The sequence below is a fragment of the Amycolatopsis sp. VC5-11 genome (genome assembly GCF_037034185.1).
Lineage (GTDB): Bacteria > Actinomycetota > Actinomycetes > Mycobacteriales > Pseudonocardiaceae > Amycolatopsis > Amycolatopsis nivea.
On sequence record NZ_JBAGKF010000025.1, the window covers coordinates 57,672 to 113,376 of the forward strand.

The 55,705-nt window shown below is 70.9% G+C and carries 46 protein-coding genes (1 of these 46 running past the window's edge); 25 read left to right on the top strand and 21 right to left on the bottom strand.

Features of this window, described 5'->3' with window-relative positions; translation table 11 throughout:
- On the bottom strand, positions 1-241 hold the 5' end (the start) of the coding sequence (locus WA670_RS41165; RefSeq protein ID WP_336161532.1) for a carboxylesterase/lipase family protein. The gene continues 1,169 nt to the left of window position 1, outside the view; only the first 241 of its 1,410 coding nucleotides appear in the window; it begins with the start codon at positions 239-241; the stop codon falls past the left edge of the window.
- 60 nt (positions 242-301) lie between these two features.
- Here WA670_RS41165 and WA670_RS41170 point away from each other — a divergent pair, with 60 nt between their 5' ends.
- Positions 302-2,179, top strand: coding sequence for a Na+/H+ antiporter (locus WA670_RS41170; protein WP_336161533.1), 1,878 nt, complete (start codon positions 302-304; stop codon positions 2,177-2,179).
- Positions 2,180-2,201: 22 nt separating this feature from the next.
- On the top strand, positions 2,202-2,888 hold the full coding sequence (locus WA670_RS41175; RefSeq protein ID WP_336161535.1) for a histidine phosphatase family protein: 687 nt from the start codon (positions 2,202-2,204) through the stop codon (positions 2,886-2,888).
- On the opposite strand, the gene WA670_RS41180 is transcribed toward WA670_RS41175, so the two are convergent.
- The 3 genes from WA670_RS41180 to WA670_RS41190 all read right to left on the bottom strand — a co-directional run bounded on the left by WA670_RS41180 (position 2,864) and on the right by WA670_RS41190 (position 5,080).
- Positions 2,864-3,634: an ABC transporter permease gene (locus WA670_RS41180; protein ID WP_037818132.1), complete on the bottom strand. Its 771-nt coding sequence runs from the start codon at positions 3,632-3,634 to the stop codon at positions 2,864-2,866. The genes WA670_RS41175 and WA670_RS41180 overlap by 25 nt on opposite strands.
- 369 nt (positions 3,635-4,003) lie before the next feature.
- The gene (locus WA670_RS41185) at positions 4,004-4,483 is read right to left on the bottom strand and encodes an MmpS family transport accessory protein (RefSeq protein ID WP_037818131.1); all 480 of its coding nucleotides are present in this window, start codon (positions 4,481-4,483) and stop codon (positions 4,004-4,006) included.
- A gap of 198 nt (positions 4,484-4,681) precedes the next feature.
- On the bottom strand, positions 4,682-5,080 hold the full coding sequence (locus WA670_RS41190; protein WP_037818130.1) for an NUDIX hydrolase: 399 nt from the start codon (positions 5,078-5,080) through the stop codon (positions 4,682-4,684).
- 39 nt (positions 5,081-5,119) lie between these two features.
- Here WA670_RS41190 and WA670_RS41195 point away from each other — a divergent pair, with 39 nt between their 5' ends.
- Positions 5,120-5,947: an AraC family transcriptional regulator gene (locus WA670_RS41195; RefSeq protein WP_336161539.1), complete on the top strand. Its 828-nt coding sequence runs from the start codon at positions 5,120-5,122 to the stop codon at positions 5,945-5,947.
- On the opposite strand, the gene WA670_RS41200 is transcribed toward WA670_RS41195, so the two are convergent.
- On the bottom strand, positions 5,892-7,370 hold the full coding sequence (locus WA670_RS41200) for an FGGY-family carbohydrate kinase (RefSeq protein WP_336161541.1): 1,479 nt from the start codon (positions 7,368-7,370) through the stop codon (positions 5,892-5,894). The two genes, WA670_RS41195 and WA670_RS41200, sit on opposite strands and share 56 nt — an antisense overlap.
- Positions 7,371-7,462: 92 nt before the next feature.
- Here WA670_RS41200 and WA670_RS41205 point away from each other — a divergent pair, with 92 nt between their 5' ends.
- From WA670_RS41205 to WA670_RS41215, 3 genes are all read left to right on the top strand, one after another.
- The gene (locus tag WA670_RS41205; protein WP_037818128.1) at positions 7,463-8,440 is read left to right on the top strand and encodes a substrate-binding domain-containing protein; all 978 of its coding nucleotides are present in this window, start codon (positions 7,463-7,465) and stop codon (positions 8,438-8,440) included.
- A gap of 544 nt (positions 8,441-8,984) precedes the next feature.
- Positions 8,985-9,566: a hypothetical protein gene (locus WA670_RS41210; protein WP_037818127.1), complete on the top strand. Its 582-nt coding sequence runs from the start codon at positions 8,985-8,987 to the stop codon at positions 9,564-9,566.
- A gap of 89 nt (positions 9,567-9,655) precedes the next feature.
- Positions 9,656-10,312 carry an RES family NAD+ phosphorylase gene (locus tag WA670_RS41215; protein ID WP_037818125.1) on the top strand — a complete coding sequence of 219 codons (657 nt, stop codon included), beginning with the start codon at positions 9,656-9,658 and terminating at the stop codon, positions 10,310-10,312.
- On the opposite strand, the gene WA670_RS41220 is transcribed toward WA670_RS41215, so the two are convergent.
- On the bottom strand, positions 10,305-12,233 hold the full coding sequence (locus WA670_RS41220; RefSeq protein WP_037818124.1) for a S9 family peptidase: 1,929 nt from the start codon (positions 12,231-12,233) through the stop codon (positions 10,305-10,307). The genes WA670_RS41215 and WA670_RS41220 overlap by 8 nt on opposite strands.
- 38 nt (positions 12,234-12,271) lie before the next feature.
- Positions 12,272-13,237 carry a TerC family protein gene (locus WA670_RS41225; RefSeq protein ID WP_037818122.1) on the bottom strand — a complete coding sequence of 322 codons (966 nt, stop codon included), beginning with the start codon at positions 13,235-13,237 and terminating at the stop codon, positions 12,272-12,274.
- 381 nt (positions 13,238-13,618) lie between these two features.
- Here WA670_RS41225 and WA670_RS41230 point away from each other — a divergent pair, with 381 nt between their 5' ends.
- The 3 genes from WA670_RS41230 to WA670_RS41240 are packed head-to-tail and all read left to right on the top strand — an operon-like array spanning position 13,619 to position 18,202.
- A complete protein-coding gene (locus WA670_RS41230; RefSeq protein ID WP_336161545.1) occupies positions 13,619-16,486 on the top strand; it encodes an alpha/beta fold hydrolase in 2,868 nt (955 codons plus the stop codon).
- The gene (locus tag WA670_RS41235; RefSeq protein WP_037818120.1) at positions 16,483-17,421 is read left to right on the top strand and encodes an ABC transporter permease; all 939 of its coding nucleotides are present in this window, start codon (positions 16,483-16,485) and stop codon (positions 17,419-17,421) included. Before WA670_RS41230 ends, WA670_RS41235 begins: the two co-directional genes overlap by 4 nt.
- Before the next feature lie 25 nt (positions 17,422-17,446).
- Positions 17,447-18,202, top strand: coding sequence for an enoyl-CoA hydratase/isomerase family protein (locus WA670_RS41240; protein WP_442893166.1), 756 nt, complete (start codon positions 17,447-17,449; stop codon positions 18,200-18,202).
- A gap of 182 nt (positions 18,203-18,384) precedes the next feature.
- Here the strand turns inward: WA670_RS41240 and WA670_RS41245 are convergent, their stop codons facing one another.
- The 4 genes from WA670_RS41245 to WA670_RS41260 form a co-directional block, all read right to left on the bottom strand.
- Entirely contained in the window at positions 18,385-18,825 is a 441-nt protein-coding gene (locus tag WA670_RS41245) for a type II toxin-antitoxin system VapC family toxin (RefSeq protein WP_336161550.1), read from the bottom strand.
- On the bottom strand, positions 18,822-19,094 hold the full coding sequence (locus WA670_RS41250; RefSeq protein ID WP_336161552.1) for a type II toxin-antitoxin system VapB family antitoxin: 273 nt from the start codon (positions 19,092-19,094) through the stop codon (positions 18,822-18,824). Before WA670_RS41250 ends, WA670_RS41245 begins: the two co-directional genes overlap by 4 nt.
- Before the next feature lie 27 nt (positions 19,095-19,121).
- Positions 19,122-21,281 carry an excinuclease ABC subunit UvrB gene (gene uvrB, locus WA670_RS41255; RefSeq protein ID WP_037818116.1) on the bottom strand — a complete coding sequence of 720 codons (2,160 nt, stop codon included), beginning with the start codon at positions 21,279-21,281 and terminating at the stop codon, positions 19,122-19,124.
- A 112-nt stretch (positions 21,282-21,393) separates the two neighbouring features.
- Complete coding sequence (locus tag WA670_RS41260) at positions 21,394-22,749, bottom strand: DUF5685 family protein (RefSeq protein ID WP_336161555.1); 1,356 nt, start codon at positions 22,747-22,749, stop codon at positions 21,394-21,396.
- Between the two features lie 115 nt (positions 22,750-22,864).
- Here WA670_RS41260 and WA670_RS41265 point away from each other — a divergent pair, with 115 nt between their 5' ends.
- From WA670_RS41265 to WA670_RS41300, 8 genes are all read left to right on the top strand, one after another.
- Positions 22,865-23,383, top strand: a complete 519-nt coding sequence (locus tag WA670_RS41265; protein WP_336161556.1) for a DUF402 domain-containing protein — start codon at positions 22,865-22,867, stop codon at positions 23,381-23,383.
- 80 nt (positions 23,384-23,463) lie between these two features.
- Positions 23,464-24,219: a class I SAM-dependent methyltransferase gene (locus tag WA670_RS41270; protein WP_336161558.1), complete on the top strand. Its 756-nt coding sequence runs from the start codon at positions 23,464-23,466 to the stop codon at positions 24,217-24,219.
- Between the two features lie 71 nt (positions 24,220-24,290).
- On the top strand, positions 24,291-25,196 hold the full coding sequence (locus tag WA670_RS41275) for an ABC transporter ATP-binding protein (protein WP_336161560.1): 906 nt from the start codon (positions 24,291-24,293) through the stop codon (positions 25,194-25,196).
- A 13-nt stretch (positions 25,197-25,209) separates the two neighbouring features.
- Positions 25,210-25,947 (top strand): ABC transporter permease, encoded by a 738-nt coding sequence (locus WA670_RS41280; RefSeq protein WP_336161562.1) that lies wholly within the window; start codon positions 25,210-25,212, stop codon positions 25,945-25,947.
- Between the two features lie 5 nt (positions 25,948-25,952).
- Positions 25,953-27,467, top strand: coding sequence for an ArnT family glycosyltransferase (locus tag WA670_RS41285; protein WP_336161564.1), 1,515 nt, complete (start codon positions 25,953-25,955; stop codon positions 27,465-27,467).
- Between the two features lie 95 nt (positions 27,468-27,562).
- Positions 27,563-29,080 (top strand): ArnT family glycosyltransferase, encoded by a 1,518-nt coding sequence (locus tag WA670_RS41290; RefSeq protein WP_374204370.1) that lies wholly within the window; start codon positions 27,563-27,565, stop codon positions 29,078-29,080.
- 83 nt (positions 29,081-29,163) lie between these two features.
- A complete protein-coding gene (locus WA670_RS41295; RefSeq protein WP_238605634.1) occupies positions 29,164-30,408 on the top strand; it encodes a sensor histidine kinase in 1,245 nt (414 codons plus the stop codon).
- A complete protein-coding gene (locus tag WA670_RS41300; protein ID WP_037818105.1) occupies positions 30,405-31,031 on the top strand; it encodes a response regulator in 627 nt (208 codons plus the stop codon). Before WA670_RS41295 ends, WA670_RS41300 begins: the two co-directional genes overlap by 4 nt.
- A gap of 141 nt (positions 31,032-31,172) precedes the next feature.
- Here WA670_RS41300 and thrS read toward each other — a convergent pair whose 3' ends face one another.
- Positions 31,173-32,381, bottom strand: a complete 1,209-nt coding sequence (thrS, locus tag WA670_RS41305; RefSeq protein ID WP_442893167.1) for a threonine--tRNA ligase — start codon at positions 32,379-32,381, stop codon at positions 31,173-31,175.
- A 176-nt stretch (positions 32,382-32,557) separates the two neighbouring features.
- Complete coding sequence (gene coaE, locus WA670_RS41310) at positions 32,558-33,742, bottom strand: dephospho-CoA kinase (protein WP_336161566.1); 1,185 nt, start codon at positions 33,740-33,742, stop codon at positions 32,558-32,560.
- A 303-nt stretch (positions 33,743-34,045) separates the two neighbouring features.
- Here coaE and WA670_RS41315 point away from each other — a divergent pair, with 303 nt between their 5' ends.
- Positions 34,046-34,267: a hypothetical protein gene (locus WA670_RS41315; RefSeq protein WP_037818102.1), complete on the top strand. Its 222-nt coding sequence runs from the start codon at positions 34,046-34,048 to the stop codon at positions 34,265-34,267.
- Positions 34,268-34,489: 222 nt separating this feature from the next.
- Here the strand turns inward: WA670_RS41315 and WA670_RS41320 are convergent, their stop codons facing one another.
- On the bottom strand, positions 34,490-34,930 hold the full coding sequence (locus tag WA670_RS41320; protein WP_336161568.1) for an OsmC family protein: 441 nt from the start codon (positions 34,928-34,930) through the stop codon (positions 34,490-34,492).
- A gap of 158 nt (positions 34,931-35,088) precedes the next feature.
- Between WA670_RS41320 and WA670_RS41325 the strand changes: the two genes are divergently transcribed.
- Positions 35,089-35,715 (top strand): TetR/AcrR family transcriptional regulator, encoded by a 627-nt coding sequence (locus WA670_RS41325; protein ID WP_037818099.1) that lies wholly within the window; start codon positions 35,089-35,091, stop codon positions 35,713-35,715.
- A 505-nt stretch (positions 35,716-36,220) separates the two neighbouring features.
- Here the strand turns inward: WA670_RS41325 and rpsA are convergent.
- Complete coding sequence (gene rpsA, locus WA670_RS41330) at positions 36,221-37,714, bottom strand: 30S ribosomal protein S1 (RefSeq protein ID WP_037818097.1); 1,494 nt, start codon at positions 37,712-37,714, stop codon at positions 36,221-36,223.
- Between the two features lie 345 nt (positions 37,715-38,059).
- On the opposite strand from rpsA, the gene WA670_RS41335 reads away from it, so the two are divergent.
- The 5 genes from WA670_RS41335 to WA670_RS41355 all read left to right on the top strand — a co-directional run bounded on the left by WA670_RS41335 (position 38,060) and on the right by WA670_RS41355 (position 43,147).
- On the top strand, positions 38,060-38,911 hold the full coding sequence (locus WA670_RS41335; protein ID WP_336161571.1) for a class I SAM-dependent methyltransferase: 852 nt from the start codon (positions 38,060-38,062) through the stop codon (positions 38,909-38,911).
- Positions 38,848-39,822 carry a GNAT family N-acetyltransferase gene (locus WA670_RS41340; RefSeq protein ID WP_442893168.1) on the top strand — a complete coding sequence of 325 codons (975 nt, stop codon included), beginning with the start codon at positions 38,848-38,850 and terminating at the stop codon, positions 39,820-39,822. The genes WA670_RS41335 and WA670_RS41340 overlap by 64 nt, the downstream gene beginning before the upstream one ends.
- A 108-nt stretch (positions 39,823-39,930) precedes the next feature.
- Positions 39,931-40,659 carry an ABC transporter ATP-binding protein gene (locus WA670_RS41345; RefSeq protein ID WP_336161574.1) on the top strand — a complete coding sequence of 243 codons (729 nt, stop codon included), beginning with the start codon at positions 39,931-39,933 and terminating at the stop codon, positions 40,657-40,659.
- Between the two features lie 26 nt (positions 40,660-40,685).
- Positions 40,686-42,581, top strand: a complete 1,896-nt coding sequence (locus WA670_RS41350) for a YhgE/Pip domain-containing protein (RefSeq protein WP_336161594.1) — start codon at positions 40,686-40,688, stop codon at positions 42,579-42,581.
- Complete coding sequence (locus tag WA670_RS41355) at positions 42,578-43,147, top strand: TetR/AcrR family transcriptional regulator (RefSeq protein ID WP_037818094.1); 570 nt, start codon at positions 42,578-42,580, stop codon at positions 43,145-43,147. Before WA670_RS41350 ends, WA670_RS41355 begins: the two co-directional genes overlap by 4 nt.
- 721 nt (positions 43,148-43,868) lie before the next feature.
- On the opposite strand, the gene WA670_RS41360 is transcribed toward WA670_RS41355, so the two are convergent.
- The 6 genes from WA670_RS41360 to polA all read right to left on the bottom strand — a co-directional run bounded on the left by WA670_RS41360 (position 43,869) and on the right by polA (position 55,004).
- Positions 43,869-45,170 (bottom strand): ABC transporter substrate-binding protein, encoded by a 1,302-nt coding sequence (locus WA670_RS41360; RefSeq protein ID WP_336161575.1) that lies wholly within the window; start codon positions 45,168-45,170, stop codon positions 43,869-43,871.
- Positions 45,167-46,252 (bottom strand): hypothetical protein, encoded by a 1,086-nt coding sequence (locus tag WA670_RS41365; RefSeq protein WP_336161577.1) that lies wholly within the window; start codon positions 46,250-46,252, stop codon positions 45,167-45,169. Before WA670_RS41365 ends, WA670_RS41360 begins: the two co-directional genes overlap by 4 nt.
- Positions 46,249-47,643: a VWA domain-containing protein gene (locus WA670_RS41370; protein WP_134668003.1), complete on the bottom strand. Its 1,395-nt coding sequence runs from the start codon at positions 47,641-47,643 to the stop codon at positions 46,249-46,251. Before WA670_RS41370 ends, WA670_RS41365 begins: the two co-directional genes overlap by 4 nt.
- Before the next feature lie 18 nt (positions 47,644-47,661).
- Entirely contained in the window at positions 47,662-49,941 is a 2,280-nt protein-coding gene (locus WA670_RS41375) for a serine/threonine-protein kinase (protein WP_336161580.1), read from the bottom strand.
- Complete coding sequence (locus tag WA670_RS41380) at positions 49,938-51,566, bottom strand: trypsin-like peptidase domain-containing protein (protein ID WP_336161582.1); 1,629 nt, start codon at positions 51,564-51,566, stop codon at positions 49,938-49,940. The genes WA670_RS41375 and WA670_RS41380 overlap by 4 nt, the downstream gene beginning before the upstream one ends.
- Positions 51,567-52,265: 699 nt before the next feature.
- Positions 52,266-55,004, bottom strand: a complete 2,739-nt coding sequence (gene polA, locus WA670_RS41385; protein ID WP_336161583.1) for a DNA polymerase I — start codon at positions 55,002-55,004, stop codon at positions 52,266-52,268.
- A gap of 107 nt (positions 55,005-55,111) precedes the next feature.
- Here polA and WA670_RS41390 point away from each other — a divergent pair, with 107 nt between their 5' ends.
- Positions 55,112-55,507 carry a PaaI family thioesterase gene (locus WA670_RS41390; protein WP_162836026.1) on the top strand — a complete coding sequence of 132 codons (396 nt, stop codon included), beginning with the start codon at positions 55,112-55,114 and terminating at the stop codon, positions 55,505-55,507.
- Positions 55,508-55,705: the final 198 nt, after the last annotated feature.

Genomic DNA, 55,705 nt, shown 5'->3' on the forward strand with positions numbered 1-55,705 from the left:
AGACGTTGACGTACAGGCAGTCCTCGTCGCCGACGAAGCGTTTCCCGGTCACGTCAGGCTGCGGAGCCTTGGCCGCGAATTCCGTCGCGTCGCGCACCCCGGTCCAGGACGCCGCCGGCACCGGCGGGCGGAACCGCAGCTCCCCCACCGGCGGCTCCGCGAACGGCACCCCCAGGAAAAACCCGACTCCGTCCCGCACCTCGCCGCGGACGGCACCGGCCCGCGTCTCCACCGTCGTCACGAACCGCAGCCTAACGCTGGCCCCCGCGCGTGCTCCGGGACCGCAGGCGATGATTGTCCGGTGGAAATCGCAGCGGAATTGGTGGCGCTGGTCCTGACGGTTCTCCTGGTGACCGTCGTCGCGCGCCGGATGGACTGGTCGGCTCCGCTGTGCCTGGTCGCGGTCGGCGTCGGGGTGTCGTTCGTCCCGGGGGTGCCGCAGTACGAACTGGACCCGGAGATCGTCCTCATCGGGCTGCTGCCGCCGCTGCTGTACTCCGCGTCGATCCAGACGTCGCTCGTCGCGTTCCGCAAGCTGCGCGGGCCGATCGCGCTGCTGTCGGTCGGGCTGGTGGTGTTCACCGCGTTCGGCGTCGGGCTGGTCGCCTGGCTGGTCGTGCCGGGATTGCCGCTGGCCGCCGGGATCGCGCTGGGCGCGGTCGTCGCGCCGCCGGACGCGGTGGCGGCGAGCGTGGTCGCCCGGCGGGTCGGGATGCCGCGCAAGCTCGTCCGGCTGCTGGAGGGCGAAAGCCTCTTCAACGACGCCGCCGCGCTCGTCGCGCTGCGGACCGCGATCGCGGCGATCGCCGGCGCGGTCAGCCTCTGGCAGGTCGGTCTCGACTTCCTCCTCGCGGCCGTCGGCGGGATCGTCGTCGGCTTCCTCGTCGGGCTGATCGTGACGTACGTGCGCGCGAAGCTGGAAGACACGATCACCGACACCGCGCTGTCGTTCGCGGTTCCCTTCGCGGCGTACCTGCTCGCCGAGGCGGTGCACGGATCCGGCGTGCTGGCGGTGGTCGTCACCGGGCTGATCCAGGGGCACCAGACGCCGCGGATCCAGTCCGGTCCGTCGCGGCTGGCCAGCAGGCTGAACTGGGAGACCGTCCAGTTCCTGCTGGAGAACATGGTCTTCCTGCTGATCGGCCTGCAGGTGCGGGGCATCCTGCACGAGGTCGGCAAGAGCGGGCTGTCGCTGTGGCAGCTCGCCGGGATCTGCGCCGCGGTGCTCGCCGCGACGATCCTCACGCGGATGCTGTGGATGGTCGGCATCGGCGTGGTGAAACGGCTCCTGAAAACCTTGGGCCTGGAACGCGGCAAGGTGTGGCCGTGGCGCTATTCCGCGGTGATCGCGTGGGCCGGGATGCGCGGCGTGGTCACGCTCGCCGCCGCGTTCGTGCTGCCCGCGGACACTCCGCAGCGCGCGGTGCTCGTGCTGGCCGCGGTTGTCGTGGTGGCCGGGACGCTCGCGGTGCAGGGCATGACGCTGCCGCCGCTGATCCGCCGCCTGCGGCTGCCCCGGCCGGACCCGGCGGAGGACGCGCTGCAGGAAGCCGCCGTGCTGCACGACATGACCCGCGCCGCGCTCGCGAAGCTGGAGGAACTGCGCCGCCCGGAAGACCCGCCCGAGGTGATCGAGCGGCTGCGCGACCGGTTGCAGGACCGGTCCGACTCCGCGTGGGAACAGCTCGGCAGGCAGAGCACGCTCGCGGAAACCCCCAGCGACGCCTACCGTCGGCTGCGCGTCCAGCTGCTCGAAGCCGAACGCGACGTGTTCCTGAAGGCACGCGACCGGGGCAGTGCTGACGACGCGGTGCTGCGCCGCGTGCTGGCTCGCCTCGACATCGAAGAATCCATGCTCGACCGCGACGAGGAGGAACCCCCGGTGGCCGAACGCGAACTCAGCACGCCCGCCGCCACGGCCGGGTCCTGCAAGCACCTCAGCCACGCATGGCCGGACAAGGAGCCCAGCACCCGGGATTCCTGCGCCGAATGCGTCGAGGCCGGGATGACCTGGGTGCACCTGCGGATGTGCCTCAAGTGCGGGCACGTCGCGTGCTGCGACTCGTCGCCGGGCAAGCACGCCTCGCAGCACTTCCACGAAACCCTGCACCCGGTGATGCGCAGCTTCGAGCCGGGCGAGACGTGGCGGTGGTGCTTCGTGGACAAGCAACTCGGGTGAGCCGACCGGTTAGGGTCGGGGCATGAGCACGCCCGAACAGGAAGTCGAGTACCGCCAGCACCGCTTCAGCCCGCCCTCGGGCGCCACCGAGATTTTCCTGGTGCGCCACGGGGAATCGATGCCGCAACGGCTCAGCGAGCCGTTCGATCTCGTCAACGGACAGGCCGACCCGGACCTCGCGCCGGAAGGCCGCGACCACGCCGCCCGCGTCGGCGAGCGGCTGGCCTCAGAACGCATCGAAGCGCTGTACGTCACCACGTTGCGGCGCACCGCGCAGACCGCCGCGCCGCTGGCGGAAAAGCTCGGCCTCACCCCGGCCGTCGAGCCGGACCTGCGCGAGATCAACCTCGGCGAATGGGAGAACGGGCTGTTCCGCAAGCACACCGCCGAGGGGCATCCGCTCGCGCGGAAGCTGTGGGAAGAACAGCGGTGGGACGTCCTGCCCGGCGCGGAATCCGACGAGGCGTTCGGCCTGCGGATCCGGGCCGCCATCACCCGCATCGCCGCGGCGCATCCGGACCAGCGGGTCGCGGTGTTCACCCACGGCGGCGTGATCGGCGAGGCGTTCGCGCAGGCGAGCCGCGCGCTGGAGCGGTTCGCGTTCCTGGGCGCGGACAACGGCTCGATCTCGCACCTCGTGGTGCACGGCGAGAACTGGCTGATCCGCGGCTTCAACGACCGGTCTCACTTGGCCGCCCCGCTCGGCTGAGCGCGCTCGTCGCGGCGGACGAACCCCGCCGCGACGAGCTGTACCGTCACCAGCACCGCGATCGCCTCCGCGGCCAGCAGCCCGATGAGCACCAGCACCTGCGTCGTCCCGGCTTGGAGCGGGCTCGCCCCGCCCAGCAGCACGCCGACGTACGCGCCCGGCAAGGTCACCAGGCCGACCGTCCGGGTCTGATCGAGCGCCGGGATCAACGCGTGCCCCGCCGACGGACGGCAGATCTCCAACGCGGCGTGCCGGGGCAGAAATCCCAGCGCCAGAGCGGCTTCGTACTCGCCGTGGCGTTGCTTGAGTTCGTCGAGCGCACGGCGGGCCGCCTGCGAGGTCGCGGTCATCGAGCCGCCGATCACGATCCCTGCGACCGGCACGACGGCAATCGGCTTCGCCGGAACGACGCCCGACCCGAGCACGAGCGCCAGCACCGGAAGCACGCCGGACGCCAGCGAAAGCGCGACCCACCCGATCCGCCGCGGCACCCCGATCCGGCCGGCGGACGTCGCGGCGGCGATGGAGAACATCGCGAGGACGAACAGGCCGGTCAGCCAGCCCGACCGCAGGATCACCGTGATGACCAGCGAAACGAGCGCGAGCTGCCCCACGGCGCGGACAGCCGCGACGAGCACCGCCCGCCCTTGCCCGAGCTGCCCGAACCGGACGACCGCCGCGCCCGCGAGCGCCAGCACCACGAGCACGGCGATCAGCGCGGGCCCGAATCCGATCGCACCGTTCACGGGGGTGATCCTGCCGCAGGCCCGGGTTCGGGGCGGTGAAGCGGGCCGCTTTCGCTCGTCGACGCTGCGGGGCTTCCCGGGCGGGCACGGCGAAGGTTCGCGAGGACAGCTTGGCGTGCTGGCGATTGGACGGGCTCGCTCTGCCACCTGCGCGGCCCGGCGAGCTTGAAGCCGCCCTGGTCACACGCTTCCGCGAGAGCAACTCGGCGCGCTGCAGCCGGGCGGGATCCGTCCCGCCGATGCCTGCGCGGCCCCGGAGAGCTTCACACCGCCCCGATCACGCGCTTCCGCGAGAACAACTTGGCGTGCCGCAAGCAGGCGGGTCCGCTCCGCCGATGCCCCGCGCCCCCGGAGGCCTTCCAACCTGAGTCAGGCGCTGCAGCTGAGCTGCCGCCCCTCCCCGGCCACCGATTTCTCCGCGACCACCTGCCCGTCCACCCGGATCCGGCACAGCAGCGCCCCCGTGCTCTGCGCGACCAGGCTGCTGAACACCGGCTGCTCGGCGGGAGCCTTCCGCTGCACGGTCACCGACCAGGGCAGCCGCACCTCGGCCTGTTGTTCGAGGTCGCCGCCGGTCGCGACGTAGGTGAGGTTGTGCGCGACGTCCTCGCCGGCCAGTTCGTAGACGACCGTGCGGGTCACCTCGCGCACGATCGCGGGTTCGACGGTCACCGACGGCACCGACGCGGCCGGTGCGGGCCGGTCCGGGGTCGCTTTCGGCATGACGTACCACGCGACAGTGACCGCGACGGCGATGACGCCGACCACGACCACCGCGCTTCCGAGCGGCCGCAGCCTGCCCGATTCCCCCCGGGCCGCCGTGGGCCGGGTCGCGCCAGGAACACCCATGGAGAGGTCTTCTCTTCTCGAGCGCACTTCCCGCGAGTGCGACGTCTGGTTCTTCGCCAGACCGTTACACGGCGTTAGCCAACCCGAGAAAATCAGCTCCATTTCACCCTGATGGGGGTAGGGGACGTGCGCGTACGAGCGCGATCACCACGCACGATGCCGATGACGCTCGCGCATCCCCCGGTTGACGCAGGGTGATCAGTCGACGAGCCCGGCGTCGGCCAGCATCCGCAGCACGCGCTGTCCGGCGGGAGGGCAGGCGGCGGCGTCCGCGGCGCGCAGCCAGGCGGCCTCGGCGATCTCCGCCGACGGCTCCGGTTCGCCGGCGTGGTCGGCGGTGTAGCAGGTCATCCGGACGCGGCGGCCGTCGGCGAATCCGTCCGCCTGCTCGTCGAGCAGCGCGAAGAAACGGAAGCTGAGCGGGTCGAGCGCGACGCCCAGTTCCTCGCGGATCTCCCGGCACAGCCCCTCGACGTCGCCCTCCCCCGGTTCGCGCTTGCCGCCGGGGAGATAGAACTTTTCCTTGCCGGTCGTGCGGACGGACAGCAGCCGCCGGTCCCGCACGTGGACCCAGGCCAGGGCATCGATCGGGGTCATGGGCGCCATTTTGTCGTACCCGCGAGGGATGATCGCGGGGTGTACTCGGAAAGCCCGCCGCCGCACTCGCTGCGCCGCCTCGTGCGGTGCCGCTGGGAGTCGGCCGAGCCCGGCCCGAAGCGGATCGTCCCGGACGGCTGCGTGGACCTGGTCGCCGGTGCCGGCCAGGTGTTCGTGGCCGGACCGGACACGACTGCGTGGACGTCGGTGTTCCCGCCCGGCACGCGGCTGCGCGGCCTGCGCTTCCGGCCGGGCGCGGCGGCCGCGATGCTCGGCGTGGGCGCGGACGATCTGCGCGACAGCCGCGTCTCGCTGCCGGACCTGTGGAACCGCCGCGGCGCGGCTCTCGCGGACGAAATCCTCAGCGGCCGCGACCTCGCCGACGCGATGGCCGACATCGCGACGGAGCAGGCAGCTGCCGCGGATCCGGTGGTGGAGCGGATGCTGGCGCACCTCGCCGCCGAGGCTGCCGGGATTCTGGGCCAAGGCGAAGGAGAAGCACCCGCCGCTGGGCAATCGACGCACCCGGGCGTGCGACCGTCATCGAATGCCGCCGACCACTCTGACTGGCCTCCGGCTCAACCGAGCCGAAGCGAACGGCAGGCACGTCGGCTGTTCACCCTCGCGGTCGGCTACGGACCGGCCACCTACCGGCGCATCCTGCGCCTGCAACGAGCCATCGCGTTGGCACCCGCCACCGCAACCCTCGCCGAGCTGGCCGTCGCAGCCGGGTACTCCGATCAGCCGCACCTCACCCGCGAATGCCGCGCGCTCACCGGCCTCACCCCGGGCGCTTACTTCGCCGGGCGCCTCACTCCGCCGCCAAATCCTGTTGGCGCGCAAGGAAATGCGCCGTCTCCACGGTAGCCGGATACAACGCTCGGTAATGCGCGTAAAACTCGTCGTACCGGTCCGCCCGAACCGGATCCGGCTCGATCACCTCGGCAACCGGGTTCCACGCCTCGATATCCGGCTCCAGCCCGATCGCCACCGCCGCCAGGTACGCGTCCCCGAAGCACGCGCCGACAGTTTCCGTCGGAAGATGCTGCGGCGTCCGGGTCACATCGCTGACGATCCCCGTCCACACCCGTCCCTGCGTGCCGCCGCCGACCGCTACCAACCGGCGCGCGGGAGCGCCCATCGCGGAAAGGTTGTGCCGCACCCCGTATGCCGTCCCCTCCAACGCCGCGCGGTACAGCTCCGCCCGGCCGTGCGAGGTGGTCAGCCCGGCGATCAGGCCGCGCGCCAACGGATCCGGCACCGGAGTCCGCTCGCCCGCGAAGTACGGCAGCATCAGCAATCCGCGGCTGCCTGCCGGAACCCGACCGGCCGAAGCGACGAGCTCGGCGAAGTCGCCGTCGAAGAGTTCCCGCAGCCAGTCGGTGATCGCGCCGGACGTCGCCATCCCCGCCGCCAGCGAAAAGCTGCCCGGGAGAACCCCGCGCGTCGCCCACAGCCCGGACACCGGACGGGCCTCGGCGACGGCCTGGACGAGGAACATCGTGGTGCCGTACATGACCATCGTGTCGCCGGGGTCGCGCACCCCCGCGCTGGTCGCCTCGGCCCACGCGTCGATCGTGCCGCAGGTGACCGGCAATCCCGCCGGCAACCCGGTCTCGGCGGCCGCCGCGGCGGTGACGGTGCCGACGACCTCGGTCGGCCAGGCGAGCCGCGGCAGGTCGATCCCCGGCGCGACGAGCGCGGACCAGTCCTCCGCCCAGCCGCCCGCGCGCAGGTCGTACATCGGGTCGCACTGGCTCGCCGAATGGTGGTCGAGCACGTATTCGCCGGTCAGCCGCCGCACGAGGTACGAACTCGCCATCAGGAACTGCCGGGCCCGCGCGGCGACGTCGGATTCGTGCCGGTACAGCCACCGCCACTTCGGGCCGACCGCCTGGCTCGACAGCGCGCTCCCGCAGCGTTCCACAATGGACTCTTCGCCGAGTTCGGCGGTCAGCTCGGCGATTTCCGCACCCGCCCGGGTGTCGACGCCGTAGAGAATCGCCGGGCGCAGCGGACGGCCGTCGGCGTCCGCGGGCAGCAGCACCGGGCCGATGCCGCTCACCGCGAGCCCGGCGGGTTTCTCGCCGCCGGCCAGCAATTCGCGCACCAGCTCGGCGAACCCGGCCCACCACACGGTGTCGGCGTCGTGCTCGAACCAGCCGGGGCGCGGGCGGGAGGTGCTGTGCGGGCGGGCGGCGCGCGCCAGTACAGTGCCGTCCGCACCCACGAGGACGCCTTTCGAACTGGACGTGCCGATGTCGATGCCGAGCAACGGGCCCGGTTGCATCGCAGCACCCCCGGCAATCGGACGGTAAACGATTACCGGGACGGTATTCTGCGGTCACCGGGGTGTCAAGGAAGCCAGGACGAGGAGGCTCGGTGGCCACGATCAGCGACGTCGCCGCCAGGGCGGGCGTCTCGACCGCCACGGTGTCGCGGACCCTGAACGGCAAGTCCACAGTGGACCCGGAGCTGGCCGCCCGGGTGCTCGAGGCCGCCGAGGAGCTCGGCTATCACCCGAACGGACTGGCGAGAAACCTGCGCCGCCAGGAAACCGCGGTGCTCGCGCTGATCATCTCCGACGTCGAGAACCCGTTCTTCACCTCGATCGCGCGCGGGGTCGAGGATCTCGCGCAGGTGTCCGGGTATTCCGTCGTGCTCTGCAATTCCGACGAGAACGAGGACAAGGAGCGCCGGTACCTCGACGTCGCGCTGCAGGAACGCGTCGCGGGCGTGCTGCTCTCCCCCACCGGACCGGCCACGAGCGTCACGCGGCTGCGCAGGCTCGGCATCCCGGTGGTCGCGGTCGACCGGCCGCTGCCCGGCACCGACGGCGACCAGGTGCTCGTCGACACCCGCCGCGCCGCCCGGCAGGCGGCCCGGCACCTCGTCGCGAACGGCTACCGGCGGGTGGCGTGCCTGACCGGGCCGTCCGGCGTGCGCACCGCCGACGACCGGCTGTCGGGCTACCTCGACGCGGTCGGCGAGGAGAACGCGGTCTTCCGCCGCGCCGAATACCGCGCGGAAGGCGCGCGCCACGCCGCCGGGGACCTGCTGGACCAGCCGGAGCCGCCGGACGCGCTGCTGGTCGCCAACAGCACGATGGCGATCGGGGTGCTGGAGGCGCTCGCGGAACGGCGCCTGCGGGCCGGGCGCGACATCGGCATCGTCTCGTTCGACGACGCCCCGTGGACGACGCTCATCGACCCGCCGCTGACGGTCGTCGCGCAGCCGGCGTACGAGATCGGCCGGGTCGCCGCCCAACTGCTGCTGGCCCGCATCGCCGACAGCACCCGCGAGCCGGTCACCACGACCCTGGACGCGCAGCTGATCGACCGGCAGAGCTCGCACCGCTGACCGGACTACCGCGCAACGGCGGCACCCGGCGAACTGCGGCGGGGCCTCGTGCGTGGCAATGCCGGTTAGAACCGGCCTTGCCGCTCACGAGAAGCCGCAGGAGACCGGAGGATGGGACCGGCGTCTGAGACCGTCCGAGGGCGGCGGACGATCCGACGAGCCGGGAAGACCCGGCGAAACCCGCCGAAGACGTCCGAGACGAGAGCGCGATGCGAGGGGAAACGACGTGCCTGGCGGCCCGGCGGAGTTCCGCCGAGCCGCCAGGCACGCCCCACCCCCTGTCCCCCCAGCGTCCGCCGCGGACGGCGGAGCACGGGCCGCACCCGAGGGCGGGAAACCGATTACTCGTTCGCAACGTAAATCGGCGGTCCGGGAGTGTCAAGCACTCGAAAGCCTGGACAAGCCACCCGGTGCGGGGCAGACTGGCCCGAACTCGCCTACCCATCGTGTTGACTTCTGTGCGATGCGTGTCGATCTTTGGTGAATTCACCCACAAAAAGGCGAGAAACCGCACGAACCCGCACACACGCGCTAGGCTGAGCGTATGTCGATAGCGCTGGAGAACGTTCTCGCAAGAGCCGGCCTCAAAGCCGACGCGAACGAGTTTCTCACGCTCGTGGAGGACGCGGCCCGAAGGCTGTCGCCGCCCAACCCCGACCCCTCGCACTACTTCTCCCCCGACCAGCGCGCCGCGCTGACCGACGCGGGGCTCGACCTGAGCCCGCGCGACGAGGGCGAACCGGACTTCCGCGCGCGCACCGTCGCCGCGCACGCCGTGCTCGCCGATTCCGCGCTTTCGGTCGGCCAGGCCGCCGAGATGCTGAACGTCGACGACAGCCGGATCCGGCACCGCCTCAAGGAAGGCAGGCTCACCGGCTGGAAGGACCAGGGCTGGCGGCTGCCCGCGTGGCAGTTCAACGGCGCGGGCGTGCTGCCCGGCCTCGAAACCGTGCTGCGCGCCGTCCCGGAAGACCAGCCCGCGCTGGTCGTCGCCGCGTTCATGAACACCCCGCAGTCCGACCTGGTGATCAGCGACCGGCCGGCCACGCCGCGGCAGTGGCTGCTCGCCGGCGGCGACCCCGAGCAGGTGGCCCGGCTCGTCGCCACGCTCGGCTCGCCGTTCTGACCCGCTGACCTTCCCCGCCTGCGCGCCGCCCGCCCACCGCGGCGCAGGCCCGCCCCCTGCCCCGACACAGGACGGACGACCTCCCCCGCATGGCCCGGCTCCCCTCGCCTCCGGCGCGGTCTGCTCTGGTCAAGGGGCTGGACCGCAGCCACGACGTGGTTTCGGTGCAGCCCGAGACCCGGCTGGTCCGCATCTTCACCGCACACGGCAACCATCCGCAGCAGTGGAACACCTTCCGCTACACCGGCCCGCTCCCGCACGGCCGGTTCGACCAGCAGCAGCCCGGCCGCGGCGGCCGTCCGGTCACCGACCCGGGCAACGGCGTGCTGTACTTCGGCCTGACCGTGCGCACGAGCGTCGCCGAGGTGTTCCAGACGACCTCGACGGTCGACCGCACGACGCGCGGCCCGCGGCTGGTCGTGGTGCGCCCGACGCGCGTGCTGCGACTGCTCGACCTCACCGGGCTGTGGCCCACCCGGGTCGGCGCGTCGCAGGAGATCTCCAGCGGCCCGAAAAAGATCACCCAGGCGTGGGCGCGGGCGATCCGCGGCGCGATGCCGGACCTCGACGGGCTCTGGTACCGCTCGTCGATGGACGCGGGCAAGCCCTCGTTGTGCCTGTGGGACCCGCCCGCGGGCGCGGCGCTGCCGATCGCCCCGGACGTCCTGCTTCCGCTGGACCATCCGGGGCTCGACGTGCCGCTCGGGCGGGTGTGCGAGGAGCTGAACTACACGCTGCTCAGCTGAGGTGCCGGGACCACCAGGCCAGCACCGCCTCGAACCGCTGCACCCGGTGCCGCGGCTTGCCGGAGCGCGTCAGCTCGTGCCCCTCGCCGGGGAACAGCAGGAACTCCGTCTCGACGCCGGCCTGGCGCAGCGCCACGAACTGCCGCTGCGCCTGCTCCAGCGGGCACCGCCAGTCCTGCTCGGAATGCACGACGGCGAACGGGATCCGCACGTCGGCGGCGTAGCTGAGCGGGCTGCGGCGCCGCTGCTCGTCGGGGTCCGCGCCGACGTAGCCCTCGGTGAAGTAGTAGCCGATGTCGGAGCTGCCCGCGAAGGAGTCCCACGCGTTCACCGCGCGCTCGCTCCACGCCGCGCGGAACCGGTCCGGGTGCTTCGCGGCGACCCAGCTCGTCATGAACCCGCCGTAGGAACCGCCCATGATCCCGGTCCGCGACGCGTCGAGGTCCGGCCGCTCCAGCGCCTTGTCGAGCAGGGCGAGCACGTCGTCGACGTCGACGGTGCCCATGTTGTGCACGACCGAAGTACCGTGCGACTGCCCGTATCCGGCCGATCCGCGCGGGTTGCCGAGCACGACGGCGAACCCGGCCGACGCGTACACCTGCGCCTCGTCGAACACCGTCCATTCCTGCTGGGCGAACGGCCCGCCGTGCACCACGCGCAGCACCGGGTGCGGGCCCTCGCCGTCGGGAAGGACGAGCCAGCCGTGCACCGGGTAGCCGTCCGGCGCGGTCGTTTCGAGCTCCACGACCTCGCAAAGACCCTTGTCCCGCAACGGCTTCGAGTAATCGGTGAGCACGCGCGGGCCGTCTAAGCCGAGCACCACCAGCTCGCCCGCGGTGTCCAAATCGGCCACTACCGCGACAACCGTGTCGCCGTCCGCGGCGAATCCGTGGACCGCCGAATGCCCGGCGTGCAGCACGCGCAAGTCGTCGAGCTTCGTACCGTCGGCATCCGTCGGGATCGCCCGCAGTTCCACCGCACCGCGGTTGCGCACCGCGACCAGGACCTCGTCGCCGAGCGGAAGCGCCGGGCCGGAGCCGGGCTCGACGTCGACGGTCTCCACATCGGTCAGCCGCCGCGGTTTCCCGTCCGGCACGACTGCGTACAGCCCGATGTTGGAAGCGACGACGACACCGTCCTCATGGGACGTGCCGAAGAAGTAGAGCGTGCCGTCCGGCGCGTACACCGGCTGATCGGCGTACCCGGCGCAAGCGGCCAGCACCTCGGGGGCGCCACCGTCGACCGGGAACGCAACGAGGTCGTGCTCGCGCGTTTCCGTCCGGTCGAAGTCGTGCGGCACGGTCACGACCACCCGCTCGCCGTCCGGCGTCCAGACCGGCTGGTTCACGCTGTAGTCGCGCGGCGTCACCGCTTCCGGCTCGCCCTCTTCGAAGGTGTCGAGCACGTACAGCCGCTTGGGCCGGTCGCGCAGGAAGCCGACGTTGTCGATGCGGTAGTCGAGCCGCGTGATCAGCCGCGGCGCCTCGGCGGCGGGCTCCGGCGTGCGCTCGTCGGCGTCCTCGGTGCCGTAGCGGCCCGGCTCGGCTTCCCGCGCGGTGAACGCGAGCCAGCGCGAATCCGGGGCCCACACCGGCGCGTCCGCACCGAGGTGCAGCGACGTGAGCTTCCGCGATTCGCCGCCGTCGACGGGCATCACGTGCACCTGCGGACTGCCTTCCGCGCCCTTCCCGTCGCCGGCGCGCAGGAACGCGACCCACCGGCCGTCCGGCGAGATGGCCGGCGACGAATCGCGCGGACCCTGCGTCCACGGCGATTCGCCGCCGGACAGCGAGATCCGCCGGATCGCGCTGCGGTACTGATCGGTTTCCAGGTCGGGACTGCTCACCGCGGCGAGCAGGAGATCACCGCGCAGCGCGGGACGGCCGGGGACGGCGAGGACTTCGATGTCGGCAGGACGCATGCCGACGACCGTACCCGATCCTTAGCAAGGCAAACGACCTATTTCGCCTCTACCGCCCGGCGTTCGTCGCGCTTGGCCTTCGCCAGGCTCAGCACCGTGGTGACGGTGAGGACCACGACGATCACGCCGAGGGACATCCAGTTGTTGATGTCCAGCCAGTCCGGCGCGAGGTGGTACTCGTGCAGCGCGTGGATCACGAGCTTCGCCCCGATGAAGGCGAGGATCACCGCGAGGCCGTAGCTGAGGTACACGAGCTTCGTGACCAGCCCGCCGAGCAGGAAGTACAGCTGCCGCAGGCCCATCAGCGCGAACGCGTTGGCGGTGAAGACCAGGAACGCCTCCTGGGTGATCCCGAAGATCGCCGGGATGGAGTCCACCGCGAACAGCAGGTCGGCCGAGCCGATCGCGACGATCACCAGCAGCATCGGGGTGATCTTCCGCTTGCCGTCTTCCTTCACCAGGTACTTGTGGCCGCGGTAGTCGTCGGTGACCGGGTAGAGCTTGCGCACCCAGCGGGTGAGCGCGTTCTCGTGGTACTCCTCCTCGTCGCCGTTGCCGCGCAGCATGCTGATCGCGGTCCAGACGAGCACCGCGCCGAAGACGAAGAACACCCACACGAACTGGTTGATCAGCGCCGCGCCGACCGCGATGAACACGCTCCGCATGCCCAGCGCGAGCAGGATCCCGACGAGCAGCACGCGGTGCTGGTGGATCGCGGGCACCTTGAACGAGGTCATGATGATCATGAAGATGAACAGGTTGTCCACGCTCAGCGAGTACTCGGTGATGTACCCGGTGAAGAACTGGACGCCGGGGTCGTGCCCGGCGAAGAACCAGATGCCCGCTCCGAACAGGACGGCGCAGGCGATGTAGAAGATCACCCAGCGAGCGGCCTCGCCGGTGGTCACCTCGTGCGGCTTGTGGTCGACGATCACCAGGTCGATGGCGATCAGCGCGAGCAGCCCGCCGACTGTCGCGAACCACAGCCACAGGGGGACGGTCATCTCTGAAACCTCCGGATAGTGCGCAGCAGCAACTAACCGGAGGTCTCTCCCGCCGGTGCGAAACCGGCCGACGGTGCCGGGGACCTCGGCGAATGACTCGCCGGGTGCACCGTGCTGACGACACCGCCGCGAAGGAATACTCCCCTCACAGCGCGTTCAGTCTGCCGGTTACGGGCTGCGAACGCCAGCCGGGGTTGCCCTCATCACTGGACCGGCCGTGTCTCCTTCGTCACTCCGGGCGTCGAACGGCCGAACCGGCGACTGTCCGGGTTCGCACCTGGACGCCGGAATCAGCCGGTCACGGTGCCAAGCGGGTGAACTGTATTTGATCCGTGTGAGCCCGTGTCACCGTTCTCAGCAAAATCGTCATAACGTCGCGTCGTGCCCCGAATCCCGCTTCCCCGCACCCGCGGCTCCCGGCTCGCTGCCGTCGCCGCCGTGGTGCTGGTCGCCGCTGCCGCGGTGACTGTCTGGGCGACTCGCGACCGCGGTCCCGCGCCGGTCCGCACCCAGGACGCCTTCCTCTCGATGCCGGCCGCACCGGGTTCCCCCGACCAGGTGCGGATCGACACCACCACCTACTACCCCGAACACACGCCCGCGCCCGCCGTGCTGCTCGCGCACGGCTTCGGCGGCGACAAGTCCAGTGTGGACCCGCAGGCGCGCGAACTGGCGCAGCGCGGGTTCGTGGTGCTCGCCTGGTCCGCGCGCGGATTCGGGCACAGCACCGGCAAAATCGGGCTCAACGACCCCGACGGCGAGGTCGCCGACGCGCGCAGGCTGGTCGACCGGCTGGCGGCGAGCCACGACGTGGCGACCGGCTCCGACGGCGCGCCCGAGATCGGCGTGACCGGGGCGTCGTACGGCGGTTCGCTGTCGCTGCTGCTCGCCGGGACCGACCACCGGGTGCGCGCGCTCGCGCCGGTGATCACCTACAACGACCTCGGCCAGGCTCTCGTGCCGAACGCCGCGGCGACGAACGCTCCGTCGGCGAAGACCCCGGCGGCCGGCGCGTTCTCTCCGGACGGCGTCTTCAAGAAGAGCTGGGCGGGCATTTTCTTCTCCGCCGGTTCGGGCGCGGCCGCGGCGAGCACGCCGTCCGCCGAAGCGCCGGAAGCAGGACAGAAGACCAACGACAACGGCAGCACCGCGGGCAACAGCGGCGGCACCGCGCCGCAAGCCGCCGCGCCACCGGCTGGTGCCCGAGCCGAGCGTCCGTCCACGGATCCGTGCGGCCGGTTCACCGCGGCGGTGTGCAAGGCGTACGCGGAACTCGCGACCACCGGCAAGGCCAGCCCGGAGACGGTCGCGCTGCTGCACCGCGTCTCCCCCTCGTCGGTCACCGGCAAGATCACCGCGCCGACGCTGCTCGTCCAGGGCGAGAGCGACACGCTCTTCGGGCTCGACCAATCCGACGCCACCGCGCGGCAGATCACCGCGGCGGGCGGATCGGTGCGCACGATCTGGTACACCGGCGGGCACGACGGCGGCGTCCCCGGACCGCAGCTGCGCGCGAAGATCGGCGACTTCCTGTGGTCGTCGCTCACCGGTCAGGGCGACCCCGGCCACGGATTCAGCTACGACGTCCAAGGCACGTTGCGTGCCAACGGAACCCCGTCGGTGCGCACGGTCAACGCCGCCGCATACCCGGGCCTCAGCGGCGCGGGAACCGAGCGGAAGCAGGTGGCGCTCACCGGACCGGCGCAGCCGATCGTCCGGCCCGCAGGCGCGAACCCGGCCGCAGTGAGCGGAATTCCTGGGCTCAACGGACTCGCGGCGGGCACCTCCCGGCTGGCTCCGCTGTTCAGCAGCGACCCGCCGGGGCAGGCCGCGCAGTTCGGCACCGCGCCGTTCGACAGCCAGGTGCTGCTGTCGGGTTCGAGCACGGTCCGGCTGCAGGTCGCGACCGATCCGGCGCATCCGCAGCCGGAGGCGGTGCTGTTCGCGAAGCTGTACGACGTCGGCCAGGACGGCACCCGCGTGCTGCCCGCGAACGCGGTCGCGCCGTTCCGGGTCACCGGGCTGCCCGCGGACGGCACGCCGGTCGACGTCACGGTGACGCTGCCGGGCGTCGTGCGGCCGATCGACTCCGGGCATTCGCTGCGGCTCGTGGTGGGCACGACGGACCAGGCGTACTCGGTGCCGGCGCAGCCGGGCGTGTTCCGGGTCGGGCTCGCGCCGGGCGCGGCGCTCGCCGTCCCGGTGGTGCCCGGCGCTTCGGTCGGCGCTCCCCTGCCGGTCGGGCAGCTGATCGGCATCGGCGCGACGCTGCTGGTCGCGATCGCGTTCGTCGCGGTCGCGGCGATCCGCCGCCGCCGGGCGCACGACGTCGACCCGGAGCTCGCGGAGACGCCGCTGGTGATCAAGGGGCTGCGCAAGCAGTACGCGGGCGGGTTCACCGCGGTGGCGGACCTGTCGTTCCGCGTCGAACCGGGCCAGGTGCTCGGGCTGCTCGGGCCGAACGGCGCGGGCAAGACGACCACGCTGCGGATGCTGATGGGCCTGATCACGCCGACCGCGGGCGAGATCCGCGTGTTCGGCCACCGGATCGCGCCGGGCGCGCCGGTGCTGTCGCGGATCGGGTCGTTCGTCGAGGGCTCGGGATTCCTGCCGCATCTGTCCGGCAAGGCGAACCTGGAGCTGTACTGGGCGGCGACCGGGCGGCCTGCCGAGAAGGCGCATTTCACCGAGGCGCTGGAGATCGCCGGGCTCGGCGACGCGGTGCACCGGCGGGTGAAGACCTACAGCCAGGGCATGCGGCAGCGGCTCGCGATCGCGCAGGCGATGCTCGGGCTGCCGGAGCTGATGGTGCTCGACGAACCGACCAACGGGCTCGACCCGCCGCAGATCCACCAGATGCGCGAGGTCCTGCAGCGCTACGCCGCCACCGGGCGCACCGTCGTCGTCTCGAGCCATCTCCTGGCCGAGGTCGAGCAGACGTGTTCGCACGTGGTGGTCATGCACCGCGGGAGGCTCGTGGCCTCGGGCGAGGTCGGCGAGCTGGCGGCCTCGAGCGGCGAGGCCACGTTCCGGGTCGACGACTCGGCGGCGGCCGCGGCGACGCTCAAGAGCATCGGCGGGGTGTCGGACATCGAGACCGAGGGCGATCTGGTGCACGCGAACCTCGACGGGATGCCGCGCGCCGACGCGGTCGCGGCGCTCGTGCGCGCCGGGGTCGCGGTCGAGCAGGCCGGGCCGCGCCGCCGGCTCGAAGACGCGTTCCTGCAGCTGGTGGGAGAGGATTCATGAGCGAGGGCAACGGTTCCGGCGGGGTGCACACCGACCCGGCCGCGCTGCAGGAACTGAGCGACCTGGCCACCGCGGAACCGGCCGAGGTCGGCCCGGACGGCGCGGTCGCGGGCTACCGGGCCGACCGGACGCTGCGGCTCGGCGTGGAGCTGAAACGGCAGCTGCGCCGCAGGCGGACCCAGCTGGTGCTGGCGTTCGTCGCGGTGCTGCCGTTCATCCTCGTGGTGGCGTTCCAGATCGGGCAGGCGAATCCGAACCGCCGCACCGGCGGATTCGTGGACCTCGCGACGGCGAGCGCGCCGAACTTCGTGGTGCTCGCGTTCTTCGTGTCCGGCACGTTCCTGCTTCCGATGATCGTCGCGTTGTTCTTCGGCGACACGATCGCGAGCGAATCGTCGTGGTCGAGCCTGAAGTACCTGCTGGCGATCCCGGTGCCGCGGCAGCGGCTGCTGCGGCAGAAGGCCGCGGTGTCCGGGCTGCTGTCCATCGCCGCGCTGGTGCTGCTGCCGGTGGTTTCGCTGCTGGTCGGCATCATCTGGTACGGCGCGGGCGACGCGATCAGCCCCACCGGCGACGCGGTCGGCTTCGGCGACAGCCTGCTGGCGCTGCTGATGTCCACTGTGTACATCGTGGTGCAGCTGGCCTGGGTCGCCGGGCTCGCGCTGCTGCTGAGCGTGTCGACGGAGGCCCCGCTCGGCGCGGTCGGCGGGACGGTGCTGGTGGCGATCCTGTCCCAGATCCTCGACCAGATCACCGCTTTGGAGGGTCTGCGGAACTATCTGCCGACGCATTATTCGTTCGCCTGGATCGACCTGATCTCCACCGACATCGACTGGACGAACCTGGCCAGCGGAGTGCTGTCGTCGGTCATTTACACGACGGTGTTCCTGCTGCTGGCGGGCCGCCGGTTCGCGCGGAAGGACGTCACCAGCTAGGCGGATGTCCGGTACGGTTCGGCGCGTGACGATCCACCTGGAACTCGACGCCGGCGTCGCACTCGTGACCCTCGAACACGGGCGCGGCAACACCCTCGACACCGCCACCTGCAAAGAACTGGTGATCAGACTCGAAGAGGCCGAAGCTGCCGGGGCGCGCGCGGTCGTGCTCACCGGTGCGGGCGACATGTTCTCCGCCGGAGTGGACCTGCTCGCGATCGACGAGGGCGGCGCGCGCTACGTCGGCGATTTCCTGCCCGCGCTGTCGGACGCGTTCCTGGCCGTGTTCGGTTTCCCGCGCCCGGTGGTGGCGGCGGTGAACGGCCACGCGATCGCGGGCGGCATGGTCCTGGCGGCGGCGTGCGACCACCGGATCGCCGCGGACGGCCCCGGCCGCATCGGCGTGACGGAGCTGCTGGTGGGCGTGCCGTTCCCGTTGTCGGCGCTGGAAATCCTGCGCTGCACGTACGGCACGACCCCACTGCCGTCGCTGATCTACAGCGGCGCGACGGTCACCATGGCCGACGCGCTCCCCCGCGGCCTGGTCGACGAGATCGTGCCCGCCGACGAGATGCTCACCCGCGCCCGCGAACTGGCTTCCCGGCTCGGCGAACTGCCCGCGGAGTCCTTCGCGCACACGAAGCAGCAGCTGCGGCAGCCGTACCACCAGCGGATCGCGGAGAACCGCGTGTCCGACGACGCGCAGGTAGAGCGTTTGTGGCGGTCCGAACCGGCACTCGCGGCGGTGAAGGCGTACGTGGAGAAGGTGCTGAAGCACTGACCCTTGCGGCCGTGGTTCGCCGGTGGCGACCGCGGACAGGAGACTTTCTTGCCTCGGCTGTGCCCTCGAACCCATTGCTTCGGGCGCATGTTTCTGTGAAAGTCGATACGAGGGTCCGGGAACCGGGGGTGCCTCAGCTTGGAGCGCACCCCCGGCTGGGGGGCCCGCCCGGCTGATCGCCGTCAGTTCTCCGCTAGCTTGACCAGCTCCAGGTCGGTCTGCGGGAAATCGTCGCCGATGCAGAGCAGCGGTTCCCCGGCGATCATCGCGGCCGCGTAGGTGAGGCAGTCGCCGAAGTTCAGCGCGGCGGGATGCCTGCCCTTGCCATAGCGCAGGTACGCGGTCTGCGCGGTCCGCCAGTGCGCTTCGCCGAACGTGAGGATGTCGAACCGCCGCCGTTGCAGGAACGAAGCCAGCAGCGTGGCTCCCCGCTCGCCTTCCTTGTGCGCCAGCACGATCGAGGTCTCCGCCAGGGTCGGGGCCCCGATCCGGCATTCCTCCGCGCCGCCGATCGCCCGGGCGATCGGCACCGCCAGCGGTTCGGCGCCGATCGCCCGGGCGATCGGCACCGCCAGCGGTTCGCCCATGAGCACCGCCACGATCGCGGAACTGTCGATGATCACACGCCACCCGGCCCGTATCCGAGGATTTCCTCGCGCTCGGCCTTGCTGACCGGCGTGCCCCGGTTCTCCGGGGAAACCTGCGGCCAGATCTCCTCCTGCAGGAAGCGCACGAACTCGTCCGCGTTCCGCTCCGCGCGCCGCTGCGCGACCAGCCGGTCGCGCATGATCCGCAGCGACTCGCGGACCGCGCCGGTTTTGGTGGTGCCGGTCAGCTCGGCCACCTCCGCGGCCAGGCGCTCCGTTTCCGGATCCTTGATGTTCATCGCCATGGTGTAATGGTACCGGAAACGGTGTAATTACTTGATTCCGGCCGCGTCCATCCCCCGCAGTTCCTTCTTCAGGTCGGAGACCTCGTCGCGCAGCCGGGCGGCCAGTTCGAACTGCAGGTCGCGGGCGGCCTGCATCATCTGGTCGGTCATCTGCTGGATCAGGTCGGCCAGTTCGGCGCGCGGCATCGACCCCACGTTCTTGTCGGTGAGCATGCCCGAGCTGCGGACGCGGTCGCCCTGTTCCGGCTTCTTGCCGCGCGAGGCGTTGCGGCCCGAACCGCCTACCGCGACCGCCTCGTCGGAGTCTTCCGCTTCGGTGTAGACGCGGTCGAGGATGTCGGCGATCTTCTTGCGCAGCGGCTGCGGGTCGAGGCCGCGTTCCTCGTTGTAGGCGACCTGCTTGGCGCGGCGGCGGTCGGTCTCGTCGATCGCGTACTTCATCGAGTCGGTGATCTTGTCCGCGTACATGTGGACCTCGCCGGACACGTTCCGCGCCGCGCGGCCGATGGTCTGGATCAGCGAGGTTCCGCTGCGCAGGAAGCCTTCCTTGTCCGCGTCGAGGATCGCGACCAGCGACACCTCGGGCAGGTCGAGGCCCTCGCGCAGCAGGTTGATGCCGACCAGGACGTCGTAGTCGCCCGCGCGCAGCTGGCGCAGCAGCTCGACCCGGCGCAGCGTGTCGACCTCCGAGTGCAGGTACCGGACGCGGATGCCCAGCTCCAGCAGGTAGTCCGTGAGGTCCTCGGCCATCTTCTTGGTGAGCGTGGTGACCAGGACGCGCTCGTCCTTGTCCGCGCGCTCGCGGATCTCGTGCACCAGGTCGTCGATCTGCCCCTCGGTGGGCTTCACGACCACCTTCGGGTCGACCAGGCCGGTGGGCCGGATGACCTGCTCGACGAACTCGCCGCCGGTCTGGCCCATCTCGTACGGGCCCGGCGTCGCCGACAGGTACACCGTCTGCCCGATCCGGTCGGAGAACTCCTCCCAGGTGAGCGGCCGGTTGTCGACCGCGCTGGGCAGCCGGAACCCGTAGTCGACGAGGTTGCGCTTGCGGCTCATGTCGCCCTCGTACATGCCGCCGATCTGCGGCACCGTCTGGTGCGATTCGTCGATGACCAGCAGGAAGTCTTCCGGGAAGTAGTCGATCAGCGTGGCGGGCGCGGAACCCGCGCCGCGGCCGTCGATGTGCCGCGAGTAGTTCTCGATGCCGGAGCAGAAGCCGACCTGGCGCATCATCTCGATGTCGTAGGCGGTGCGCATGCGCAGCCGCTGGGCCTCCAGCAGCTTGCCCTGCTTCTCCAGCTCGGCCAGCCGCTCCTCCAGTTCGGCCTCGATGCCGCGGATCGCCTTCTCCATCCGCTCCGGCCCGGCGACGTAGTGCGTGGCCGGGAAGATCCGGACCTCGTCGACCTCGCGCACGATGTCGCCGGTGAGCGGGTGCAGGTAGTACAGCTTGTCGATCTCGTCGCCGAAGAACTCGACGCGGATCGCCAGCTCCTCGTACGCCGGGATGATCTCCACCGTGTCGCCGCGGACGCGGAACGTGCCGCGCGCGAAGGCGATGTCGTTGCGCGAGTACTGCACGTCGACCAGCGCGCGCAGCAGCACGTCGCGCTCCACCGTGCCGCCGACCTCCAGCTTCGTGGACCGGTCGAGGTACGACTGCGGCGTGCCGAGGCCGTAGATGCAGGACACCGACGCGACCACGATGACGTCGCGGCGCGAGAGCAGGTTCATCGTGGCGGAGTGGCGCAGCCGCTCGACGTCGTCGTTGATCGACGAGTCCTTCTCGATGTAGGTGTCCGTCTGCGCGATGTACGCCTCGGGCTGGTAGTAGTCGTAGTAGCTGACGAAGTATTCGACCGCGTTGTGCGGGAACAGCTCGCGCAGCTCGTTGGCCAGCTGCGCGGCCAGCGTCTTGTTCGGCGCCATCACCAGGGTGGGCCGCTGGACGCGTTCGATCAGCCACGCGGTGGTGGCCGATTTGCCGGTGCCGGTGGCGCCCAGCAGCACGACGTCTTTCTCGCCCGCCTTGATCCGGCGTTCGAGATCGTCGATGGCCGCGGGCTGGTCGCCCGCGGGCTGGTACTCGCTGACGACCTCGAACCGGCCGCCGGCGCGGGGCACCTCGGAGACGGGGCGGAAGTCGGACTGGGCGAGGACGGGGTGTTCGGTTGCGAAAGCCACGGGAACCAGGGTAGGCCGGGGCACCGACAATTTCCGCGACGGCCCCGCTGAGCTGGGGATCTGCCGTCTTCGCGGGCTCCCCGGACGGCGGTGCGGGGAGCCCGCGGACGGCTCAGCAGCTGCAGCAGTCGCACCCGCCGCAGCAATCGCAGTCGCATCCGCCGCAATCGCAGCAGTCGCAGCCGCCGCTGTTCGGTTCGCCGCTCCACGGGCCCGGGTACGGGTCGCGGCAGCAGAACTGGCAGGAGCAGCACATGTACGTCGCGATGGCGCAGCCCGCGAAGAAGTTCCGGCGTTTCGGCGGGACGGCGAACTTCGGCACCCAGCAGCCGCCGCCCTTGCCGTCCAGCGAATCCCCGCCCTCCGGCGGCTCGGGACCGTCCGGACCACCGGGACCACCCGGGCCACCCGGCCCGCCAGGACCGGGAGGACCGCCGGATCCGGGCATGCCCGCAGGTCCGTACCCCGGCACCGGAGCCCCGTAGCCCGGCGGCGGCCCGTACGCGGGCATCCCCGGCTGCCCAGGCCCAGGCACCCCAGGCCCCGGTCCGTAAGGCGACTGCTGCGGCGTCGGCCCCGGCCCGATCCACCCGGGCGGCGGCTGCTGGCCGTGCAGGTGGTGATGCCCGAACGCCCGCCGCACCGCCTGCCGCAGCTCGTGCACCAGCAACGCGTGCACCAACGCCGAATCGGTGAACTCGGCCTCGCGCAACGCCAGCTCGACCCCGAGCACCGCGTCCGAGCACAGCCGGTGGGCCTCGTCCAGCGCGGTTCCCGTGGCCAGCAACGGATTCCAGGACCCGGACGCGGCATCCGCGGCCAGGTCCTCCACCGCGTCGAGCAGGTGGGCCACCCGGCCGAACAGCCGTCCGGCCTCGGCGAGAGGTGCGCGGTTGCGCGGGCGTCCGGCGATCACCGCGGTCTGCGCGAACGCCGCGGACGAAGCCAGCTCAGCCGGTTCGGTCGCCAGCAACGGCGAGTCCCCGGCGCGCATCGCGCGTTCCAGCTCGCCCTGGCGGCCGACCGCTTCGGTCAGGACCGCTGTGTCGAAGCCGATGCCCGCACCGGTCCGGCCGCCCTGCGCGGCCCAGCGTCGGGCGACGAGCCGTGCCGCACCGGCGACCGGGCGCCGGGCGAAAGCGCCGTCCCGGTCGGCGACGTGGTCGTCCACCTTCGCCGAGGCCAGGACCAGCGACACCGCCGCGGCGAGCCGGGCTCCGTCGCCGACCGCGACCGACGCCGGGCGCATCGACCGCAGCGGGCACGGTCCCGCGGCCCGCCGGGGTCCGCTCGGCGTCTGCGCCTCGACCAGCGCCGACACGATCAGCGCGTCGTAGTTCGTCACGACGCGGGCGAACTGCCCGTGCTGGTCGCGCAGCGCGAGGCAGAGGCCGCACAGGTGTGCCATCCAGTCCGCGTGCAGCCGGCCGGCCAGCCGGTGCCGGCAGGGTCTGATGATCCCGAACAAGTGCGCGTCCCCCCAGGAGAACCGAATGACCCGCGAACTTTAGCCCGCCGGCCGGGCTTCCGGCGGAAGTTTCCGGCGATTCTCGCGAAGGGCGCGGGCAAGGCAGGATGGGCGGATGACCGATCTGCACCCGCCCAAGGTCGAGAGGTTCGACCCGGCCGCCCGCGTGAACATCGACAACAAGGGCATCCGCCGCGACGTGGACGAGTTCCGCGAGGAGCCGTTCGGCCTGTACCTGGCGCGCCCGGCGCCGGGGCGGGCGCAGTTCCACTACCTCGAGTCCTGGCTGCTGCCGGGACTCGGGCTGCGGATCACCGACTTCTGGTTCAGCCCCGGCCACGAACGCGACCAGGACTTCTACCTCGACGTCGTGCGCGTGCACCGCGACGGCCCGCGCTGGGTCGCGACCGACCTCTACCTCGACCTCGTGCTCAAGGACAAGATCTCGGTCCGGGTGATCGACACCGACGAACTGCTCGCCGCCGTCGCCGGGAACCTGCTCTCGCAGCAAGACGGCGAGTATGCCCTCGAAGTCGCCTACGCCACCGTCGAGGGCCTCGCCGCGCACGGATACGACCTCGCCGCTTGGCTGTCCACAAAGGACATGACGCTCGGCTGGCGCAGGCATCCCTAACCGGGAACGGGGGATTCCCCTCCCCCGCCCGGCGGTCAGCCGGATTACCCGGGGCGGCTCGCCCGGCCACCATCAGCGGCATGGAACGAACCGCACACCAGGTGACGCTCGACCTCGTCCGCTCGCTGTATCGCGAACACACCGAAGCGTTGCGCGCCGCGAAGGACGCTCAGCGGGCGCACCGCAAGGCGCATCCGGCGATGAAGACGCAACTGGACGACGTCGAAGCGGAGATCACCTACCTGCTCCTGCGGCACCTGCGCCCGGAGAAAGTCGTGGAGATCGGTTCGCTGCACGGGTGGTCGACGAGCTGGATCCTCCGCGCGCTGGCGGACAACGGCACCGGCAAGCTGACCACGATCGACCTCATCGGCAACGCCACCAAGACCGTCCCGCACGCGCTGGCGAAGGGCCGCTGGGAGTTCCGCCAGGGCGACGCGCGCACCCTCGCCGGCACGGTGCTGTCCGATGTGGACTATCTCTTCATCGACGCTGACCACGGCGCGCGCTTCGCGAGGTGGTACCTCTCCGACGTCTTCCCGAAAATCGACGCCGCGGTGAGCGTGCACGACGTGTTCCACCGCGCCACCCCGCTGCCGTTCACCGAAGGCACCGAAGTGGTGCGCTGGCTGGAAAAATCGCAGACCCCGTACTTCACCGCGGCACGCGCCCGCGCGAAACACGCGTACGCTTGCCTCAACGAACTCAGGCGCGAACTCGGCGTCGACAGCGCCGTGCACACCGGGCGCGACAACCCGATGATCTACTTCCGCATCCACCGATCGGTGGATGCGCGGCGGACAGCCGGTGGACCGGAAGTCGCGCCGTTCCGCTGATCCGATCGGCGGCTCCGGCCGGGATTCTCGAAGGCAGCAACCGCTGCGATTCGAGAGGGGACTCCCAGGCAATGCCGGTCATCGAGGTGCGGAACCTCCATAAACGCTATCGCCAGAAGACCGCCGTGGAAGACGTTTCGTTCACCGTCGAGCAGGGCGAGATCTTCGGGATCCTCGGCCCGAACGGCGCGGGCAAGACCACCACGGTGGAATGCGTCGAGGGCCTGCGCTCCCCCGACGGCGGCACCGTTTCGGTGCTCGGGCTCGATCCGCGGCGCGACGTCCGCGAACTGCGCCAGCGCCTCGGCGTCCAATTGCAGGAAAGCCGGCTGCCCGACCGGTTGCGCGTCCGCGAGGTGCTCGACCTGTTCGCCGCGATGTACCGCACGCCGGCCGATCCGGCGCGGCTGATGGGCATGCTCGGGCTCACCGAACAGCGGAACACCTTCTACCGCAAGCTTTCCGGCGGCCAGCAGCAGCGCGTGTCGATCGCGCTCGCGCTGATCGGCAGCCCCGAGGTGGTGGTGCTCGACGAACTGACCACCGGTCTCGACCCGCAGGCCCGCCGCGACACCTGGGACCTCGTCGAAGCCGTCCGCGCGGAAGGCGTGACGGTCGTGCTCGTCACGCACTTCATGGAGGAGGCGGAACGGCTGTGCGACCGGATCGCGGTGATCGACGCCGGGCGCGTCGTCGCGACCGACACCCCGGCGGGGCTGGTCGGCCGGGTCGGCGGGGAGCAGCGCATCCGGTTCCGCCCGTCCGCGCCGGTGGACCCGCAGGCGCTGACCGGGCTGCCGAGCGTGCGGAAGGTCGAGCGGAACGGCGCGCACCTCGTGGTGACCGGAGGCGACGGCGCACTGCAGGCGGTGACGTCGTTCCTCGCCCGCACCGGCGTCGTCGCGGGGGATCTGCGGGTGGAGCAGGCCAGCCTCGACGACGCGTTCGTCGCGCTGACCGGCCGGAAACTGGACTGAGGGGGACCTGGAAATGCTCTCGAAGCTGACCGTCGCCGAGGCGAAGATCTTCCTCCGCGACCCGGGCGCGCCCGCCGCGGTGCTCGGGATCCCGCTGGCGCTGCTGCTGGTGTTCGGGCTGATGCCGGGGTCGCGCGAGCCGAGCGCCCAGTACGGCGGCGAGTCGCCGCTGGCCACGGTGATCGCGCCGATGGCGGTGGCGCTCCTGCTCGGCATGCTCGCGGTGTACATGCTGCCGGCCGCGATGGCCTCGCACCGGGAGAAGGGGGTGCTGAAGCGGCTGGCCGCCAGCCCGATGCCGCCGTCGCGGCTGCTCGCCGCGCAACTGCTGGTGAACCTCGCCAGCGCCGTGGTCGCGATCGTGCTCGTCGTGGGGGTGGGCACGATCGCGCTCGGCATGGCCCTGCCGAAGAATCCGGGCGGCTTCCTCGCGGTCACCCTGCTCGGCGCGGTGTCGCTGTTCTCGATGGGCACGCTGCTCGCCGCGTTCGTCCCGAGCGCCCGCGCGGCGAACGGGATCGGCGCGGCGGTGTTCTTCCCGATGCTCGCGCTCGGCGGCGTCTGGGTGCCGAAGGAGCAACTGTCCCCGGTGCTGCAGCACATCGCTGACGTCCTGCCGCTCGGGGCGACGCTCGGCAGCCTGCGCGACACCGCCGCCGGACACGCACCGCACTTGCTGCCGATGGTGGCCCTCGCGGTGTTCGCCGTCGTGTGCTCGACGCTCGCCGCCCGATTCTTCCGCTGGGAGTGAGCGCGATGACCACGACACAGGAAGAAGCCACGACAGCCCGCTCGGTCGCGCCGTTCGCCCGGACGCCGGTGTTCGGCATCGCCGCGCTGATGGCGGTGCCGATGGCGCTCACCGCGAACAACTACGGCTACTTCGGCGACGAGCTGTACTTCCTCGCCGCCGGACGGCATCTGGCCTGGGGTTACGTGGACCAGCCGCCGCTGCTGCCGCTGCTCGCCCGCGCGATGGACGCGATCGCGCCGGATTCGCTGTTCGTCCTGCGGCTCCCGGCGATGCTGGCGATGCTCGCCGGCGTCGTGTTCGCCGCGCTCGTCGCCCGCGAACTCGGCGGGCGCGCCCGCGCGCAGGCGATCACCGCCGCGACCTTCGCCGCCTGCACCCAGTTCGTCGCCAGCGGCCACTACCTGGCGACCTCGACGCTCGACCCGTTCCTCTGGACCGTCCTGCTCTGGCTGCTCGTCCGCTGGATCCGGACCCGGCGCGACGGCCTGCTGCTGTGGGCCGGGATCGTCACCGCGTTCGCGTTGTACGTGAAGTTCCTGATCGGCGGCTTCTGGATCGTCGCCGGGATCGCGCTGCTGATCTGCGGCCCGCGCGACCTGCTGCGCCGCCCGCTGCTGTGGGCCGGGGCCGCGATCGCCGCGCTGGCGCTGGTGCCGACGCTCGTGTGGCAGGCCCAGCACGGCTGGCCGCAGCTGGGCATGGGCGCGGCGATCTCGCACGAGGTCGGCCAGTCCTGGGGCGGGCGGCTCACCTGGATCCCGCAGGTGCTGCTGCTCGCCGGCGTCCCGATCGGGCTCGTGCTGCTCGGCTACGGCCTGTGGCGGCTGCTGCGTTCGCCGCGGTTCCGTTCCTACCGCTTCCTCGCCTGGACGACGCTCGCGCTGGCCGTGGTGTTCATCGCGGTGAACGGCCGTTCGTACTACATCGCGGGCATGTTCGTGCCGTGCTGGGCGGTCGCGGCGGTGGAGCTCGAGAACGGGCAGGCGGCGCGGTGGTGGCGCTGGATCCCGACGTGGCCGGTCTTCGTGCTTTCCGCGCTGCTGATGCTGCCCGCCGCGCTGCCGGTGTGGCCGCACTCCTGGGTCGAGAAGAACCCGTCGCTGCCGACGCCCGCCTTCTCCTTCGGTGAGGTCGGCTGGCCGGAAGCGGCGCAGTCGGTCGCCAAGGCGTTCCGCGGCGTGCCCGACCCGGCACACACCGCGATCGTCGGCGAGACCTACTGGACGGCGAGCGCGCTCGACCGCTACGGCCCCGACCTGGGCCTGCCCGCGCCGACCAGCCCGAACCGCGGGTACGCGACGCTGGCCGTCCCGCCCGATTCGGCGCGCGACGTCCTGTTCGTCGGGGCCGATCCCCGGCCGTTGCTCGGGCGCTTCGCCCACCTCGAGCCGGTCGGCACGGTCACGACCGGGAACGCGAAGCCGAGTGTGCTCGACGGCACCCCGATGTGGCTGGCCACGGCGCGGCTGCGGCCGTGGGCGGAAATCTGGCCCGAGCTGGCGAACACCGGGACTTGACCGGCGGCACCCGCAGTGGGACGGCGGACGGCCTCGCCCGTAGGGTGCGGGCGAGGCCAGCCCCCGATTCGCCGACAGGGAGCAGGATGGATGCCGTGACCACGGCCACCGCACCGAGCACGCCCGGCCGCGCGCTCGCCGGGTTCGCCCGGCGGCCGGTCTTCCTGCTCGCCGCGGGGACCGCCGCCGTACTCCTCGCCACCGCCGGCCGCTACGGCTACTTCGGCGACGAGCTGTACTTCCTCGCCGCGGGCAAGCACCTCGCGTGGGGCTACGCGGACCAGCCGCCCGTGCTGCCGTTCCTCGCCTGGCTGGCGAACTCGGTCGCGCCGGGCTCGCTCGTCGTGTTCCGGATCCCGGCGATCCTGGCGACCGCCGCGGGCGTGGTGTTCACCGCGCTCATCGCCCGCGAAATGGGCGGCGAACGCAAGGCGCAGACCCGCGCCGCCGCGGCGTACGCGATCTGCGGGCAGTTCGTCGGCAGCGGCCACTACCTCGCGACGTCCACTGTGGACCCGCTGCTGTGGACGATCGTGCTGTGGCTGCTGGTGCGCTGGATCCGCACCCGCGACGACAACCTGCTGCTGTGGCTCGGCGTCGCGACGGCGGTCGGGCTCAACGTGAAGTTCCTGATCGGCGGGTTCTGGGCGGTCACCGCGATCACCGCGCTCGTCTTCGGGCCGCGGGACCTGTTGCGCCGCCCCAAACTGTGGGCAGGCGCGGCGATCGCCGCGGTCGCGTGCGTGCCGACCTTGCTGTGGCAAGCCGCGAACGGCTGGCCGCAGCTGGGCATGGGCGACGCGGTGTCGCGCGAGGTCGAGGAAGCGGGCGGCCGGGCGATGTTCGTGCCCGCGCTGCTCGCCGGAGCCGGTCTGGTCATCGGCGCGCTGGGCGTGCTGTACGGGCTGGCTGTGCTGATCGGCAGCGCCCGGCTGCGCGCGTACCGGTTCCTCGGCTGGACCGCGCTCGGCGTCTTCGCGATCTTCCTGATCGGCAACGGCCGGTTCTATTACGCCGCGGGCACTTTCGGCATCCTGTGGGCAGCCGCCGCGGTGCACCTGCAGGACCGGCGGCCCGCGTTGTGGTGGCGCTGGGTTCCGACGTGGCCGCTGTTCGTCCTCTCCGCGCTCTACAGCCTGCCCTACGCGCTCCCGGTGTGGCCCGAGCAGTGGCTGGTCGAGCATCCGACCGCGCCGCGCCCGGCGTACGCGATGGAGGAATACGGCTGGCCGGACCTGGCCGCGTCCGTCGCCAAGCAGTACCGCGCGCTGCCGTCGGAGGAACGGACCCGCACCGCGCTCGTCACCGGCGGGTACTGGCAAGCCGGCGCGCTCGGCCGCTACGGGCCGGAGCAGGGCTTGCCCGAGGCGTACAGCGCGAGCCGCGGCTTCTGGTACTTCGGCCGCCCGAACGACAACGCCGACACCGTGCTGTTCGTCGGCCGCGAACCGGCGAAGCTGGCCGCGCACTTCCGGTCCGCGCGCGTCGTCGGCGAGGTCGACAACCGGCTCGGCGTCCCGAATTCCAGCCGGCACATGCCGATCTGGCTGCTCGAGGGCCGGATCGGCTCCTGGGCCGGGATCTGGCCGCAGCTGAAGGACCTCAAGGCGTGAGGCTCGAAGACCTCCGGGGGGTCAAACTCGACTGGCGGGGCTCGCTGACGCCTCCGGCGGTGGGGTGGAAAGAAAGGACGCCGGTGCGGTGGCACCGGTGGTTCAGCCAGGCCGAGACCGTGCTCGCGTGGCTCCTGCTGGCGGTCTCCGTCCTGCTCACCGTGCTGGGCAGCGGCCGGACGAGCGACTACCGGACGACCACCCTGCTGATCGCCGCCGGCGCCGCGGTCTGGCTGCTGTTGACGACCGTCGTGCTCAGCCCGAAGCTCCGCGATCACCCGGTGACCGCCGCGGCGGCGTTCGCCGGGGTCGTCACGTTCGGCGCGATCCTCGAAGCGCGCGAAACGTACTTCGTCATCTTCATGATCTACGCGTTCTTCGCCGCCATGCGGATGAAGCCGATGGTGCTGGCCGTGCTCGGCATCGGCGTCACGTCGCTGCTGATCAACACCATGACGCTCGGCGGGCCGATCCACGCCCTGTCGGTCTCGCCGGGGATCTGGATCGCGCTGGTGACTGTGCAGACCGCGGCGATCAGCGGCGGCGGCGCGGTCTTCGCCGCCGTGGGCAGGCAGAACGCCGAACGCAAGCGGATGCTCGACCAGCTGGCTGCGGCCGAGGCGGAGAACCGCGGGCTGCAGCGGCAACTGCTCACGCAGGCGCGCGAAGCGGGCGTGCTCGACGAGCGGCAGCGGCTGAGCCAGGAAATCCACGACACGCTCGCGCAGGGATTCACCGGGATCATCACCCAGCTCGAAGCCGCCGCCCAGGCCCGCGGCGACACGGCCGAATGGGAACGCCACCTCGTCGCGGCCACCCAGCTCGCGCGGGAAAACCTCACTGCGGCCCGGCGTTCGGTCGCCGCGCTGCGCCCGGAACCGCTCGAAACCGCGACGCTGCCCGAAGCGCTGGGCGAGGTCGCGCGGCTGTGGAGCGAACGTACCGGCGTGCCCGCGGAATTCTCGACCACCGGGACCGCCGTCCCGCTGCATCCGGAGCTGGAAGCCAGCCTGCTGCGGATCACCCAGGAAGCACTGTCCAATGTGGCCAAACACGCGCGGGCCAGCCGAGCCGGGATCACCCTGTCGTACATGGGCGACGAGGTGACTCTCGACGCGCGCGACGACGGCGTCGGCTTCGATCCCGCGCACCCGCCCGCGCCGCCGTCGGCGGAAGGCGGGCACGGCCTGCCCGGCATGCGGCGGCGCGCCGAACGCCTCGCCGGCACCCTGCACGTCGAGTCCGAACCGGGCGGCGGCACCGCGATCTCGGCGCGCCTGCCCGCGATCCCGGCTGCGACACTGGATCCGACCGAGGGGGCCCCATGACCATCACCCTGCTCATCGCCGACGACCACCCGATCGTCCGGGACGGGCTGCGCGGCATCTTCACCGGCGAGCGCGGCTTCGAGGTGCTGGGCGAGGCCGCGCACGGAGCCGAGGCGGTCACGCTCGCCGAGGCCCTTCGCCCGGACGTCGTGCTGATGGACCTGCGGATGCCCGGAACCGACGGCGTCGCCGCGATCACCGAACTCGCCCGCCTCGGCAACCCGGCGCGCGTGCTCGTGCTGACCACGTACGACACGGATTCCGACGTGCTGCCCGCGATCGAAGCGGGCGCGACCGGCTACCTGCTGAAGGATTCGCCGCGCGAGGAACTGTTCCGCGCCGTCCGCGCCGCCGCCCGCGGCGAGGCAGTCCTCTCCCCCGCGGTCGCGAGCCGGATCATGGGCCAGATGCGCGCACCGGCCCAGGAACCGTTGTCGCAGCGGGAAATCGAGGTGCTGAACCTCGTCGCGCGCGGGTCGACGAACAAGGAAGCGGCGAAGAAGCTGTTCATCAGCGAGGCAACCGTGAAGACGCACCTGCTGCACGCGTACGCGAAGCTCGGCGTGAAGGACCGGGCGGCCGCGGTGGCGGTGGCTTTCGAGCGCGGGTTGATCGGGTCTTAGCCCCAGGTTCGCCGTCGCGGTACTCGCCAAGACGATGCGGAGCGCACTGCTGAGAAGCCCCGATGCGGCATTGGGTGCATGCAGCTCACTGAACGCCACATTGGGTGCATCTGACGCACCCAATGCCACATTGGGGTGCTTTCAGCTCCACAGTTCGCTGCTGCGGGACGCCACCTGGGCCACCGCCGCAGCCACGAACTCCTTGCCCGGCAACGGATCCAGCTTCCGGCCGTCCCGGAGCCGAGGCGCGATCAGCCCCTCGTCAGCCTCCCGCGGGCCGAGCACCGCCTGGTACGGCACCAGCCGCCGGTCACGGATCCGCGCGCCCAGGCTCCCCCGGTCCGCCGGAACGACCTCGGCGCGCAACCCGGCGTCCATCGCCTCCTCCGCGACCGCTTTGGCCGCCGCAAGTTCCGCGTCGCCAACCGGAAGCACCGCCACCTGCACCGGTGCCAGCCACGGCGGGAACGCACCGCCGTGTTCCTCGATCAGTTGTGCCAGCACGCGTTCCAGGCTGCCGAGCACCGCGCGGTGCACCAGTACCGGCCGGTGCGCGCGGCCGTCCGGGCCGACGTATTCGAGCCCGAACTGCTCCGGCTGGTGCAGGTCGACCTGCACGGTGGACAGGGTCGATTCGCGGCCGGAGCTGTCGGCGATCTGGATGTCGATCTTCGGGCCGTAGAACGCGGCTTCGCCGGGACCGCGTTCGTACTCGATGCCGTCGAGCGCGTCGATAAGCACCTCGGCTGCCTGCTCCCACGCGTCGGCTGCACCGGCGTACTTGCCGCGGTTGTCCGGCAAGGAAAGGCGGTAGCGCGCGGGTTTCAAGCCAAGGTCCCGGTACACGCGGCGGATCAGCGCGAGCGCACCCCGCACCTCCGCGCCGACCTGCTCGGGAAGGCAGAAAATGTGCGCGTCGTTCAACTGGATCGCCCGCACCCGGCTGAGCCCGCCGAGGACGCCGGACAGTTCGGCGCGGTACATCCCGCCGAGTTCGGCCAGCCGCAGCGGCAGTTCGCGGTGGCTGCGGGCGCGGGAACGGTAGATCAGCGCGTGGTGCGGGCACAGGCTCGGCCGCAGCACGACCTGCTCGCCGCCGAGGTCCATGGGCGGGAACATGTCGTCGCGGTAATGCGCCCAGTGGCCGGAAAGCTCGTACAGCTCGCGTTTCCCCAGCACCGGCGACGCCACGTGCCGGTAGCCGGCCCGGCGTTCGATCTCGCGGACGTACTCCTCCAGCACGTGCCGCACGGCGGCGCCGTCGGGCAGCAGATACGGCAGTCCCGCCCCGATCAGCGGGTCGCTGCCGAACAGGCCGAGTTCGCGGCCGAGTTTGCGGTGGTCGGGCATGGCGGTCTCCTCACGGAAGGCGAGGCGAGCGCACGACGAAGCCCGGGGCGCTCGCCCCGGGCTCGAATGGCAGTGTTCAGCGCGCCGGGACGGGATCCGGCGTCGTCGTGGACTGGGCGCGCTTCATGCCGCGAACGGTAACCCGCACCCGGCGGATCCGCATCCGGTTTTCCGGCTCAGGGCTTCCAGCCGCTTTGCCCGGCCCACTTCTCCGCGCGCACGAACGCCTCGTTGACCCAGCCCTGCTTCTCTTCCGCGTACTGCTCGACCGTGCCGTCCGCGGAGTGCTTGCGCGCCAGTTCTTCCTTCACCTGGGCGTAGCTGTCGCGCTCGTCCGGGTGCGCGCGGATCCAGTCGCGGAACAGCAGCGCGAGCCGCCACGCCGGGGTTTCGGTGGACCGGACGTGCAGGTTGACCGGCCGCTTCGGGTCGGCGCTCTGGTGGAACCGCTTGAGCCACTTCCCGTCGCCGCCCTGCGGGTCGTCCCACCATTCGCCTTCGCGGCGCGGGAAACCGGCGTCGGCGAGCGCCTCGGCGAGCGCGTCCGCATCGTCCAAAGAGGACACTGTGAGCTGCAGGTCGAGGACGTCCTTGGCGGGCAGGCCCGGCACCGCGGTGGACCCGATGTGGTCCGCGCGCACCAGCCGCGAACCCGCGATCTGCCGCAGCCGCGCCAGCCGGCGTTCGGCCTGCAGCGGCCAGCTCGAGTCGTACGGCGAGATCACCGGCGAGGCGGGCGGACGCGGTTTGCGCAGCCGGAGGTTCGCCTCGAACGGCACCAGGCGGTCCGCCCACAACGCGTCCACTTCGGCGAGCACGACGTCCGGCGTTCCGCCGTTGTCGAGCCAGACGTCCGCGACGGCACGCCGCTGTTCCTCCGCGGCCTGCGCCCGGATCCGCGCCCGCGCGTCGGTCTCGGGCATGCCGCGCACCTCGACCAGCCGGCGCACGCGCACCTCCACCGGCGCGTCGACCACCAGCACCAGGTGATACGCGGGCGCGAGGTCGTTCTCCACGAGCAGCGGCACGTCGTGCACCACCACCGCGTCGTCCGCCGCCGCGGCCATCAGCTCGCCGGTGCGCTGCCCGACCAGCGGATGCACGATCGAGTTCAGCCGCCTGCGCGATTCGTCGTCCGCGAACGCGCGCGCGGCGAGCGCGGGACGGTCCAGCGAACCGTCCTCGGCGAGGATTTCCCCGCCGAACGCCTCGGCCAGCGCGGCCAGCCCGGGCGTGCCCGGCTCGACGACCTCGCGCGCGATGCGGTCGGAGTCGATGACGACGGCCCCGTGTTCGGCCAGCCGGTTCGCCACCGTCGACTTCCCAGCACCGATCCCGCCCGTCAGGCCCACTCGCAGCATGGCCACACCCTACTGTGCCGATTGTCGGCCATCCGACCACCGCCACGGCCGAACGACTTCGCCGCACCGAGGGGTCGCTCCGCTCGTGGCCGGACGAGCAACGCGCCCCGCCGTCACCCGCTCAGGCGACACCGGACCCCCTGCACGTGCAATCGCACACGTACCCGCACACCCTCCGCGCAAACGCAAGCACTTTTTCGGGCGTAGCCGAACTGATGTGGGTGACACGCCGCGTGCTTGCGCTGTTTTCGCGGGTCGAGTGCGTACCGTGCGCGGCGGAAGGGTCGCCCACACGGAGGAACAATGGCGGAGAAGCACGTCGGGAAGCACCGGCTCGGCACCCCGGGTCTGGTGCACTGCGTCTCCTATCGCCAGGTCTCGGACGCACTAGCGGAGTACCGGCGCACGTGGTTCAGCGCGCTGCTCGTGCCCGCGAAGCACAGCCTGGCCGGCCTCCGCCGCCGCGCCCGCGAAGCCGCGCTCGAACGTGCTTGGGTCCCCTCGGTTTCGCTGGAACGCGCCTGACCCGCCGCTCTCACGACAGGGTCCGCGAGGTACCGACGAAGGACGTCAACCTCGGCGCAATACGGCGAGTACGTGAGGGGAACCCTGAGGGACTCTGATTCCCTCAGGGTGGCCCTCACGGACGAACCTCGCTCACGCCACCCGCGTCAGCCTTGCGGACACGCTTCAGCTGCGCCCGCAAGGCTCTGCTTGAGTCCTCGGCGTTGGTGCTGAAGTCCGTGGTCAGACCGCGTGGGTTTCGATCGCGATCTCGTGGCTCAGCGTGCGGTGCACCGGGCATTTGTCCGCGATCTCCAGCAGCCGCGCGCGCTGGGCGTCGTCGAGGTCGCCTTCCAGGGAGATTTCCCGGGTGATCCGGCTGATCAGCCCGACCTCGGTCTCGCAGCGTTCGCAGTCGCGGGCGTGCACGCGGTCGTGCCGGAGCCGGACGGTCGTGCGGGTCAGCGGGATCCCCTTGCGGTCGGCGTACATCCGCAGCGTCATCGAGGTGCAGGTGCCGAGCGCGGACAGCAGCAGGTCGTACGGCGTGGGACCGGCGTCCGCACCGCCCGCGCTCTCCGGTTCGTCGGCGAGGAATTCGTGGCCCGCGGTCGTGACGCGCTGTGCATAGCGGCCGCTCCCGGCATCGGTGACGACGACAATGCCGGGTTCCGGCTGGGTCATGGGGAGGGATTCCTTCTGCTCGGCACCGCCCGCCCGGTCCGGGCGGTCGCTTGTGGACGGTCCGGGAACGACGTTCCCAAGAAGCCGTGAATATCGTATCTTCTGCTTGCGAGAAGCGGACGCGCTTCCCGCGGAGCACGGGCAAAAGGGGGTGGGAGATGGCCACCCGGCATCTCTCGACACGGCCGGCGGAGCAGCACAACCGCGGCCGGTTCCTCGACGCGGCTTTGACCGTCCTCAGCGAACGAGGCGTCGCCGGATTGACCGTGCGCGCGGTGGCGGAACAAGCCGGGGCGTCCACGATCACGGTGTACACGCGCTTCGGCGGCCGCACCGGCCTGCTGGACGCCTTGTACGAACGGGCTTTCGACCTGCTGGGCGAGGAACTGCGCACCGTTCCGCAGGACGACGGGATCGCCGAACTGGTCGAGGTCGCCCTCGCCTACCGCCGATTCGCCCTGGAGAGCCCGGCCCGCTACGGCCTGATGTTCGAGCGCTCGGTGCACGACTACGACCCCGACCCGGCGCTGCGGTCGGGAGTGCTGCGCACGAGTTTCGCCGAGTTCGTCGCGAAAATCGACCGGGTCTGCCCGCCGGACGTCGTCGCGCAGGAATGCGGCTACCTGCTCTGGACCTCGATGCACGGACTGGTGAGCGTCGAGCTGACGATCCGCTCGCAAAGCCCGCTCGACGACTGGTTCCTCAGCTCGGACGAATCCGCGCACGAAACCATCTACCGCCGGGGAGTCCACGCGACGATCGACGGGCTCGGGCTGCGCAACTGACCCGCGCCCGGTGCGTCGAGCCGCGGAGAACGGCTCGGCCGTCCGCGACCCGGTGTTCGAGCCTTCGGTGCACGAGTACGCCCCCGACCCACGCTGCGGTCGAAGTGTGCTGCACAGAAGTTTCGCCGCGAGAACCGACCGGTTCTGCCCGCGCGACTGGCTCTCAGGCCCGGCGAATCCGCACACGAACCACCTACCGCCCCGGCGCCCACGCGACGCTCGACGGGCTCGGGCTGCGCAACTGACCCGCGCCCGGTGCGTCGAGCCTCGGAGAACAGCCCGGGCAGACGCCCGCGACCCGGTGTTCGAGCCTTCGGCGCACGACAACGCCTCCGGGCCCGCGCTGCGGTCGGGATGTGCCGCGCACGAGGTTTCGCCGATTTCGCCGCGAGGCCCAACGTCGTCCCGCACCACTGCGGCCAGCCCCCAAGACCCGGAAAAACAATTCGGCCCCGGTCCACCAGGACCGGGGCCGAACTTGTCAGAGACTCAGCGAGTCAGTCGCTCACGCGCCGCCCGACAGCTTCTCGCGCAGGGCCGCGAGCTGCTCGTCGCTGGCGAGCGTGCCGCCGCTCTTCGCCTCGACCGGGGCGGACGAGGTGTAGCTCTGGTCGCCGCCCTCGATGCCGGTGGCGGCGTCGGCAGCGGCTTCGGCGTCGGCCTCGGCGGCCTTCTTGACCTGGGCCATGTGCGCCTCGTAGCGCGTGTGGGCCTCGGCGTACTGCCGCTCCCACTCCTCGCGCTGCTTGTCGAAGCCTTCCTGCCACTCCTGCGTGTCCGGGTCGAAGCCTTCGGGGTAGATGTAGTTGCCCTCGGCGTCGTACTCGGCGGCCATGCCGTACTGGGTGGGGTCGAACTCGGTCTCCGGCGTGACGCCCTCGTTCGCCTGCTTCAGCGACAGCGAGATGCGGCGGCGCTCGAGGTCGATGTCGATGACCTTGACCATGACGTCGCCGTTGACCTGGACGACCTGCTCCGGGATCTCCACGTGGCGCTCGGCCAGCTCGGAGATGTGCACCAGGCCCTCGATGCCCTCTTCGACGCGCACGAACGCACCGAACGGAACCAGCTTGGTGACCTTGCCCGGCACGATCTGGCCGATCGCGTGGGTGCGGGCGAACTGGCGCCACGGGTCTTCCTGGGTCGCCTTCAGCGACAGCGAGACGCGCTCGCGGTCCATGTCGACGTCCAGGACCTCGACCGTGACCTCCTGGCCGACCTCGACGACCTCGGACGGGTGGTCGATGTGCTTCCAGGACAGCTCGGAGACGTGCACCAGGCCGTCGACGCCGCCCAGGTCCACGAAGGCGCCGAAGTTGACGATGGAGGACACGACGCCCTTGCGGACCTGGCCCTTGGCGAGCGCGTTGAGGAACTCGCTGCGCACCTCGGACTGGGTCTGCTCGAGGTAGGCGCGGCGGGACAGGACCACGTTGTTGCGGTTCTTGTCCAGCTCGATGATCTTCGCCTCGAGCTCGCGGCCCACGTAGGGCTGCAGGTCGCGCACCCGGCGCATCTCGACCAGCGACGCGGGCAGGAAGCCGCGCAGGCCGATGTCCAGGATGAGGCCGCCCTTGACGACCTCGATGACGGTGCCCTTGACGGGCTCGTCCTTCTCCTTGAGCTCCTCGATCGTGCCCCAGGCGCGCTCGTACTGCGCGCGCTTCTTGGACAGGATCAGACGGCCTTCCTTGTCCTCCTTCTGGAGAACGAGGGCTTCGACCTCATCGCCGACGGCGACAACCTCGGCCGGGTCGACATCGTGCTTGATGGACAGCTCGCGCGAGGGGATGACGCCCTCGGTCTTGTACCCGATGTCGAGCAGGACCTCGTCGCGGTCGACCTTGACGATGGTGCCCTCGACGATGTCCCCATCGTTGAAGTACTTGATCGTCTTGTCGATAGCCGCGAGGAAGTCTTCCTCCGACCCGATGTCGTTGATGGCGACCTGCGGGGCCCCGGTCGGGGCGGTCGGGGCGGTGGCGGTGTCGGTGGTCATTAGGCGGGTTGCTCCGGTGGATGGGTGTCGTAGGTGGATGTGAAGTTGGCTACCGGCAGTGCACGCGGCGGGCTCGCAACCGGCATGCGACGACCCTGCTCAAACGTCCGGCGACCAAACGTTCCACCAGTGAACGACCGCGGCATGACCCGCTGACGATGCGCGGCCCCGGTGGGTAGTCACCCAGGCAGCGCGAACCCCACTGCGCTAACACGTATCGTACGCGGGCCTGTCCGGGGGACACAATCAGGGTCGCCCTCGGCTCCCGGTACCTTCCTCGCAACGTTTCCGCCGGTCCGGGCATTCCCCGCGCCCAGCCGGCCGCACCCGGGAGAGGAGACCGGCATGCCCGAGCCCGCCGCGGCCCCGGCGGACCGCCACGCGAGCGCCGAGGAACGGCTCGGCACGGTCGGCGTCGCCCATCGCGAAGTCGCCGGGAACGAGGCGGAAGCGGCGAATCTGGCCTGGTGGGACGCGGATGCCGACGACTACCAGGCTACCCACGGCGGATTCCTCGGCGACGCCGATTTCGTCTGGTGCCCGGAGGGCGTGCGCGAGGAAGACGCGCGGCTGCTCGGCGACGTGCGCGGCAAGCGGGTGCTCGAAGTCGGCTGCGGACAGGCCGCGTGCTCGCGCTGGCTCGCCGCCGCCGGGGCCGAGCCGGTCGCCACCGATCTGTCCGGCGGCATGCTCCGGCACGCCCGCGAAGGGAACGCCCGCACCGGCGCGGCGGTCCCCCTCGTGCAGGCGAACGCCGAGCGGCTTCCGTTCGCCGCGGCGAGTTTCGACATCGCGTGCTCCGCGTTCGGCGCGCTCCCCTTCGTGCCGTCGCTGGAGACCGTGTTCGGCGAGGTGCGCCGGGTGCTGCGCCCCGGCGCGCCGTGGGTGTTCTCGGTGACCCACCCGATGCGGTGGATCTTCCCGGACGATCCCGGGCCGCAGGGGCTCACCGCGACCCAGCCGTACTTCGACCGCACGCCGTACGTCGAGGTCGACGACGACGGCACCGCGACGTACGTCGAATACCACCGCACGCTCGGCGACTACGTGCGCGCGCTCGCCGCGTCGGGCTTCGCGCTCGAGGACCTCGTCGAACCGGAATGGCCGGCGGGCCACACGCGCACCTGGGGCCAGTGGAGCCCGCTGCGCGGCAGGCTTTTCCCCGGCACCGCGATCTTCCGCACGCGCCGCGACTGACCGGCTACGCTGCGGCGGTGAGCTCCGCAGGCCGATTCGCCGAACTCGACCCGCTCCTGCCGCCGCCCGTCCCGCTCGCGGGCGGCGAGCGGCTGCGCGCGGTGACGGCGTCCGGCACGCGGGTTTCCGCGATGCTCCAGCGCTACCGGCACGGTCCGGGCGACGCTCCCCTGCTCTGGTCGGCGGCCGAGGTGTGGCAGCTGTTCCCGGATCCGGAAACCGCGGGCACCGAAGCGTTCGACGCGCTGCTCGGCGCGCTTCGGTCCCAAGTGGACACTGAAGCGCCGGGCGCCGATTCGGCGTGCGTGGTCAACTGGCCGAGCCGCGACGCCGAGGCCATCCGGGCTTTTCTCGACCACGGGCTCGTTCCGCTGGCCGCACTGGCGGTTCGCCCCGCCGTCGCGCCGGAAGAAACCGCCGCGGACGCGTCGATCCGCCTCGCCGGACCCGACGACTACCCGGCGGCGCTGGCGCTGTGCACGGCGACCTTCGACTACACCGGCCTTGTCGCGCACCGGAAACGCGAGCAGACCGCGGAACTGCTCGGCCCAGCGCTGCGCCGCGCGCTCGGCGAGAAAGCGACCTGGCTCGCCGAGGCCGACGGCGAAGTGGCGGCGCTCGCGCAATGCGACTGGGTGGAATCCGCGCCCGGGAACGAGGCCGCCGAGCTGCTGCCGACCGGGCGCTGGGGGTACGTGAACAACGTCGTCACCGCCCCGGGCAGCCGCGGCCGCGGGATCGGCCGCGCGCTGATGGCCCGCGCGCACCGCGAGCTGCTGAACCAGGGCGCGACCGGCACCTACCTCTATTACAACCCGACCAATCCCCTGTCGTCGGTGTTCTGGCACCGGCAGGGCTACCGGCCGCTGTGGACGTCCTGGGAGGCACACCCAGCGTGGGCCTTGCGCTGAGGCCGCCGCTCTTTGGTGTGACGTCCGGCGAGCCGCCTTGCCGACCTCGCCAGGTCAGGTCTAACTTTTGAACTGACTAGTCAGTTCAAAATCCGTGGAGTGTGTCCAGTGCAGGTCCGTGCCGACCGGGTGTCCCTGAAGGGTCCCCACGGCCCCTTGTTGCCGCCTACCTCGCTCACCGTCGAGGAGGGCTGCCTCACCGTCGTGCACGGCGAACCGGGCGTCGGCATCACCGCGCTGGCGCTCGCGCTGGCCGGACGGTTGAAGCCGACCACCGGGACCGTGACCGCCGAACCCGAGGGCGACCTGCGGCGGCTCGTGGCCGTCGTGGACTCGCCGGGAGTCAGCGAGCCGGACGAAGCCTTGTCGCTGCGCATCGTCGCCGGCGAAGAACTGGCGCTCGCACACCGTCCTTCCAGCAAGGATGCTGTCACAGCCTGGCTCTCCCAGCACGACGCGGCTCCGTACGCCGACAGCCGGTTCGAGAATCTCGAGCCCGCGCTGCGCATCCGGCTGCTCGCCGCGCTGGCCGCCGAACGCGACGGCGTGCGCGTGCTCGTCCTCGACGCGCCCGACCGGCACACCAGCAACGTCGAGACCTGGGCCGCGGTCGCGAAGGAGCACGCCGCCCGCGGGTTCGCGGTGGCCGTGCTGGCCGCGACGACGCCCGAGTCGGCGCTCCCCTGCCCGCCCGCCAAGGTCGGCGAGGCCGTACAGCCGGACCCGGTCCGGCTGTACGCCCCGCCGGAACCCGCCGAGGCCGAGCAGACCCGGCAGCTCCCGGACACCGCCGAACTGACCGCCGAAACCGAGAACTCCGAGGGAGACCGGGCATGACCACCCCCCACAAGCGGGCCGGCGGACTGAACGCGTTCCGGATCGCGCGCAACGAGCTGCGCAGGCTGTCCACCGGGACCCTGCCGAAGCTCGCCATGTTCGCGCTCGTGATGGTGCCGCTGCTGTACGCGTCGTTCTACCTCTACGCGAACTACGACCCGTACGGCCGCCTCGACAAGCTGCCGGCCGCGGTGTTCACCGAGGACGCCGGCGCGAAGGACTCCGGCGGGGCCGAGCGCAACGTCGGCCGCGAGGTGACCGACGAACTGGTGAAGTCCGGCACCTTCCAGTGGCACCAAGTGTCCGAAAAGGACGCCCGGGACGGCGTGCGCGACGACAAGTACTCGTTCGCCATCGGCATCCCGCACGACTTCTCGAAGGCGCTGCTGTCGTCCGGCAATTTCGAGCCGGAGCAGGCGACCATCACGCTCACCACCAACGACGCCAACAACTACCTGTCCGGCACCATCGCGAAACAGGTGGCCGACCAGGTCCGCAAGACGATCGCGGAGAAGGTGGGCAGCGAGGCGGCGGACAAGTTCCTCGTCGGCTTCTCCACCATCTACGGCAAGATCTCCGAAGCGACCGACGGGGCCAAGCAGCTGGCCGACGGCGCGGCGAAACTCCAGACCGGGCAACATCAACTGTCCGACGGCGCGGGCCAGCTCGCCACCGGGTCGAGCAGTCTCGCGACCGGGCTGGGCACGCTCAAATCGAGCACCGCGCAGCTGCCGAGCCAGACGCAGAAGCTCGCCGACGGGGCGGGCCAGGTGGCCGACGGCAACCAGAAGGTGGCGAACGCGGGCTCGCTGGCCGCGTCCGCCTCGTCCGACGTGATGGGCCGGATCGACAGCTACCGCGGCCAGCTGGCCGCGAAGCTGCAGGAATCCGGGATGTCGGAGGATCTCAAGAACGCGATCCTGGCCGACTACGACAAGCTGCGCACGGACGCGAACCAGGCGAACGGGAAGATCCAGTCCGCCAACGGCGACCTGCAGAAGCTCTCCAGCGGCGCCCGGCAGGTGTCCGACGGGGCGCACCAGCTCGCGTCGGCCTCGCCGCAGCTGGCCAACGGGATCGCGCAGGCGTCCGACGGCGCGAACCAGCTGCGCGACGGCGCGGCGAAGCTCAACGGCGGCGAGAAGACCGCCGTCACCGGCACCGACCAGCTCGCCGACGGTTCGGCGAAGCTGCGCGACGGGCTCGCCGCCGGGCTGAAGCAGATCCCGAACCCGGACGACCCGACCCGGACCGCCACCGCGAACACGATCGCCGACCCGGTCGCGGTCACGTCGAACGGCGTCGCGTCCGCGGGCACCTACGGCGCCGGGCTCGCGCCGTTCTTCATCTCGCTGGCCACCTGGATCGGCGCGTTCGTGCTGTTCCTGCTGATCCGCCCGCTGTCGACGCGCGCCCTCACCGCCGGCGCGTCGCCGCTGCGGGTGGCGCTCGGCGGCTGGCTGTCCTCGGCCGTGCTGGGGCTGGGGCAGGTGATCGTGCTGTTCGCCGCGGTGACCTGGCTGGTCGGCATCCACGTGGCGCATCCGCTGGGCGCGATCGGCTTCGCCTGTCTGGTGTCGCTGGCTTTCACGTCGATCGTGCACGCGCTGAACGCGCTCTTCGGCGCGGTCGGCAAGTTCCTCGGGCTCGTGCTGCTGGTGCTGCAGCTGGTGAGCGCGGGCGGCACGTTCCCGTGGCAGACCATTCCGGACGCGCTCTATCCGCTGCACATCGTGCTGCCCATGGGCTATGCCATCGACGGGTTCCGGCACCTGCTGTATTCCGGCGCGTCGCTGCAGATCCTCGGTGACGTAGGGGTGCTGGTCGCGTACCTCGTCGGCGGGATCCTGCTGTCCACTCTCGCGGCGCGCAAACACCGGGTGTGGTCGGTCTCGGCGCTCAAGCCCGAGCTGAGCCTGTGAGGGAAACGACCAAACGGAAGCTCTTCGAGGCCACCTTGCGGCTGTCGGCCAGTCGCGGATTGGTCGGGCTGACTGTTGACGACATCGCGGCTGAGGCCGGGGTCGCCAAGGGGACCGTTTACTACAACTTCGGGTCCAAGGACGGGCTCGTCGACTCGCTGCTCCGGTTCGGCGTGGATTTGCTCGCCGGGCGGTTGCGGGCTGCCGGGTCGGACGACGATCCGTTGGCGGTGATCGAGGCTCAGGTGGATACGACGCTGGAGTTCATCGCGGAGTATCCGGGGTTTTCGCAGATCGTGGTCAGCGAGTTGTGGCATACGCCGGGGCGGTGGCACGACACGTTGGCGTTGCTGCGGGAAGAGTTGATCGCTGTCGTGAAGGCGCAGCTGGAGCGGTTGGACGCGGCTGGGCGGTTGCCGGAGGGGCTGGACATCGCTACGGCCGCGGCCGGGTTGTTCGGGACGATGCTCGTGGTGGCGTTGGATTGGCAGGTTTTCCATCCGGCGCGGGATCGGGCGGATGTGCTGGGGTCGGTGATGTTGCTGATTCGCGGGGTCAAGAGGTGAAGCTCGGGGGGTGGCCTTTCCTGGGCGACGTGGTGGGGCCCGGCGTTCGGTGCCGGGCCCCTGGGGGTTAGTGGCAGTTGGCGCAGCAGCCGCAGCCCTTGCCGGTGCAGGCGGAGCAGCATCCGTGCCGCAGGACGGTCTGGAACAGGCGTTTGATCATTGCTCGGTCCTTCCGGGTTGGTTCTTCCTGCGTGGGTCACGCTAAGTGGGGTCGTGGTTACTGGGGTACCGCTGACTGGGCTTGGGGGCGGGTGAATCCTCCCTCGGGGTGTCTCGGCTCGTCGCCTGGCGGCGACATCGCGCCACTTGCTTGCGTGGGGCACCCCGAAGCTTGATTGTGCTGACGGTCTGAGGGTGCTTGTCAAGGCGGGAAAGATGCCTTGACAAGCACCCTCAGACCGCAGGAGAGCTTCGTATCGGGGTGCGGGGGTGGTGTGGGTGCACCGACAGTTGGGTGCATCGGTGGCGGTTTCGTTCGTGGCGGGGCTAGCGCCCCAATGTGGCATTGGGTGCATGCGACGCACCCAATGTGGCGTTCGTTGCGTCTGACGCACCCAATGCCGCATTGGGGCGCATCGCGGGCGGGTGGGGCGCTGGCGGGTGGGGCGTGAAGGGCTCCTTGAGGGAATCCACGTCCGTGAAGGAGCCCTTCACGGACCGGCGAACGGTCGTGAGGGCCACCCTGGGGGAATCAGAGTCAATGAGGGTTCCCCTCACGGCTTCACTGTCCACAGGGGACGTTGAGCCAGTCTGCGTTGGGGATGCTTTTTCTCGTGTCTTCTAGGCGGGTCAGCAACGGTTCCAGTTGGGTGGGGTCTGCGGTGTATTCGAGGATTGCTCGGTAGAAGGCGCCGGTCATGGTTTTGGGCATTAGGTCGGAGGCGTCGAAGCAGACGGGTTTTCCTGAGGTGAGGGTGTCGGCGACCTTGCGGCGCACTGGGTCGCGGTAGACGTTCTTCGCGACAGCGGTTCCTGCGGAGAAGGCGGTCGCGTTGGGGTTGCCTGCCCAGATTTGCTGGGCTTCCGGCGAGACCAGGAACTCCAGGAACTGGCGGGCTTGCGGGGTGTCGGCGAACATCGCGGCCAGGTCCGCCGAAACCTCTGACGCGCCGGAGCCGGGGAACGGGAAGAAGTCGTAGTCGGTTCCCGGTTGCGGGCGGGGGCCGGCCGGGGTGTGCAGGTGCATGGTTTGGTAGCTGCCCATCGCGAACGAACCCTGGTGTTCCATTCGGCAGCCTGGCGGGTCGGCGAAGAGGGGGCGGGCTGCGTCTCGGAAGTCGGTGAGCAGGGCGGAGGGGGAGCCGCCTTGGATGCCGCCGGGGTGTACTGCCAGGGTGCCCCAGTCTTGGAACGCTTTGCGTACTGGGTCTGAGGTCCACGGGAGAGTTCCGGCGGACCATTGGCGGTAGATCTCCGGGCCTGCGGAGTGCAGCAGGATGTCTTCGATCCAGTCGGTGCCGGGCCAGCCGGAGGTGGGAGGGGCGGCTAAGCCTAGGCACCAAGGGGTGTTCTGGCTGTTCGCCAGGGTTACCAGCTGCGGCCAGGTGGTGGGTTTCGGGCCCGGCAGGGTTGCTGGGCGGTACCAGATCGCGCTTTTGAGGTCGGCCTTCACCGCGACGGAGTAGAGCTTTCCGGTGCCGAGGCGTTGCAGGTTGACCCATTGCCTGCCGTAGAAGGATTCGGCTTGGGGTTCCAGGAAGTCGAGGGGTTTGATTTCCTGGCGGCGGGCGTAGTCGGCCAAGAGGCCGGGGCTGGACAGGACTGCGATGTCGGGGGCGGCGCCTTGCTGGACGTCGGCGGCCAGGACCTGCTCTACCGCGCGCGTGCCTTGATAGTGGACTTCGATGCCGGTCTTCGCTTCGAAGCGTTGCTTGACCTGGTTGAAGGCGGCTTCCTCGCCTTCGGTCCAGACGCCGATCACCTGCAGCGTGTTGCTGCCTGCGGCGACTCCGCACGCCGACGAAGCCGCTACCAGCGCGGCGGCGGCCAGCAGGAGCAAGTTCTTCCACAGTGGACGGTTCATGGGCGGTACCGGTATTCGTCGATCCTTCGGTACAAGCCGACGACGGTCAGGGCTCCGGCGAGGATCAGGGCGGCCGGGACCAGCACTGACAGGCCGCCGGATTCGGTGGCTGCGGTTCCGGCGGACGTCACGGCGCGGGCGGCGGACGTGATGGCGTTCTGCGCTGGAGCGGTGGTCGAGGCGGAGAGGGTTTGGCGGCGGAAATCGTCCACAGTGGACCCGCAGCCGGGTGGGCCGCAGCGTTGGTACAGGAGGGCGGCTAAGCGGGCGTGGCCGTCGGCGTCGGCGGCTTCGATGCTTTTCTCTCGGACGGCGACTGCTTCGTCCACGCTGCTGCGCACGGTATCGAGGCGTCCGGCGAGGGCGGCGGCCAGCAGCAGACCCGCGACGACGCCCAGTCCTAGGGCGGTCGCGCCCAGCAGGGGCAGGTTCAAGCGGCGGCGGAAGCGTTGGCGGAGGAAGACCTGCGTCGACACCAGCAGGGCGAGCAGGACGAGCGGCGGCAGGAGCCAGAGGATCAGCGGGCCCGCGCTCATCCTCGTGCCGGAGATCTGGGTGTCCAGGGCGGCGCGTTCGTCTTTTTGCAGTTTGCCCAGCAGGTCGAGGACGTTGTCGGGGCCGTGCAGCAGCAGCGAGGCATACCAGAGGTCGGCCAGCCCGACCAGTTCCCCGCCGGGTTGCCGGAAGTGCGCGTCCGCTTGGCCCATGGCGCCGGAGTACGACGCGACCAGGCCTTCGACGGTTTGCAGGGTTCCGGTGCCAGGCTCGCCTGCCTGGTTGAACTCCGCGACGCGCGCGAGGCTTTGGCTCGCCGACGCCATCCGGTTTTCGTACTCCTGTCCTGGACCGGCCAGTTTCGCTTCGCCGGAAGCGAAACTGGCGATGGCGGCGGCGTCGGCGGACACGAGGGCGTCCCGCGCGGCCGCGACCTCGAGGATCGCCCGGCTGGTCGCGGACGAGATCTGGTCGGCTGTCCGGACCACGCCGCTCACCGCGAGGTACGACGTGACCAGCGCGAGCACGGTCCCGGCCAGCAGCACTGCCCGGATCCGCACGAGCGCTTGTCGTGTCCGCAGCGTCACGCGGCACCTCCGTCGAACCGTTCGCCGCACTCCTCGCAGAATCGCGCGTCGCACGGGTTCGGGTTTCCGCACTGCAGGCAGATCGCCGGTTCGGCGTCCGGAACGGGCACGGCGCGGGTGTCGCGAGGTTCGCCGCCGACGTTCGAGACCGTGGAGACCAGCAGGTTGAGCAGTTCGCTGCGGGTGACCTCGGGGCGCAGGCGCACGTCGTCGCCGTCCGTTTCGACTACCCGGGCGAGCCGGCGCAGCACCTCCGTGTTGCCGGTCCGCGTGGCGATTTCGACGGCCTGGCCCCATTCCCGCGCCGCTCTGGCGTGGTCGCCCGCGGCGTAGGCCTCGTCGGCGTTGACCAGTGCCTCGCTCAACTCGGCGTGCATGGTGTAGCGGCGCACCTTCGGGTCGACCAGTGTCGGTGCGACCGGGTCGCGGGTCCAGTGCGCCAGAACGGGCACCGCCGAATCCGGTGAGCCGTCGACCTCGACCCAGGCGAGCATCCGGTCGGAGCCGTATTCCGGTGGAGCGTCTGCCGAAACCTCGACCGCGAGCTGGAATTCCCGGGTCTCGCCGGCGCTCCAGGAGCCGAGGGAGAGGACCGTTTTCCGGTCGCCGTCGGGGACGCAGCGCGAGGTCAGGTCGTATTCGCTCGGCCAGACCTGTTTCACGAACCGGAGCGTGGTCTGCTCGGTGACGCCGATCCGCAGCCGCGCCGACGGGATGACCTTGGCGAGCGCCGCGGCCATCAGTGCGCGGAAGTCGTCGACCAGGTCTTCGTCGCGCACCACCGAGTCGACGGAACCGCGCAGCACCCGGCCGATCTCGACCAGCTCGGCGCGTTGCCAGCCGTCGCCGATTCCCCTTGCGTCACAGACGAATTGGCCTTCACAGGCGTCCAGCTCGCGACGCAGTGCCTCCGGAGATTGCGACTGGTTGTTCCCATCGGTCAACAGGATCGCGTGGCGCACTGCATCCGGCACCGAAGCGAACAGGTGCCTTGCGCACTCCAGCCAGGTGCCCATCGCGGTGCCGCCGACCGCGACGAACCGCTCCACTGCGGCGACTGCGGCTGCCCGCGTTTCGTTCGACGCGACCGCGAGACCGAACTCCGCCGGATACGCCAGGTCGGCGCGCTCGGTGCCGCGGACGACGGCGAAAGCGACGCCGTCCGGGAGGGCCCAGATCGCCGCGGCTGCGGCCCGGCGCGCGGCGGCGATCTTCGTGGGCGGGTAGCGCATCGAGGTCGAGCAGTCGACCAGAAGCACTTCCGCGCCCGGCGGACGAAAAGCGGCGTCGCCGTCGGCGCGCGCGGAAACGGTGACCACGGCCTGCATCGCGGTGTCGCCTTCGCCGAGGTAGCGGTTCTGATGGACCTCGACGTCCCAACCCTTGCTCATCCCTCGCCCCTTCGCCGCCTACACCCAGGTCGTCGGCCTCGTCTCGTTCGCGCGGTCGACCAAAGCGTCGTGGTACTCCGCCGAACCCGCCCGGCGCGCGATCCGCCGGTACGACTGCTCCACCAGCAGCCGAAGCCCGTGCTCGTCGAGCCGTTCGCCGAGCACCGGGCCCGGCGGCATCCCGCGCATCCCGGCCAGGTAGCACCGCAGCGCGCTCTCGCGGACCTCTGCGGTGAGCCGATCCGCGGTGTCGCGGTCCACTTCCAGCGCGGACAGCCGGTCGATCGCCTCGGCCAGGTCCTCGATGTCGGGCAGGGCGTCGCCCACCGGCAGGATGCCCGCGCGCACGCGGATTCCGGCGATCCGGGCCGCCTCGTCGTGCCGCGAGTACTCCGGGACCTGGTCCAGCAGTTCCACCGCGGCCGTGCGCTCGTCCAGCTGCAGATGCCCGCGAGCCAGCCCGAAAACGGCGTTGACCTGCAGATGGTCGCGCACCCACAGCGCGTCGTAGTAGCGCGCCGCCTTCTTCGGGCCGCCGCAGTGCTCCGCGCACAGGCCGAGCGCGAGCTTCGGCGTCTCCTCCCCCGGGATGTCGCGGTGGACGCGCTCGAACCAGGTCTGCGCGGTCTCCACGGCACCGGCGGCGAGCGCGACCAGCCCGCGATGCCAGGCGATCCGCCAGTCGTGCTTCGCCCGGGCACCGAGCAGTTTCTCGGCCGCGTCCACTCGTCGCGAGGCTTGCTCCGTGCCGGTTGAGTCCATTTCGGACAGTTCGATCCAGGCCCGGCAGCGGCGCAGCTCGACCTCGACCGTCGAGTCCGCGCGTTCGAGTTTCTTCAGCAGCCGAGCGGGATCCGGTGCGCGGACGGTGCGCAGGAAGGTGACCGCCGGATCGTGCGGATCCTCGTGCGGCACCGGCAATCCGAGCGCGATGTCGAGCGGTGCGGGCAGCGCGCCGAGCGGGCCCGCGGTGCGCCAGGCGCGACGCACCCACTCCCCGACCGGCCGCGGCTGGCCGAGCCCGGCGTCCAGCAGTACCGCCGCCTCGGTGAACAGGGTGGAGATCGACGGGCGCGACTGACGATCGCGCAGCGAAAGGATCTCGTGCAGGACGCCGTCGAGTTGCACGAGCATTTCGCCGGTGGTGGCGAACCGGTGCTCGTACGGCCCGGTCGCGCGGTCGAGCACCTGGGTGAAGGATTCGACGCCGAGCGCGATCCGTTTGTCGGCCGGACGCGGCCAGCCGTCGCTGCAGCGGAACAGGTCGCGCAGCGTCGCGCCGACGGTGTGGATGTCCGAGCGCACGGTGAGGCCGTGCTCGTCCAGTTCGGTCGCGCCGATCTGGAACCGCGGGTTGCCGACGATCGGGCTGGTCTGGTCGCCGATCTTGCGGATCGCGCCGAAATCGATCAGCTTGACCCGCTTCTCGCCGTGGATCACGTTCTGCGGGCTCAGATCGCAGTACAGCAGCCCCTGTTCGTGCAGGTAGCCGAGCGCGGTGAGGATCTCCCGGCCGTACGCCACGACGTGTTCGACCAGGAGTTTGCCCTCGGGCCCGTCGAGCATCGCGCGGCCGCGCCGCATCACCTCCGCGAGCGGGAGGCCGTCGACGAACTCCATGACGATGTAGCGCGCGTCCGGCCCGCCGTGCGGATCGGGATGCGTGGCGACGTCGTGGATCCGGACGATGTTCGGGTGGTCGAGCGAGGTCAGCACCTGGCTCTCGGTCTCGGCGATCCGCACCGCGGCTTCGTCGCCGGTGTTGAGCAGGCCTTTCAGCGCGACGTACTGCTTCAGCCGCAGGTCGGTGCCGAGGTAGACGTACCCGAGCCCGCCGCGGGCGATGCAGCCGTGCACCTGGTAGCGGCCGTCGACCACGTCGTCCGGAAACAGCTTGGGAGAGAAGGAAAACGGCGTCCCGCACTGCGAGCAGAAGCCTTCGGTGCGCGCGGGACGGCCACCCGCCGAGCGGCCGACCGGCGCGCCGCAACCGCGTTTGCCGCAGTACCGTTCGTCCTCGGCGACGTGCGGATCGGCGAGGACGCGCCCGGCGATGTCCGGCAGGACGACTACCGGGAGCGGGATGTAGTCGTCGCCGGTGCCGTGCCCGGCGGTCTGCTGCTCCCGCGTGACGACGGTGTCGGCGATCCGGCTCGCGCCCGGAGCGGGGATGACGAGCGTCGCGTCGGCTTTCGGCGGCGGCTTCTTCGGCTCGGATCCCGGCGCCCAGCCGCATTTCGCGCAGAACCCGGCGCGACTGATCGTGCCGGAGCAGTTCAGGCGGGCGCAGGCGGTCATCGATTCCCCTTGCGCACCGCGGCACCGAACGCCTCGACGGCCGCCGCGGCCTCCTCCGGATCGCACGCGCCGTCGTACAGCAGATGCCAAGCGTTGGCGTACAACGAATCCAGCAGCGGATCCTCCACCCGGCCAGCTGCGCGGGCGCGCTCTCCGTAACCGTCGAGACGAAACCTCAACTCGGTACGGCGGTCATGTGCCGCGTCCAGCCGATCGCGTGCGCTTTTCGCCGCGGCCAGATCGGCGGCCACCACCCCGGCGACCTCCTCGACGTGTCGTTCCGCCCACGCGACCTCACCGAGATCGGCGGCTTCCTGCAACCGGCTCACCGCGCCACGCCGGCGACGCACTCGCGGCGGCGGAATGTCGCTCACCGCGAACCGCGGGGCCAATTCGGAGAGGTGTTCCTCGATCGCGGCGAGTTCGTCGATCTGCTTGTCCAGCGCGGAAATCCGGCGCGCCAACCCGTCCGGGCGCGCTCCGTTCCGGCGCGACCGCAACTCCGTCAGCCCCGGCGACGACTCGCGGCGGAACCCGAGCGCGAGCCGGATCCCCAGCCCCGCGGCGCGGTCCGCGAGCGGCGCGAGCACCTCGCCGATCAGCTGTTCCGGCTCGGCCGCGTCGTCGATCGCGTTCACCACCACCGTGCGGCCGACGCCCGAATGCGTCACCCCGTTGTCCAGCGTGAGGTCAAGCCGCTCGGCGAGCCGCTGCCGCACCTGAGCCGAGGTCTTGCCCGCCGCGTCCACCGCGAGGTCGACGCTTCCCGCCGGCGGCAAGGTTTCCTTGGCCAGGGTGTCGCGCAGTGCGTTCGCCGCCGCCGAACGCTCCCGGTCGGCAAGCACCACCGCGAGATCCAGCGCGGCGGCCTTCGCGGACCCGGCCTCGCCGGTCACGACGATCCACACGCCACGCCCCTCGCCGAACCAGCCCACGACCTCGCGCGCGAACTGCGGGTCGTAGGCGACCCGGTCGAGTTCGCGGCCGAAGGTCTGGTCGACGGCCGGGCTCCCCCGCCCCCACCGGTCCGCGCCGAGGTAGCCGAGAATCGTCTCGACCGGGATCATCCACGCGACCCGCTCGCCCTCGGCCTGGTAGCGGGACACGACCATGCCGACCACGCGGCCGGTCTCCTCGTCGAGCACGGCGGTGCCGCTGAACCCGCCGGTGATCGGCTGGTCGTCGTTCTTCCGGCCCAGCTGCACCCATTCGCATCCGGGCCCGCCCTCGCCGGCGAGCTCGCCGAACGTCCACAGCCCCTCGTCCGCGCCTTCCGGAAACCCGTAGGCGCGCACGGCCTGCCCGTCGGACAACGGCATCCGGTACAACGGCGCGCCCTTGGCTCCCGGCACCCGCTCGGCCAGCCGCAGCACGGCGATGTCGCCGCGCTCGTCCGGCCCCGGCGGCACCCACGCCCCCGGCACGACGCGGCCGGAACCGACCGGGGTGCCGGGCAGCCCGACGAAATCGACCAGGACGTCCGCGTCCGGCCCGCCCGCCCGCTCGACGACGTGCGCGCAGGTGAGCACATGGTCCTCGTCGAGCATGGTGCCTGCCCCGCGGATCCCGCCGGTGCGGTCGCGCAGGCGAACCCGCCAGCGTCGACGCTCGGCCTGGTACCCCACGAGGGGACCCTACGCCGCGCGATCGGCGGCCCGGGCGGCGTTCGCGGAAAGTGGCCCACGCTGGAGCAGCAAGCTCACCCGTTCAGCGGCGTGCAGACACTTCTCGTGGGTGACACCGGTTTCGGGGAGTCGCATCGTGCTGGCGGGCAGTCAGATCGCCGCGACGGTGGTGGCGATCTTGCTTGGGTTGGCGGGCAAGGGTTCTGGGCCTTCCGCGCCCGGTTCGACGCGGGTTGGCCGAGGCGACCGGCGAATCTGCGGAGGCTGCTGATTCGGGTTTGCCCGGCTGGGTTCGCTACCTATTCCGTTGCCCGTGCGGGCTTGCCCGGCTGGGTTCGCTACCGATCCCGTTGCCCGCGCGGGTTTGCTCAGCTGGATTCGCTACCGATCCCGTTGCCCGTGCCGGTGTTCGCCTTCGGCGCAGAGCTGTCGCCGGTGCCGCCGATTCGCGCGCTTGCCCGGATGTGCCGCCGATTGCCTTGCCCGCGGCGAAGATCCGTGAATCCCCGCTCGTGCTCGTCCGAACGGGCGAGCCGCCGATTTCTTTCGTCCACGCCGACGAACCGCGATCGCTGGCCGGACTCCCTCGCCCGCACGGCCGACTCGTGCCCGCCCGCTCGGACTCGCCGAGTCCGTTCCAGCCCCGCTGTGCCTGAGTGCCCGGGACCAGTCGCCGACCGGCCCCGGGCGTGCCTCAGCTCAGTGCGCGGCCTCGTTCCACGAGCGTCCGTATCCGACCGAAACCTCCAGGGGCACGGTGAGTTCCGCGGCAGAGCCCATGCCCTCGCGGACCAGTTTCTCGACGTCCGCACGCTCGCCGTCGGCGATTTCCAGGACCAGTTCGTCGTGGACCTGGAGCAGCACGCGGCTGCGCGAGCCCGCTTCGGCGAGGGCGCGGTGCACGTTCAGCATCGCCACCTTGATGATGTCGGCCGCGCTGCCCTGGATCGGGGCGTTGAGCGCCATCCGCTCGGCCATTTCGCGGCGCTGCCGGTTGTCGCTGTTCAGGTCCGGCAGGTAGCGGCGGCGGCCGAAGATCGTCTCGGTGTACCCGCGCTTCGCAGCCTCCCCGACGACCGACTGCAGGTAGTCGCGCACCCCGCCGAACCGCGAGAAGTACGCCTCCATCTGCTCTTTCGCGTCTTCCGTCGAGATCTTCAGCTGCTGCGACAAGCCGTACGCCGACAAGCCGTACGCCAATCCGTACGACATCGCCTTGACGCGGTAGCGCTGTTCCGCCGTGATTTCCGCGGCGGGCACGGAAAACGCGCGCGACGCGACGAACGTGTGCAGGTCCTCGCCGCTGTTGAAGGCCTCGATGAGGCCCTCGTCCTTCGACAGGTGCGCCATGATCCGCATTTCGATCTGGCTGTAGTCCGCGGTCATCAGCTCGACGTAGCCGTCGCCGACCACGAACGCGTCGCGGATGCGCCTGCCTTCCTCGGTGCGCACCGGGATGTTCTGCAGGTTCGGCTCGATCGACGACAGCCGTCCGGTGGCCGCGATCGTCTGCTGCAGCGTGGTGTGGATGCGCCCGTCGTCGGCGACCGATTTGATCAGGCCCTCGACCGTGGTGCGCAGCCGCGTCGCGTCGCGGTGTTCCAGCATGTGCTGCAGGAACGGGTGCTCGGTCTTCTCGAACAGCGACTGCAGCGCGTCCGCGTCGGTGGTGTAGCCGGTCTTGGTGCGCTTGGTCTTCGGCATGCCCAGCTCGTCGAACAGCACCACCTGCAGCTGCTTCGGCGAACCGAGGTTGATCTGCTTGCCGATCACCTCGTACGCGGATTCCGCGGCCTGCGTGACCCGGCTGAGGTAGTGCGCCTCCAGCTCGGTGAGCTGGTCGACGTCGACCGCGATGCCCGCCGCTTCCAGTTCGGTGATCACTTCCAGCAGCGGGAGTTCGAGCTCGGCCAGCAGCTTCGCGCCGCCGAGCTCCTCCAGTTCGGTGGCAAGCGCGCCGGCCAGCTCGAAGACCGCGCGGGCCTTCACCAGTTCGGCGGAGATTTCCTTCTGCTCCAGCTCGTCCGCGCCGCCGTCGAGCAGCGACAGCTGGCCGTCGCCGTCTCCCGCTTCCGAGCGCAGCTCGCGGTGCAGGTAGCGCAGGGCCAGATCGTCCAGCCCGAACGTGCGCTGCCCCGGCCGCGCGAGGTATGCGGCGAGCGCGGTGTCCATGCTGAGCCCGCCGAACGTCCAGCCGCGGGAGCGCACCGCGTGCAGCGGCACCTTCAGGTCGTGGCCGATCTTGCGGATCTTCGGGTCCGCCAGCCACGCCGACAGCGCCCGGTCGTCCGCCTCGTCCATCGCCGTGACGTCGACGTACGCACCCTCGCCGTCAGCCGTGGCGAAGGCGACCGCCTTGAGGTCGGAACGGACCGACGAACCCGTGGTGCGGAACGACAGCGCGACCGGCTCGGCCGCTCCGGCGTGCGCTTCGAGCCACGCGCCGAGCGCACCTGGCGCGAGCGCGGAGCCGGACACCTCGAAGCCTTCCTCGGCCTCCGGTTCGGCGCTGCTCAGCGTCTCGAACAGGCGGTCGCGCAGGACGCGGAACTCCAGCTCGTCGAAGAGCCGGTGCACTGCCTCGCGGTCCCACGGGCGCAGCTCCAGCTGGTCCGGCACGGACTCCAGCGGCACGTCGCGGACCAGTTCGGTGAGCTGCCGGTTGAGCTGCACCGAGGACAGGTGCTCGCGCAGCGCGTTGCCGACCTTGCCCTTGACCTCGTCGACCCGGTCGATCAGGTCGGCCAGGCTGCCGAACTGCCGGATCCACTTGGCCGCGGTCTTCTCCCCCACGCCGGGGATGCCGGGCAGGTTGTCCGACGGGTCGCCGCGCAGGGCCGCGAAGTCCGGGTACTGGGTCGGCGTGAGGCCGTATTTCTCTTCCACCGCGTCCGGCGTGAACCGCACGAGGTCGGAGACGCCCCGCTTCGGGTACAAAACAGTCACCCGATCGGTGACGAGCTGCAACGCGTCGCGATCGCCGGTGCAGATCAGGACGTCGTAGTCCTCGCCCGCCTGCGTGGTGAGCGTGGCGATGACGTCGTCGGCCTCGTAGTTCTCCTTCGTGAGCGAAGGGATGCCGAGCACGTCGAGCACCTCTTTGACCAGGTCGACCTGGCCGCGGAACTCGTCCGGCGTGGCGCTGCGGTTGGCCTTGTAGTCGGCGTACGTCTCCGACCGGAAGGTCTTGCGCGAGAGGTCGAAGGCGACCGCGAGGTGCGTCGGCTTCTCGTCGCGCAGCAGGTTGATGAGCATCGAGGTAAAGCCGAAGACCGCGTTGGTGACCTGCCCGGTCTTCGTGCGGAAATTCTCCGCGGGCAGGGCGAAGAAGGCGCGGTAGGCCATCGAATGGCCGTCGATCAGCAGCAGCCGGGGTCGTTCCTGCGCACCGGCGGCGCCTGTGGTCTTGGCAACGGTTCGGTTCTCACTCGGGCTCACGGGGGCGAGTCTAGGGTGAGGGTCTGACACTCTTGCGTGTCGCATAGGTTGAGGAGCAGAGAGTGACCGAGCAGACGGCGGAAATCACGCCGGGCCAGTTCGCGGGCATGGACCCCGCGGCCGCGGACCAGCAGCTGAACGACAAGATCGGGCTGAAGCTCGTGGAGCTGACCCCCGAGCGGGTCGTCGGCACGATCCCCGTCGAAGGCAACCTCCAGCCCTACGGCCTCCTGCACGGCGGCGCGAACGCCACCGTCGCCGAAGCCCTGGGCTCGGTGCTGGCCGCACTGAACGCAGGCCCGGAACGCGCCGCGATGGGTCTTGAGCTGTCCTGCACCCACCACCGCGCAGTCCGCTCCGGCACCGTGACCGGAGTCGCGACCCCCCTGCACGTCGGACGAGGCACCATCACGTCGGAAATCGTGCTCACCGACGACGAAGGCCGCCGCACCTGCACCGCCAGGCTCACCTGCGTCGTCCGGGACCGCCCGCCAGGCGCCTAATCCCACGGAGAGGCGGTCGTGAGGGGAACCCTGAGGAACTCTGATTCCCTCAGGGCTCCCCTCACGACCGTCCGCGCCCAGGATCGACACACCCGCACCCGCTGCTGAGAAACCCCCAATGCCACATTGGGTGCATCCCACGCACCCAATGCGGCATTCGTTGCGTCACATGCACCCAATGCCACATTGGGGCGCTAG

Excerpts from the sequence above, each read along its gene's own strand:
- WA670_RS41175 (WP_336161535.1), top strand. The coding sequence starts at position 2,202 with ATGAGCACGCCCGAACAGGAAGTCGAGTACCGCCAGCACCGCTTCAGC.
- WA670_RS41185 (WP_037818131.1), bottom strand. The coding sequence starts at position 4,483 with ATGGGTGTTCCTGGCGCGACCCGGCCCACGGCGGCCCGGGGGGAATCG.
- WA670_RS41190 (WP_037818130.1), bottom strand. The coding sequence starts at position 5,080 with ATGACCCCGATCGATGCCCTGGCCTGGGTCCACGTGCGGGACCGGCGG.
- WA670_RS41200 (WP_336161541.1), bottom strand. The coding sequence starts at position 7,370 with ATGCAACCGGGCCCGTTGCTCGGCATCGACATCGGCACGTCCAGTTCG.
- WA670_RS41210 (WP_037818127.1), top strand. The coding sequence starts at position 8,985 with ATGTCGATAGCGCTGGAGAACGTTCTCGCAAGAGCCGGCCTCAAAGCC.
- WA670_RS41215 (WP_037818125.1), top strand. The coding sequence starts at position 9,656 with ATGGCCCGGCTCCCCTCGCCTCCGGCGCGGTCTGCTCTGGTCAAGGGG.
- WA670_RS41220 (WP_037818124.1), bottom strand. The coding sequence starts at position 12,233 with ATGCGTCCTGCCGACATCGAAGTCCTCGCCGTCCCCGGCCGTCCCGCG.
- WA670_RS41225 (WP_037818122.1), bottom strand. The coding sequence starts at position 13,237 with ATGACCGTCCCCCTGTGGCTGTGGTTCGCGACAGTCGGCGGGCTGCTC.
- WA670_RS41235 (WP_037818120.1), top strand. The coding sequence starts at position 16,483 with ATGAGCGAGGGCAACGGTTCCGGCGGGGTGCACACCGACCCGGCCGCG.
- WA670_RS41250 (WP_336161552.1), bottom strand. The coding sequence starts at position 19,094 with ATGGCGATGAACATCAAGGATCCGGAAACGGAGCGCCTGGCCGCGGAG.
- WA670_RS41265 (WP_336161556.1), top strand. The coding sequence starts at position 22,865 with ATGACCGATCTGCACCCGCCCAAGGTCGAGAGGTTCGACCCGGCCGCC.
- WA670_RS41270 (WP_336161558.1), top strand. The coding sequence starts at position 23,464 with ATGGAACGAACCGCACACCAGGTGACGCTCGACCTCGTCCGCTCGCTG.
- WA670_RS41275 (WP_336161560.1), top strand. The coding sequence starts at position 24,291 with ATGCCGGTCATCGAGGTGCGGAACCTCCATAAACGCTATCGCCAGAAG.
- WA670_RS41280 (WP_336161562.1), top strand. The coding sequence starts at position 25,210 with ATGCTCTCGAAGCTGACCGTCGCCGAGGCGAAGATCTTCCTCCGCGAC.
- WA670_RS41285 (WP_336161564.1), top strand. The coding sequence starts at position 25,953 with ATGACCACGACACAGGAAGAAGCCACGACAGCCCGCTCGGTCGCGCCG.
- WA670_RS41300 (WP_037818105.1), top strand. The coding sequence starts at position 30,405 with ATGACCATCACCCTGCTCATCGCCGACGACCACCCGATCGTCCGGGAC.
- thrS (WP_442893167.1), bottom strand. The coding sequence starts at position 32,381 with ATGCCCGACCACCGCAAACTCGGCCGCGAACTCGGCCTGTTCGGCAGC.
- coaE (WP_336161566.1), bottom strand. The coding sequence starts at position 33,742 with ATGCTGCGAGTGGGCCTGACGGGCGGGATCGGTGCTGGGAAGTCGACG.
- WA670_RS41315 (WP_037818102.1), top strand. The coding sequence starts at position 34,046 with ATGGCGGAGAAGCACGTCGGGAAGCACCGGCTCGGCACCCCGGGTCTG.
- WA670_RS41320 (WP_336161568.1), bottom strand. The coding sequence starts at position 34,930 with ATGACCCAGCCGGAACCCGGCATTGTCGTCGTCACCGATGCCGGGAGC.
- WA670_RS41325 (WP_037818099.1), top strand. The coding sequence starts at position 35,089 with ATGGCCACCCGGCATCTCTCGACACGGCCGGCGGAGCAGCACAACCGC.
- rpsA (WP_037818097.1), bottom strand. The coding sequence starts at position 37,714 with ATGACCACCGACACCGCCACCGCCCCGACCGCCCCGACCGGGGCCCCG.
- WA670_RS41335 (WP_336161571.1), top strand. The coding sequence starts at position 38,060 with ATGCCCGAGCCCGCCGCGGCCCCGGCGGACCGCCACGCGAGCGCCGAG.
- WA670_RS41360 (WP_336161575.1), bottom strand. The coding sequence starts at position 45,170 with ATGAACCGTCCACTGTGGAAGAACTTGCTCCTGCTGGCCGCCGCCGCG.
- WA670_RS41370 (WP_134668003.1), bottom strand. The coding sequence starts at position 47,643 with ATGAGCAAGGGTTGGGACGTCGAGGTCCATCAGAACCGCTACCTCGGC.
- WA670_RS41375 (WP_336161580.1), bottom strand. The coding sequence starts at position 49,941 with ATGACCGCCTGCGCCCGCCTGAACTGCTCCGGCACGATCAGTCGCGCC.
- WA670_RS41390 (WP_162836026.1), top strand. The coding sequence starts at position 55,112 with ATGGACCCCGCGGCCGCGGACCAGCAGCTGAACGACAAGATCGGGCTG.